Origin of the sequence: Thiomicrorhabdus marina (assembly GCF_017571465.1) — a bacterium.
GTDB classification, from domain to species: Bacteria; Pseudomonadota; Gammaproteobacteria; order Thiomicrospirales; family Thiomicrospiraceae; genus Thiomicrorhabdus; species Thiomicrorhabdus marina.
Window position 1 is genome coordinate 1 of record NZ_JAGETV010000019.1, and the last position, 46253, is coordinate 46253.

The window sequence follows — 46253 nt, forward strand, 5'->3', positions numbered from 1 at the left end:
GGTTCAGGCTTCGGTTCAGGCTTCGGTTCAGGCTTCGGTTCAGGCTTCGGTTCAGGCTTCGGTTCAGGCTTCGGTTCAGGCTTCGGTTCAGGCTTTGGCTCAGGCTTTGGCTCAGGCTTTGGCTCAGGTTTTGGCTCAGGTTTTGGCTCAGGCGTCGGTTCAGGCGTCGGAGCAGCAAACATTGAGAGGTTAAGGTCTACTTGGCGAAGCTGCTCTTCTTGTTTCTCGATTGGTTGCAACCAGAGCCAGTAAGCTACGGCTGCAATTAAGCCATAGATAAGGGTGGTTAGTAATGTAGCGATAAGTGAAGAGCGTTGCATTGCGGGGTTATTTCTTTTCTGTCAGGATGGTTAGGTTATTTAGGCTTTGACCCTTTAATAGATCAATCACTTTCACAAAGGTCCCAAAATCGGCTTGCTTATCAACGCGTAGAGTGACTGGTTGTTGTTTTGCAAGGCTAATAAATAGCGCTTCTAATTGAGGTAAAGACTGAATCTGCTCTTCCAATAAAATATTATTGTCTTTATCAATTGCTAGAGCGATAGGGTCTAAATCGCTGGGTGGTTGATAGCTTTCGGTGTTTGCGGTTTGCGGCAAGTCGATATTCAGTTTGTCTTGCACAATAAAACTGGCGGTCATTAATACAATCGCCAGTAGTACTAGCATTACGTCAATCAACGGTATGACGTTGATGTTGTCAAAACGTTTCATAGATATAAGCCTTAAGCGCTGAGGTCGCGCTTGCCGTCTTGCATGGCGCGGTATTGGGCATTAATGACATCGACTTTTCGAACTAGGCCGTTGTAGAACATGATGCTCGGAATGGCGATGGCGATGCCGGCAGCCGTCGCTTTTAGCGCCAGTGCTAAGCCTAGCATAATAGCACCGGTATCTAGATCATGACCTTGGCCTAGATCGTAGAAAGTAATCAAGATACCAAGTACGGTTCCTAAAAGTCCAACATAGGGTGCATTGGCGCCAATGATTGATAGACTGGTTAAGTTCCGGCTAAGTGCAATATTAAGGTGTTCGTGATGGCTGAACTCTTGCCATTTTACGGAGCGATAATAAAAGAAACGTTCGAAGGTGATCCACAAGGCGATGAACCCCATTAGTCCCAAAATGCCGAAAACGGCGTAATCTAGATAGGCTTTAAGAAATTCCATAATGATTTATAAGTTTTTGATATTAATAATGAGAATGATTATAGATTATAAAAAAGTGTTTTTTGTAAAATTTTTGCTGACAGTTCGTTCAACTAGAGGTAATTACAAGGTCAATTGATTTTAGCCAAGAGAATACCCTGAATGATTTCACACGATATTCCCGCTTGTTGGGCGCGAAATTAGCAGTAAATAATTATCAATTTTTAATAGACCGCGACAATAGGTTAAGGCCAAATCGCCATTCTGTCGTCAGAGTTTATCCCAATAAGGGCTTATGCAGATTGTGAAGGATGGTGTTAAAATCACAGCGTTAAAATTTCTGGCGCTCAAAACGTAGGGCTGTCAGGTTACTAGTCTCGATAGGAGAATCGAATGAAACGTCGTGATTTATTTAAATCTGCTTTTGCTGTAGGTGCCGGCTTAGTTGGTGCTTCTGCGCTTCGTCCACTGTATGCTTCAGATGACATGGAATTTAAAGGTCCGGATGTACCGGATGTTGACGCAGTTAAGGTAACTGAGCATTGTTACACTATTCCGGCTATGGGGCCACACCCGACTCCTGATAATTTCGGTATGTTCTCTAACCCAGGTTTTGTGGTAACTAATGATGGTGTTGTTGTAATTGATACCGGCTCTTCGGTACAAATCGGCGAAATGATTCTTCGTCAAATCAAGAAAGTGACTGATAAGCCGGTTGTTAGAGTGATCAATACTCACTTCCATGGTGACCACTGGCTTGGTAACCATGCTTTTGTTAATGCCAATGCGAATGTTGAAATCTACTCGCATCAGAAATGTATCGATAACCTGAAATCCGGTCAGGACAAATTCTGGTTCGATTTCATGCAAAACAACACTAATAACAAAATCACAGGTACCGTTATTACGCTACCGAACAAAACCTTCCAAGGTGGTGAAGAGTTTGAAGTGGGCGGCGTGAAATTCAAGATTCACCACTTCGGCAAAGTTCACACTGATTCGGATATTTCAGTTGAAGTAACTACCGATAAAGTAATGTACATGGGTGATATGGTTATGCGCCGTGTTGCCAATATGGAAGACGGTTCTTTCCGCGGTTCAATTGATGCGTTAGGGCAGATTTCTGATATGGGTCTAACCACTTTCATCCCGATGCACGGCACGCCGGATGATGTGAAGCTCATTAACGAAGGTAAAGAGTTCATGGAAACCATCTATAGTAATGTTGAAGTGCTTTACGATGAAGGTCTTTCTGACTTTGAAATGAAGCCAATCATTATGGAAAAACCTTTCATGAAGAATGTCGCTGCACAATGGCCGGGGTATGAAGATACCATCGGTAAATTCATTGTGGTTGCGATTAAAGAGGTCGAGCAGTCGATGTTTGCGTAAGCTGACAAGCTTAACCTCCGTTCTACCGTTGAAAGCCCGAGTTGATTTAGACTCGGGCTTTTTTATTGGCTACATTTCCTCTTTGCTAGGGCCTGTCTTTTACTTTATCTCTTTTGGCGTTTAGTTGAGCGTCGATTTCACTGAAAATTTCATAGTAATAATTTCGTTTTAGAAATGCTTTTATAAAATTGGTTGATTATGTGAAACTAGATGTGTATCATTCTCATTTGCAAATGGTATTGAGAACGAAATAACTTTTGCATTTTTGTTCATTACGGCTTTTGTCACGGTCAAAAGACGATAGAAATATCGCTAAAGAAGGCTTGTAGCATTTGAATTTACAGTGCCGCATAACTTGTACTCTCCTCAGAAGTTTTACTTGTACAAAAGCCGAAATGAATAAATCAAGATAGATAAAGAAATTCAGAACAAGTCTCACTGAGACTTATTTCTGCGCTTTCATAGATAGGGAATTGTTTTATGCCGCATTCGGATCAAAAAACAGGCGAGGGAAAGCCTCGAACAGTTGATTCCAAAGAGTTGTTAGCAGGAGCAAAAACTCTATTCATTCAACATGGCGATCAGCAATATCAATTACGGGTCACCAAAGAAAATAAATTAATTTTGACGAAATAATCGTATCAAAACATTCATCGCAGCCAGCCAGTCTCCAATTGTAAGGATACAAGCCAGCCACGAAAGAAAATTAACAACGAGAAATCTTTCGGGTTTAGCAACCTTAGAACCTTTTGCTAATCATGTAATAGATGCTTAGCAAAAGGATAAATATTGGAGAAAAAACAAATGAGCAAGCAACTTTCGCCAAGACTTCAGTCTAATCAGTCTGGTGTTCAACTAAAGCCTTTACATTCTTTACAGCGCCAAGGTTTCAGTAAAACGAAAACAGCGGTTGCAATAGGGGTTGCGGTTAGTCTGTCATCTGCACCGGCATGGGCAGAAAGTGAAGCAGGTTCTACGTTAAACACCATTGAGGTGCAAGGCCAAAAGATTGATGATAACCCTTATGCTGAAAAGGGCGCGCCTTATAAAGCCAACCAATCAGGTGATGCGCGTCGAGTTAAGCCGCTAGCGGAAACGCCGCAAACGATTCAAGTGTTGACTCAGCAACAATTAAAAGATTCAGGGAAAACGGATTTGCGTGACATTCTTGGTGCGCAGCCTGGGATTACTATCGGTACCGGCGAAGGCGGTAACCTGTTTGGTGATCGCTATATCATTCGTGGTCATGAAGCGCGTTCAGACGTGTTTGTTGATGGGATGCGTGATCCAGGGATGACGACTCGTGAAAGTTTTGCCACCGAACAGATTGAGATTACCAAAGGGCCTAGCTCAAGTTTTGCGGGTCGCGGTACCACCGGTGGTGCGGTTAACTCGGTTACCAAACAAGCAAACCTAGGCCGTAGCTTTAATAAGCTATCTGGCGGTTTAGGCAGTGATGAATATCATCGTTATACCTTGGATTCAAATATGGTGTTAACCGATGATGCGGCATTGCGTTTAAATATTTTGAATGCCTATGAAGAAGTGCCGAATCGTGCTCCTGCCGATCGCGAGCGTAAAGGTCTTGCAGGCTCGGTTTTCTGGGCGCCGACCGATAAATTAGATGTGACGCTTGATCATTACACTATGGATGCCAAAGATAGCCCGGATTTGGGTTCTTATCTGGATACGGAAACCGGCAAGGTGAATGATGCTTTCCCAGCAGCAACTCAAGATGAAGATTTCTTTAATACCGATGTTGATTCGACGACTTTAAAACTTGGCTACCAAGTAGATGACAATATTCGAATTGAAAACACAACCCGTTCGGGTACCACCAATAATTCCTATGTGGTAACCGGTGTGCAGGGAAAAACTGGAGCGATCCTAACGCAGCAAGCGCAGGACGACCTCGCTAACGGAACTCGTACAGTGAGTGATTTAGATGCAAGTGATATCGACAGTACGTATAAAACGGCCGGAGATAAATCGAAAGCTGCCAGCCAAGACGTTGAATACTTCGCTAATGCACTGAATACCTATATTGATGCGCAGTTAGGCGGAATGAAGCACCAGTTCGTTGTCGGTCTGGAGTACTCAAGCCAAGATATTACCCGTTACAATAAATCGGTGAGTTCTTTAGGTGCCAGCAATTGTTATACTCCAATTACTGACCGTTCTACCGGACAAGTAACAGGTGTGAGTGAAAGCCGTTGTTTCTTAGATGAAAACGGTCAACCTGTTGATAATCTAAACAGTGTTCTTGGTAAGCAAGTTGGGGGCGATAGTTTGCACTCGATTTGGAAAATGAAAACCACCTCCTTTGGCATTATGGATACCGTTGATGTATCTGAGGATTTAACCATCCACGGTGGTATTCGTTATGATCAATTTGATTTGGATTTGACAACCTATAGCGGCGGCGCAGTTTCTGGTCAATACGATTATTCAGACGGGTTATGGAATGGTCATATCGGCTTTGTCTATGATGTTGCTGAAAACGGTAACGTTTATGCAACCTATAGTACAGCGGCGAATATTAATGGTGGTGAGTCGGATGTAGGAACCAGTGGTGGTTACGGCGGCTTTATTGATGCGCAAAGCATTGAGCCGGAAACAATCCAATCTTATGAATTAGGGACTAAGTGGCAGTTAAACGATAACAAACTTCTGCTTACGGCTGCACTTTTCCAAATTGATAAAACCGATGTAATGGAAGCAGCACGTGGCGCGGATTATTCTAATACCGGAACACCTAATACCGGTGGTAACCGTGTTCGAGGTATTGAGCTTGGTTTAGCAGGTAACTTAACTGAAAAACTAAGTGGTCAAATCGGTTTGACGATGATGGAATCTGAAATTACGGAATCTGAAACGGCTGATAATGTCGGTAAACCATTGGCTAACTTTGCCGATAATAAGCTAAATGCTTTGTTACGCTATCAAGTTGCGCCACAGTTTGCATTTGGTGGTGGTATGACATACACCAGTAAAATGACGGCCGGTCAGCCGGACAGCGCCGCAACCGATAGCTATACTTTGCCGGGTTATACTATTTTTGACCTATTCGCTAATTACCGTGTCAATAAAGACTTGGATATTCAGCTAAACGTAAATAATGTATTTGATAAAGATCACTATCTAGCTGTGTATCGTGGTGGCGGTGCGTTTGCTTATAAAGGTGATGAACGCAATATCCGCGTAACTTTAAACTATGAATTTTAATCATTAAACTTAGACAATTTGGAAAGGCAGGCTCGCACCGCTTTGCTTTTCCTCGTTGTAGCTCAGCGAATGTTGTATTGCGTTCGCTGAGTTTTTTAATTAAGGAGATCGTAATGATTACAGACTATCAGCAGCTGCAACGTCAGGTTCTGTGTGCGCAAGATTTTGAAACGCTTGCGCAGACACAACTTGATGAAGCTTTGTTTGCTTATATTGCCGGTGGAAGCGGCAGAGAGATTTCTTTGCAACGCAATTTGCAAGCGTTTAGCAATGTTCGATTATTACCGAATAGTTTACAAAATGTCGCCCAAGGATCGAGCGCTTGGTATTACAAGAATCACCGGTTTTCCGCCCCGATTTTTTTGGCTCCGGTAGCGCACCAAAGATTGCTTAATGAACAAGCTGAAATCGCCAGTGCGCAAGGTGCGGAAGCGATTGAACAAGGGATGATTTTGAGTACCTTTTCAAGTTATTCATTGGAAGAGGTTGCGCAAGCCAGTGCCGGTTGGCAGGCATTTCAACTGTATCATCAACCGAGAATTGAAGATTCAATGGATTTAATTCGGCGGGCAAAGCAAGCCGGTTATCAAGCGTTGGTGATTACTGTAGACGCTCCGGTTCAAAGCGTCTCTTTACAAGCCCGAAAATTAGGTTTTCAGTTACCGCAGGCTCTGCCGCCTAATTTAGAAGATTATCCGAATCCTTCGGTTGAGCTAGCGAAGGACGAGAGTTATATCTTTCAGGGTATCATGTCGCAAGCATTAAACTGGCAGACACTGACGCAATTAATTGAGTTCGCAAAAAACCTTGAGATAGAGGTCTGGATAAAAGGCGTGTTGAACCCTCAACAAGCACTACGTTTACAACAGCTTGGAGTCGATGCCTTAATTGTTTCTAATCACGGCGGCCGCGCTTTGGATCAAGCGCCAAGTAGCTTGCAAATGTTACCTAAAATCCGTCAAGCCGTTGGGGCTGAAATGACCATTCTGCTGGATAGCGGTATTCGCAGCGGGCAAGATATTTTTACTGCGCTTGCCAATGGCGCGGATGCGGTAATGATTGGCCGTTTACAAGTTTATGCGTTGGCCGTTGCCGGTGCGCTTGGCGTAGCACATTTACTTAAAGTGTTAACTGAAGAATTACAGATGACCATGGCTTTGTGTGGTTGTGCTAGTTTACATGAAATCAATGCAACACAGATTTTGGAGAGTGCTGATGTTTAAGATTATTGAGCAGGTTTTTTCACAAGAAGAGTGTCAGCACATTCTGCAAGAATTAGAACAGGGCGAATGGATTGATGGCGCACATACAGCGGGTTCTCTGGCGAAACGGGTCAAGCAAAATTTGCAGTTTGACGACCATAATGACGATGCGCAAGCATTGAGCAAAAAAGTGGAAAGTCGCCTTTTACAGATACCGGAATTTGTCAGTAATGCTTTGCCGAATAAGTTCTATCCACCGAAATTTAATCTCTATCAAAACGGTGGTTTTTATGGCGCTCATGTTGATAATGCGGTATTGCATAATCCGTACAGCGGCGAACAAGTTCGTGCCGACTTATCGGCTACGCTGTTTTTAAACAGCCCAGAGAGTTATCTTGGTGGTGAGTTACAAATCGATACCGGTATGGGAGTGCAAGAAATCAAGCTGAATGCCGGAGATATGATTTTGTATGACTCTGGTGCATTGCATCAAGTACTTCCGGTCACGGAAGGGCAGCGTATCGCTAGTTTTATGTGGGTGCAGAGTTTAGTGCAAGACGGTAAGGCGCGAATGATGCTAGCGCAACTGGATAGTAATATTCAGGCTTTACGCCAAGAGCTGGGTGACGAGCATGATTCGGTTCTGCAACTGACTGAGCTATATCATAATTTATTAAGATATTGGACGGTAAGTTAACTCTTCTTGTCCATCTCCCCAAATTATAAAAAACCGAAGCATCGGATAGAGTCATGCTTCGGTTTTTTATGTTTAGGTCAAAAGGTTTTATCCTATGAAGTCTAGAATTGCATCCAGTCCACGATGGTTTAATGCGGTGGATGCTTTAGCTTGTACCGCCGGTTTAGCATGATAGGCAACGCTTAGTCCTGCCTCGTTCATCATCAATAGATCATTGGCGCCATCGCCGGCAGCAATAACTTGGTTAGGCGTGATGTTGAGTTCGGCACATAGTTCGTTCAAGAAATCCGCTTTGGCTTGTGCACCAACAATACTGCCGACCACTGAACCATTTAGTTTGCCGTCGGTTTCAGCTAAAACATTGGCGCGCGCATAATCTAATCCCAGCTTTTCTTTCAGGCGCTCAGTAAAGAAGGTGAAGCCGCCGGATACGAGCGCGAATTTGATGTCTTGCGATTTTAACCCCGTAATAAGGGCTTCAGCGCCAGGGTTTAGCATCAAGCGTTCATCGTATACCGTTTGCAGCATGTCCGTATTTAGGCCGGTCAGTAAGGCAACACGTTTGGTCAGTGAACCTTCAAAATCCAATTCGCCGCGCATCGCCGCTTCGGTAATCGCAGAGACTTGCGGCTTGATGTTCATATAGTCCGCAATTTCATCGATACACTCGATGGCGATCAGAGTCGAGTCCATATCGCTAATCAACAATTTAACCTGTGAGCCGTCAAAGCCTTCCGGCAATAAGTTGATATCCAGTTCTGACTCTTGGCGAAGTTCGAACAGTTTTTCGGCATCAATGCTAGCGCATTCAATACGATAGTGATTGTTTCGGGCTTGCAAATCACCGACTGATTTCAGTAAGGTGTGTTGCGCATCGTTAAGCGTTGGGCTGTGAATAATTAGGGTTGGCATGCTAGTCCTTTGGGTTTTCGGCATCAGAAACGGCAACTATTTTAGTCTTTGCTAATTGGTCGTGCAAAAGTTGTTTTTTCGGGAGTAGGAGTCCAATCCAGCTAATGCCGAATAACAGCACCATGAGTAAGAACCGCAGGTTGGCATTATGGCGGGTCAGAATATAATCGTCCTCGCGCAATAGCTGTAATTTCCATGTGCGCAGTCCTGGTGTTTGCCCAGATTGTGTCCAGAAATAAGTCAGGTAAATATAGGTAATCGCGATCAAGTAAATTTGAAAGGCCAGATTAATTTTATCGTTGCCGGCAAAATCACCGCCTTGCCAAATAACAAACGGAATGGCCGAGGCAAACCAGACGGCACAAAGTAAGATAAAATCGTAAAACATGGCAAATAAGATTTTAAAAGGCATACTGTGTTCACTTTGCTTGGCAAATTTAAAGTGTGCCTATTGTAACCAAGAGTGATGTTTTTAGCTTGCCGAAAAAAGGAGTGTAGGGAGCAATGAATCTATATGCAGAGAATCTAAGCCTGTCGTTACTGGTGTTCGGTTGGCTGAGTCTACTGGGTATTTTAGGCTGGGCGTTGAAAACGGCGCCTTGGTACAAAGTCAAAAGTGACAGCGGGGCGCAGAATATTTGGCTGTTTATCTCGGTGGTCGTATTTTTCGTTTGGCAATTGGGCGCCAGTCTAGGCAATGGAGTGACCTTTCATTTTTTGCTAATGACAATGATGACTTTGATGTTTGGTGTGCAGTTTGCCTTTATCGGCATGTTGTTAGTGCTGCTTGGGGTGACTTTTTTTTCCGATCTTGGTTGGCTTGCTTTGGGTGTTAATGCTCTGTTGATGGGCGCGGTACCGATTCTAATTACTCAGCTGATGTTGCGTATCAGCGAGCGGTATCTGGAACAGAATTTTTTCGTGTATGTGTTTTTTAATGCTTTTCTCGCTGCCGGTGTTGGCGTGGTGTTGGTGCTGGTTTTAGGTGGTGTGATTATGGGGGCAAATGAAGTGCACAGTTTTGAGTATCTGGCGCAGCATTATTTTCCGTTTATTCCATTGATGGCAACTCCAGAGGGCTTTGTGAATGGAATGTTGATTGCGGCGATTGTGTTGCTGAAACCGCACTGGCTAAGCTCTTTTTCGGATGCAACCCATTTGAAGAAATGATTGCTTGGCAGTTTCTGAAGGCATAAAAAAACCCGAGATTAACTCGGGTTTTTCATTGAGCGGCTAGGTTGGAATTATTTTTCCCAAGCTGCTTTAACGTCGGCAGTCATTTGCGCCATTTCACCTTTAGCAGTGCGCATAGCTGATTCAGCTGCAGATTCCATTTTCTTAGCATCGCCCTTTTTCTTCGCTTCATCATACTGTGCAGAGTAAGTGTCGAAGTAGTTTTGCTTCATTTTTTTCTGTTTCCAAACGAAACCACCGGCTTTAGCTTCACCATGGATTTTAGCGGCTTCAGCCATTTTCGCGTCTAAATCTGCGCTTGCGTTTGCAGCACCGTTAAAACCTACTAGAGCCATTGCAACGGTTAGACCAGCGATTAATTTCTTCATTTTTTATCCTCCAAAAAACGTCGTTCTTTATCTATGAGCTGTTGAGTGATTTTCATAATGACCAAATAGTCGATAGTGAAAATCCATGCTTTTCTAAATTTATTGTTGTACGTGAAAAACAGCATTTAGGAATCGAGAGAAACTTAAAAAATTGCCGTTTTTTACATAGATGCATACGTTATTAAGTTTACCCCGTCCGTGTCAATCTTTATAATAGCCATATTCTAAAAATCTTGGGGTTATTTTTCTTATGTCAGATAAAGAAAATTTAATCTAACTGCTTGATTTTTCGTTATAAATTGAGCGGCACGGCTAGAAAAGCCACGAATTAGAAAAATAACTAATTAGCCCATAAGCTTTCGTATAAGGTAGAAAACATGAGAATTTTACAAGAAGCCCTTACGTTTGATGACGTTCTTTTGGTCCCGGCACACTCGACGGTGTTGCCAAATGATGTGTCATTGAAAACGAAATTAACGCGTAACATTTCGCTAAACATTCCATTTGTTTCTGCCGCGATGGATACTGTTACCGAAGCACGCCTTGCGATTTCTATGGCGCAAGAAGGCGGTATCGGTATTATCCATAAAAATATGACTATCGAGCAACAGGCGCACGTGGTTCGTAAAGTTAAGAAATTCGAGCACGGTGTTATCGCTGATCCGGTAACCGTTGATCAAAATATGACGGTTTTGGAAGCGTTGGAAAAAACTAAAGCGAACCGCGTTTCCAGTGCGCCGGTGATGGATGGTTCTGATTTGGTTGGTATTGTTACTAGCCGCGATTTCCGTTTTGTTGACGATTTATCGGTTCCGGTTTCAACCATTATGACGCCGAAAGATAAATTGGTAACAGTGAAAGAAGGTACTGAGCGTGACCAAGTGCTTGCTCTTTTCCATGAGCACCGTATTGAACGCGTATTAATTGTCAACGACGATTTCAAACTACGCGGCATGATTACCGTTTCTGACTTTATGAAGTCATCGGATCACCCGAATGCGGCGAAAGATTCAGAAGGTCGTCTACGTGTCGGTGCCGCTGTTGGTACCGGTAAAGAGACCGAAGCTCGTGTTAAAGCACTCGTTGAAGCCGGCGTTGATGCGATTATCGTTGATACTGCACACGGCCACTCACAAGGTGTGCTTGATCGCGTTGCATGGGTTAAGCAGAATTACCCGCAAATTGACGTTATCGGCGGCAACATTGCAACCGGTGAAGCGGCGCTAGACCTGGTTAAAGCCGGTGCGGATGCGGTTAAAGTCGGTATCGGTCCCGGTTCAATCTGTACCACTCGTATCGTTGCCGGTGTTGGTGTTCCACAGATTTCTGCTATTTCAAACGTTGCGAAAGCATTGGAAGGAACCGGTGTTCCGCTGATTGCTGACGGCGGTATGCGTTTCTCTGGGGACGTGGCTAAAGCATTGGTTGCCGGTGCATCTGCTTGTATGTTCGGTTCAATGTTTGCTGGTACGGAAGAGTCGCCGGGTGAAGTTGAGTATTACCAAGGCCGTGCTTATAAATCGTACCGAGGCATGGGATCTCTAGGTGCAATGGCGCAACCTACCGGCTCTTCTGACCGTTATTTCCAGTCTTCAAATGCAGAAGATAAATTGGTACCAGAAGGAATTGAAGGGCGTATTGCTTATAAAGGTGCACTGTCTCCAATTATCCATCAGCTAACCGGTGGTCTGCGTTCGGCGATGGGCTATACCGGTTGTCCTGATATCCCGACCATGAACAAGAAACCTTCATTTGTTCGTGTGACTGCTGCGGGTATGACCGAGTCTCACGTGCACGATGTAACCATCGTTAAAGAAGCGCCAAACTATCGCGTGTAATTTGCGAATGATGTCGCATTAATCAACAAGGCTTTTGCGGTTTATCTGCAAGAGCCTTGTTGCGTTTTTAAAGAATTCAATCCGGAAAAAAATATGTCACAACATAATATTCATGACCATCGCATTTTGATTTTGGACTTCGGTTCGCAATACACACAGTTGATTGCGCGTCGTATCCGTGAAATTGGTGTTTACTGTGAAGTAGAACCTTGGGATATCGATGCCGCCGATGTGGAAAAATTCGGCGCTAAAGGGATTATCCTTTCTGGTGGTCCTGAAACGGTCATCGGTGATGATGCGCCATTTGCCCCTGAAGTCGTATTCAATCTTGGTGTGCCTGTTTTGGGTATTTGCTACGGTATGCAAACCATGGCGCAGCAGCTTGGCGGTCAAGTCATTAATGCTGACGAACACGAGTACGGTTATGCACAGGTTCGTGCGCATGGTCATACTAAATTGCTAATCGACATCGAAGATGAAGTTACGCCGGAAGGTTACGGCATGCTGGATGTATGGATGTCGCACGGTGACCGTGTTGATGCTATGCCGGAAGGTTTCAAATTGATGGCATCAACCGGTAATTGTCCAATCGCCGGTATGGCAAATGAAGAGAAAAACTTCTACGGCATTCAGTTTCACCCGGAGGTAACGCACACTAAGCAAGGGAAACGCATGATCGAGCGTTTCGTGGTTGAGCTATGTGGTTGTGAAAAACTTTGGACCACTGAAAATATTATCGACGATAGCATCAAACGTATTCGCGAGCAGGTTGGTTCTGACCAAGTGATGCTAGGTCTTTCTGGTGGTGTGGATTCATCGGTTGTTGCTGCACTGTTGCATAAAGCGATTGGCGATCAGTTAACTTGTGTCTTCGTTGATCATGGTCTACTGCGTCACCAAGAAGGTGATCAAGTGATGGCGATGTTCTCGGAAAACATGGGGATTAAGGTTATCCGTGCCGATGTTGAAGACCGTTTTATGTCGGCTCTGGCAGGGAAAACCGACCCAGAAGAGAAGCGTAAAATCATCGGTCGCGAGTTTATCGAAGTATTTGACCAGGAATCTGCGAAGCTGGAAGGGATTAACTGGCTAGCGCAAGGGACGATCTATCCTGACGTTATCGAATCAGCAGGTTCAAAAACAGGTAAGGCTAAAGTGATTAAGTCGCACCACAATGTGGGTGGTCTGCCGGAAGATATGAAAATGTCTTTGATTGAACCGCTTCGAGAGTTGTTTAAAGATGAAGTCCGTAAGTTAGGTGTAGCACTTGGTTTGCCATACAATATGGTTTACCGACATCCTTTCCCAGGGCCTGGTTTAGGCGTACGTATTCTTGGTGAAGTGAAGAAAGAGTATGCCGACATTCTTCGTTTGGCAGATCATATCTTTATCGAAGAGCTGCATAAGTGGGAACTTTACGATAAGACTTCACAAGCGTTTGCGGTATTCCTACCGGTTAAATCGGTTGGTGTTGTCGGTGATGCGCGTCGTTATGATTATGTTGTTGCACTGCGTGCCGTTGAAACCATCGATTTTATGACCGCGCGTTGGGCGCACCTGCCATACGAATTCTTGGAACATGTTTCTGGACGTATTATCAATGAGATTCCGCGAATCACTCGTGTAACCTATGATATTTCGTCGAAACCGCCAGCAACAATCGAATGGGAATAACTTTTAGCTTCCTAAAACTCTCCAACTCTGCGTTACTCAAAGACTCGTTTAGTTCACTAAACGTCGCCTTTGAGTGCCTTGATTTGAAAAGTTTTAGTTTGCTAAAAGAGGTGTAAGATTTTGAGAGGGCTTTCGTTTGAAAGCCTTTTTTGTATTTGAGTGTTTATGAAAGTTCCTGAAAATTTAACACCAGAGCGGCAAGACGAATTCTGGATGCAGCACGCCTTAGAATTAGCTAATAAAGCTGAGCAATTGGGTGAGGTTCCGGTGGGCGCGGTTTTGGTTGCGGATGGCGAGTTAATTGCCGAGGGGTGGAATCAGGTAATTACCACTAATGACCCAACAGCACATGCTGAGGTGGTTGCACTGCGTAATGCGGGGCGGGCTCTTGAGAATTATCGTTTGGTGAATACCACATTATATGTAACCCTTGAACCATGCCCGATGTGCGCCGGCGCTTTAGTTCATTCCAGAGTCGCCCGAGTGGTATTTGCTGCACCGGATCCGCGCACCGGAGCAGCCGGTTCAGTTTTCAATTTATTACAAGCACCGCAGCTTAACCATCAATGTCAAATTACCAGCGCGGTATTGCAAAATCTCTGCGCTGATAAGATTCGTCAATTCTTCAAACGTCGCCGCCAAGAGCAAAAACAGGCAAAACTTGATTCATCACAAAATAGCTGATGCTCTCGGTTGCTCCCCTATAGTATAAGTGCGAATATAGTCAATATCGCCTTGCTTACATGGATAGCTGTAAGACAGGGTTATTCTTAAGCGACAGGCGAACGGATATCGCTTGATAAAAATTAAGAGCAATTATGCAAAAAAGTATTGATCCGGCAGAAGGGATTACTACCGTAAAAATACTGCCCGGCGAATTTTATGTGACCAAAGATAATGAGCGAATCGAGACGGTGCTCGGTTCGTGTATTGCCGCTTGTGTACGAGACCCGATTGCAGGGCTTGGTGGGATGAATCATTTTATGCTACCGGTAGATAAAAGTGCTGCTGCAGCAAGTGAGTTGTCCGATGCAAACCGCTACGGTAACTATGCGATGGAAAATTTGGTCAATGCCCTGCTTAGTCGAGGTGCAAAACGCGAGCGCTTGGAATTTAAACTGTTTGGCGGCGGTCGAATCATGGCGTCAATGACCAATATTGGTTGGTACAACATTGGTTTTGCATTTGATTATATCTATACCGAAGGGTTTAAAATCGTTGCCCAAGACATTGGTGATGTTTTCCCGCGAAAAGTTATTTATTACCCAAATAGTGGGCGCGCTCGAGTGCGCCGACTCAATAAAATGCATAATGAGAGTCTTGCGGCGCAAGAAAATCAATATATTCACAATATCGAATCGAAACCGGTCGAAGGCGATGTAGAACTATTCTGAGGACATGACTATGGACATGATGGAAACTTTCCGCCAAACCTATCTAGAAGAGAGCTTTGAAGGTTTGGACATAATGGAATCAGGCTTGTTGAACCTGCCGCCGGGAACGCCAGATAACGAGAAGATCAATGAAATCTTCCGCGCTGCACACTCGATTAAAGGCGGCAGCGGGACTTTTGGTTTTACTGAAATAGCCGGTTTTACCCATGTACTGGAAACGCTATTAGACGAGATGCGTGACGGCTCGCGAGAGGTTACTCAAGATTCTGTCGATGCAATGTTAGCGGCGGTTGATGTCTTGCGCGACATGCTTGAAAAATTGCAGAACCACGAACCGATCGATGAGGAGCGTGCCAGTGAAGTTCAGCAGTGGATGGAAGCGATTTTAGGTGGAGAGTCCTCGCCCGAAGTTTCCGTTGAGGCTGAAGAGGTGGCTACACCGGCAGTTGGCGGTGCTTGGAAAATCGAGATGATTCCTGAGCCGGAGCTCTTACAAACCGGGAATGAACCAATTCGTATTTTTCGAGAATTGGAAAGTATCGGAAATCTGCAAGTTACCGCAGTCACCGATAAATTGCCTGAGATTCACGCTTTTAACCCTGAGCATGTCTATCTGTCATGGCGTCTTGAACTAGAGGGCGAAAACGTAACTGAAGAAGCGATTCGTGAAGTATTTGAATGGATTGACGGAGACGGTGCGGAAATTCGCGTTGAAGCACCGCCGGTACCGATAGCGACTGAAGTAGAAGTTGTTGAAGACGTTTCTGTTATTGCTGAAACTCCTGTGGTTGAAGCTCCGCCAAAATCGGCTGCAACGGCGTCAGCGAAAAAAGCACCGGCAGCGGCCAAAGGGGGCGATAAAGCGCCTAAAGCAGAAGGTTCAATTCGTGTTGATTTAAGCAAAATTGATCAGCTGGTTAATTTGGTCGGTGAACTGGTTATCACTCAGTCGATGTTAAGTCAGTTCGGTGAGCAGGCAGAAGAATCGGCGCACGGCTCTGATAATGACAATCTTGATTGGGTTGATAAGTTAAAAGAAGGCTTAACGCATCTGGAACGTCATACTCGTGAACTGCAAGAAAGCGTCATGAATATTCGCATGTTGCCAGTGAGTTTTGCCTTTAACCGTATGCCGCGCATTGTGCATGATGTCAGCCAAAAGCTTGGTAAGAAAATCGATTTGGTGATGGAAGGCGAAGGCACGGAATTAGATAAAACCATGTTGGAACAGCTGACCGATCCATTGGTGCATATTGTTCGTAACTCAATTGATCACGGTATTGAAGGCCCTGAAAAACGGCTTGCAGCAGGTAAATCTGAAACCGGTACGGTGAAAATGGCGGCTTTCCATCAAGGTGGCAATATCTTGATTCAGATTACCGATGACGGTGCCGGCATTGACCATGAGCGCATTGAACAGAAAGCGATTGAGAAAGGGGTGATTGATGAAGATCATCATCTGACCCGCGAAGAAATTATTGACCTGATTTTCCACCCTGGGTTCTCAACCGCAGAGGTGATCAGTGATGTTTCCGGTCGTGGTGTTGGCATGGATGTGGTGCGCCGAAATATTAAGTCTCTAGGTGGTTCCGTTGATGTTAAAACCGAAATAGGAACCGGCAGTATTTTTACCATTCGTTTGCCGCTAACTTTAGCAATTCTGGATGGACAGCTCTGTTCCGTCGGTTCGCAAACCTACGTTATTCCTTTGGTTTCAATTATCGAATCGATACAAGTCGATAAAGGTTTGGTCAAAGGTATTGCCGGGGAAACCGAACTTTATAAACTACGTGATTCTTATATTCCAGTCATCCGTTTGCACAAAAAACTGGGTGTACATGATGCGCAAGAAGATCTGGAAAAAGGCCTTCTGGTCGTCGTAGAAGAAGGTGGCCAACGAGCCGGTATTTTTGTTGATGATCTGTTAGGTCAGCAACAGGTAGTCATTAAGAGCTTAGAAAGCAATTTTATGAAGATTGATAGTATTGCCGGTGCGACCATTCTTGGTGATGGGACAGTATCATTGATTCTGGACGTGAATGAAACCTTAGCGAATCATCACAAGGGCGGTACTCCGCAATTACACGCTGCATAAGAAAGTGCAAATCAGCAAGAATTAGGAAAATTCATGTCGCAAAAATATGACTATTCATTGGGCGCCAAAGAGGTTCAAGAGACGATTTTGATCTTGAATTTATCGGTTGCTCAGATTGACTTATCGATTACCGAAGGGGATAACTCGGTCAATACGCTAATCGATTCTTTTACCTATATGTCTCAGCATATTGAGCAAATTCAATCAACCAGTCTGAATTTAATTGAAACTGCCGAACAGGCCAGTGAAGAGTTGAGCAATCACCATAGCGTATTGTTAAGCGAGGCCGGTGAGCTTTCCAGTAAGATGCAGCAAGCGATTATCGCTTTTCAGTTCTATGACAAATTAAGCCAGCGTTTATCGCATGTTTCACATGGTTTATCGGGCTTGGCAGAAATCGTCTCGCATGAAATGAGAGTCAAAAGCCCGGAAGAGTGGGATGCCTTTAAGCAGAGTGTACGCAAAGGCACCACCATGCGCGAAGAAGAAGAGTTGTTTGAACTGATTTTTGACAATCATGTTCCTGCAGAAGAAGCGATTGAGATTATGAAAGACCGTATTCGTCAGCGTATGCACGATGAAGAGGAAGAGGAAGAAGAGATTGAGTTTTTCTAAAATTGAACGATAAGTTTTTCACTTTATAAGGAAATGGTAATTTAGAAATTATTAATATCCTTATTTGATATACATAATAGTCGCCTGTATTTATCTCATTGAATACAGGCTTTTTTATTTGTTTTTCTGCTAGCTTTTACTCGTATAGGATAATTTTAATAATTTTTTAAATTCTTTATTTATAGATAAATTTTTTATGCTTTGCAGGGTAAAGAGAATTTATAAAAATGGTTCGTGTTTTAAAAACATCAGATAAAAAATTATAACGAACATTCAATTATCTAGAGGGTGATACTGTGAAACGACAAACGACTAAAGGAAATTTTTTGGCTAAAACCATTGCCGGGGCTGCATTGATGGGAATGCCGCTTTCTGCCTTCGCTGCGGCAATGATGCCGTTCATTATGGGTAATGCACCTAGCGGTGATTTGTCAGCAGCAACTTCAGCGACTGAATCTGCACTATCGAGTGCAGGTTTTCAAGTAGTAGGAAAATATTCTCCAGAAAGTGGTACGAATGTCATTGTTGTAACAAACGACCAACTTAAGTCACTAGCCGGTAATTCTGAAAACGGTGGTTTTGGTGCTATGCAGCGTGTTGCGGTCGTCAATAACGGCGGTTCGATGCAAGTGAGTTACACTAACCCGACTTACCAATTCAATGCTTATCGAATGAAAGGGGATATCTCCTCTGTTCAGGCATCAATGGAAAAAGCATTAGGGAATACAAAGCAGTTTGGTGCCAAGAAAGGGCTTGAAGCGGATGACCTTCGTGAATACCACTATATGTTTGCGATGCCTTACTTTGATGATGAAGACGAATTAGCTGAATACGGCTCATATGACGAAGCGGTAAAAGCGGTTGAGGCCGGTCTTGCTGCAAACCGTGGTGGAGCGAAGAAAGTTTATCGCATTGATATTCCAGGTAAGAAAATGACCGTTTTTGGTGTGGGGCTCGCTCATAAAGATGGTTCCGATAAAAATATCCTGACCAAGTTAAAATCTGAAAACCCTCATGCTGCGCATTTCCCATATGAAATTCTTGTTTCAGGCGATGAAGTCTTGGCACTAAATGGTAAGTTTAGAATTGCAATTAATTGGCCGAGTCTTTCAATGGCTGGAGAAGGCAGTTTTATGAGTATTATGTCTGCGCCTGACCACATTACGGAAGCGCTAACAGCCGTAGCTAAGAATCAAGACGTCGCAGCTAACGAGTTTTAATGTAAATAATAAGAGACTTAGTGTCTGTCTCTCTGGAGTGTCACTCCACCTTATACGCGGGTATCAAATATGATACCTGCGTTTTTTTGTTTTTAGCCCTTGAAAAATCCGATCTCAATCTCCATATCTTTAGAAGTTTCAAAACTCTTTTTACTTACCTAAAAAACTGGAGAAAACTGAATGAGCCATACAGAAACTCATGCTTTTCAGACAGAAGTGAACCAACTGCTAAAGTTGATGATTCACGCGCTTTACTCGAATAAAGAAATCTTTTTACGTGAGCTAGTCTCTAATGCTTCTGATGCATTGGATAAGCTGCGTTTTGAAGCCGTTTCCAATGATGCACTGAATGAAGGTGAATCAGAGTTAGCGATTACGGTGACCTTTGATAAAGAAGTGCGTACCATCAATATCAGCGATAACGGTATCGGGATGACTCGCGATGAGGTGATTGCCAATATCGGGACTATTGCGAACTCGGGTACGAAGAAATTTCTAGAGAACCTTAGCGGTGATCAAGCGAAAGACTCTAATTTGATCGGTCAATTCGGGGTTGGCTTCTATTCATCATTTATTGTGGCAGATGAAGTTACGCTGGAAACTCGTAAAGCCGGTGATGATAAGGCTGAAGGTACTCGTTGGATTTCAAAAGGTGAAGGTGAATTTACCCTTGAAACAATTGACAAAGAAGTGAAAGGAACCAGTATCACTCTGCATATGAAAGAGGATATGGATGAATTCCTTGATCAGTTCCGCCTAAAAAATATTATTTCGACTTATTCTGACCACATCAATTTCCCAATTAAGATGGTGAAGACAGAATGGGACGAAGAAGCGAAAGAAGAAAAAGCGACTGACGAGTTGGAACAGGTCAATAAAGCAACTGCGCTTTGGACACAGCCTAAATCAGAAATTACCGATGAAGAGTACAAGAATTTCTATCAAACCATCTCGCACGACTTTAATGAACCGCTGGCACATGTGCATAATCGTGTTGAGGGAACGCTGGAATACACTTCGTTGTTGTATATTCCAAAGCAAGCGCCGTTTGATTTATATGATCGTGACCGTCGTTATGGCCTAAAACTGTATGTAAAACGCGTCTTTATTATGGACGATGCTGAGCACTTAATGCCAGCATACCTTCGTTTCGTGCGCGGTGTCATCGACTCAGCTGATCTACCGTTGAATGTATCGCGTGAAATTCTACAGAGTAATAAAGTTGTCGATAAGATTCGTTCTGCTTCAGTCAAGCGCGTGCTAGGCGAATTGGAAAAAGTCGCTAAAGATGAAGATCAAACGCGTTACCAAGGCTTCTGGGAACAGTTCGGAAATGTATTGAAAGAAGGTCTGGTTGAAGACTTTGCCAATAAAGAGAAAATCGCAAAATTATTGCGTTTTGCAACTACTCACTCTGGAGATGCGCAACAGAATGTTTCTTTACAAGATTACATCGAACGCATGGGCGAAGAGCAGGAAGCGATTTACTATATTATTGCCGATACCCATGCGGCAGCAAAAGGTTCGCCGCACCTTGAAATGTTCCGTAAGAAAGGTATTGAGGTTCTGCTCCTATCAGATCGAATCGACGAGTGGTTGGTTAGCCACTTAGACGAATTTGAAGGGAAGAAACTTAAGTCGATTACTGCTGCGGATTTGAAGGAGCTGGCGGAAGAGGATGAGCAAGAGCTTTCGGAAGAAGACAAACAAGCGCGTGAAGCGCTAACCGAGAAGGTTAAGAAAGCGATTGAGGGCTCTGTTTCTGATGTTCGTATTACGCACCGCCTAACTGATTCACCTGCTTGTGTTGTGACTGCCGAAGGGGATATCTCTTCGCACATGGCGCGTATGATGGAGCAGATGGGGCAAGCGGTTCCTAAGCAAAATCCGGTGTTAGAGCTTAACCCTGAACATATCTTGGTTAAGAAAATCGAACAGATGGAGGATGAAGCCAAGTTGAAAGAATGGTCGTTATTCCTCTTTGAACAGGCGCAGCTTGCTGATGGTGAGCCTCTTGCTGAACCGGGTGCTTTCATTAAACGTATGAATACTTTGCTAGCAGAAGTAATGTAAAGCATTACATCGTTAGCAGATCAACCGAGAACCGAGGTGAGTGGAAATTCGCCTCGGTTTTTATTTTTTATCGAGAAATTTCATTAGCGTATCGCGAATCTCTGCGATAGAAAAAGGTTTGGTAATAAAGCCATTCATGCCACTTTCTTGTGCCATTTCGCGGTCTTCCTTTGAGGTGTTAGCCGTTAGCGCAATAATGGGTAATTTGATCTTTTGATTGCGTAGAATTTTGGTGGTGTCATAGCCGGAAAGTTCCGGCATCTGACAGTCCATTAAAATCATGTCATAGTTATTTGTAGTCGATAGCTTATCAATCGCATCGAATCCGCTTGGAGCTAAGGTGACCTCAAAGCCGAGCGCATGCAAAGTCTTTTCTCCCACTAAACGGTTGACCGCATTATCGTCGACGAGCAGTATATGGCTGGTTGGAGAGTGCTTTTGATTCTCTGTGGAATGGACAGGTTCAAGGTTGGCCTTTTGCGAGTGATCGTGCCCTGAAAGATCTAAATCTTCGACTGGCTTTAACTGATTTTCCAAGATAGAGACATTATTTAAATCGGTGGCTTGTTGAGCGGTTGCTTTTTTAAGAGGTAACACGGCGCTAAAACACGACCCTTCGCTTAATTTACTGTTGACGCTGACGCTGCCATTCATATTTTCAACAATCCGTTTGGTGATAACAAGTCCAAGTCCTGTACCTCCGTATTTTCGTGTTGTTGAAGCATCAACCTGCGAAAAGTCTTTAAACAATAAGTCCAATTTTTCTTCGGGAATGCCGACACCACTGTCGCATACTGAAAAGTTAATTAATTCACTTTGGCTGATGACATTGATTGAAACCCCGCCATATTCAGTGAATTTGATAGCGTTACTTAAGTAGTTATTTAGTACTTGGGTTAAGCGTATCGGATCACTCTCAATATATTCAGGTACAGTTGAATCTATATATAGATTCAACGCGATTCCTTTTTTTTGTGCCTTTTGTAAAAAACTCATGTGAATGTTTTTTAAAAGTTGCTGCAAATTAAAAGCAATCTGCTCAAACTGCATTTGCCCAGCTTCGATTTTTGAAAAATCGAGTATGTCATTAATGACGCACAGTAGGGTTTTTGAGGAATGGCGAGCAATATTAAGTAGTTGATTCTGCTCTCTGTTGAGGTGATGTTCTTGCAGTAGCTCAAGTACGCTCATAATCCCGTTTAGAGGCGTACGAATTTCATGGCTCATGGTAGCGACAAATTCGGATTTAATTTGGCTTAGATAAAGCGCATGGTCTTTTTCGTTTTCAAGTTCTTTAGTTCGTTCTTGAATTTGTCTTTCGAGGTTTTCGGTCAGTTCTTTGAGGGACTGGTTGCTTTGATAAAGTTGTAATGATTTGGATTCAAGTAGCTGTTCGGCGTCTTTACGAGCGAGTCGCTCTCTGTTCAAGCGTCGATCATTGCGAGCCAACTGTTTTTCCATGTTGGCTAATTGCTCTTGTAGATTCTGTTCTTGCTCCATGCAAATGCCTTAGTTGACCTAATTTTTGTGGCTTAAGGTGAAAACGACAAAGCTTTTTCCATCACTGGATTGGTCATCCATTTCAATATCGATGTCTTCATTAAAATAGGTTGCACTGCCTCGAATCAGGCCGTAGGCAAGAGCCGAAAAAGGGCGATTGGAACGATAGATTAATTGCATTCCATTTTCACTTTTCATGCTATCGAAAGAGGGAAGTTCCGCTTCCGGATAGAGCTTTTGTACTTCCACGTGCACTTTATTTTCAATTGTGTCGAGAAAATCAAAGCAGTTATCAACGTTTTCAAAAAATTGTGGATAAAGTGCGACAAAGCGCTGCAACATATGTTCGCCAAAAGTTTTGACTAAATCATCCGCAGGAATCTCTGTATGTTCGCTTAATTTACTGACCAACTGGATGAGCTCAGTATGGTCATAGGTGCCGACTTGAGTATAAGCTCCTTGCGAAGGTAGATCGGATTCCTCAATAATTGTATCTGCTATGTCTAGGCCGAATTTTTCTTCGACTAGTTCGATAAATTCAGAAAAAACGATACCCTTCATGGTGATTTCCTTCGTTTAAGTAAACTCAAACCAGCTTAGCATATTCACTGATTGTGTAAGGTTATATGGCGGTTTTGGTGAGGATAAATAGGATTTTGTTGCTGTCAGTTAATTTTTTCAAATGGCATCGCCTGACTTAGTGAATGGCTCAGAATGACAAAAATAACTTGGCAAAAGGATTGAGGTTGTTTAGGGTGAAGCAATTAAATTTTCTCATAACAGGTAGGAGTTGCATTGTGGGATTTAATCAATTAAATCAGCGTTATCTGCAAGTGTTGTTTATGTTTTTGCTAACTCTGTTTTCGGCGTTTTCCTTCGCTTCTGAGCCGTTATTGCCGGCAGTGAATTTAGCTGAAGACGGTAAAATAGCCGCGCAAAAGAATCAACCAATTGCGATTTTGCTGCTAAGTAGTCGAGTGAAATCGGGGCGAGTTTTAAAAGAAGAAGCTCTGTTACCAAATCTAATGAGCGGTGTGTTTGACGGCAAGGTGATGTTCCGAGAAATCGCAGTTAATGAAGCGGGTACTGTGGTTGATTTTTACGGTGAAGCTTTGCCGAGAGCAGAGTATAAAGCACTGTTCAATATCAGCAGTTTACCGGCATTGGTCTTTGTTAATGCCGAAGGCGAGCCGTTGACGACACCACTGTTTTCCGGTGCCTATGAGTTTTACGGTTTTTACCTAAAACGTAAGCTTAACGAAGCGATGCAAGCACTAGACAATCCAACCCGTTTTGAGTAGTGATTAAGATGGCGAAAATGATGCTAACGCTTTGCCAATTTGCGCCGTTTTGGCAACAGCCGGAAAAGAGTTGCGAGTTGCTTTCGCAGCAGTTGAGTAAGGTTTCGAGTTCGGACTTATTCATTTTACCGGAGATGTTTGCGACTGGTTTTTCCATGCAACCGGAGCAGTTTGTTGATGCTTATGATGTCGAGCCTTATTTGCAGGAATTAGCTGATCAGCGACAGCAAAATATTATTGCCGGCGTTGCAGAGCGTAGTCGTAATAGTTTTGTGAATAATGCATTGGTGATTAATCGCGACGGTAAAGTATTGGCTCGCTATACCAAGCAGCGCTGTTTTTCCCATGCCGGTGAAGACAAGGTTTATCAAGCGGGTAATCAACTGAAAATCGTCGAGATTGCCGGTGTTAAAATCGCCTTGTTTATCTGCTATGACCTGCGTTTTCCAGAGTTGTTTAGAGAGGTTGCTCAGCAGGTTGAAATGATGGTTGTGATTGCTAATTGGCCGCAATCTCGACAAGCGCACTGGCAGACGCTATTAACCGCACGGGCGATTGAAAATCAGTGTTTTGTGGTCGGCGTCAACCGCACTGGAACCGACGGCAATGGATTGCAGTATGTCGGCGGTTCAATGGTGGTTAACCCGAATGGTGAAATCTTATTACAGATGAACGACGAACTGTTTGCCGAGGTGGAAATCGATAGTGATTTGGTTATTCAACAGCGGCGGAAGTTTGCGTTTTTACAAGACGCCTAGTGAAACAGGTAAGGAAATAGTTTTACTTTCTGTTCTTCACTGAGATTTTGAACCGCATGGATATTGTTCTCAAAAATCGTTTCTGGGTCATGCGGGTAGTGCTGTAACGCTTTTTCCAAACTGGCTTCGCGCAAAATATGCAGTAGCGGATAAGGTGCGCGATTGGTTAGGTTTTCTGCATCATCCGGCAGGGTATTCGCAAATTGATAGTCGGGATGGAAACTGGCAATCTGCACCTCGCCTTGCCAACCTTGTTGCGCAATCAGTGCATCGGTCCAGGCCAAGAATTGATTGTAATCGTCAAAGGTTTTTAGGTAATTAGCGACTACTAAAATTGTGGTATCGCGCTGTTTTGATGGTAGCGCTAATAATTCAGTGATTTCCGTTGCCAAGTCCTGCAACAAGTTTTCATCGTTACTCGCATGGCTAATGGCGATATGCACCTGCTGATTTTGCCAAGGGTGTTTGGCAAAAGGGCATAGATTCAGACCGATAACGACCTGCTGTAACCATGTCTCGACCTCTTGAATAATCGGTTGATTGCTCGCCGTCATCAAGCGCCTACAATCTTTTGACGAAGAATCGAACCGCCTTCAATTTCCAGTATTTCGGTCGCGGCAAGTTCGGCAATATCTGCAACGCTGTAATCCGCTTGCGGATAGACAAACTGGATGTACTCGTCACCGGATTGGATAAACTGCGTTTCACCAAATTCTGAATATTGTGTCGCGCCAAGTGCCACTAGGAATTGTTGTGGGAAGCCAGCGTTATGAACGATTTGGTTCAGGTTTTCCAACGGACCGAAGTCGGCTTGGTGATTCAATTTGTCTTGCATCCATTCCAATAATTGCTGGTGAAAATACGAGTAAGAAGCGATTGAACTGTCTTTGCCGTAGACGTGGATTTCGCCATCGCGTTTTAGGAAAGAAGCGATGCGATAACCGTCTAATTTGGCACCTTGTTGCAAACTATCAAGTTCGATAAATTGTAGGCTAAGACCTTTCGATTGCGGCCCCCAGTTTTTCTTGTCGCTGATTTTGTGTGCATTCGGGCGGCGAATCGAACAGTCATTAAAAGCGCTGAATGCGACCGGTTGCATGCTTGAGATTTTTCCGAATTCATAATGTATATCGAATAACACACAGACTTCCGGCTCGGCTTGCAGGTGAGCATTATTGCCTAAGTCTTCCGGCAAGGTAATCTGCTCGTCGCTAAATGGGTACACACCAAGTTGCGAATCGGCTTTTGGTACATAGAATGGAAACATGCCTTTCGGCGCTAGTGCGGTTTCGGTTTTGACATTGACGAAATCAGGGGTTTCACCGGCCTGTTCTAAATGACCGGCAAAATTACCGGCAATTCCTAATCCGAGTACGTTTTCGAGTTTCATCATCCTTCCTTAGATTTTTAGAATAGTAGGTTCTGCATTTGGCGACGCATTTCCGGCGCTTTCTCAGGATCTTTCAGTTCCATAATCGCAATCAGTTTACGGAAAGATTCAGCCGCTTTCGGCTTAACTTCATTCGGCATGCTTTGTGAGATTTGCAGGATTTTCGCGAGTGCCTCGGCACCGGCATCTTCTTGACCATGCAGAACCAGAATTGCTGACAGTTGGAACAGTGCTTCTAAACCGGCCTCTGACTGAACACCTTGTTCTTGCAACGTCTTCTGTACAGTTTGAATGTCCGGGCCTTGGTTGGCCAGTTCTGAGAAGTAGAAAACCGCTTCCACTTGGCGACCATGTGAAGTTTGTTGGACGTGCTCCCCCAAACCTTGATAAATTTCTTTAGCCGAATCCGGTTGGCCTGTTTTGAGATAGAAGTCGATCATATCAAACAAAATATTGTAGTTTTCAGGCTCGGCTTGGTTGGCGGCTTTAAGCGCTTCAAAAGCTTTGTCGTAATCGCCCTGAGCAACCAATGCCTTGGCGATATTACGCAGTTTCTCGACTTCGGTTTCTTCAACGTGCGGGGCGATAAAGGTTTCGCAGACCTCCTCGCTCATGCTTTCATTCAAAATGCCGTGCGCAGCACCGTTTTTAATCAGCTTGGCGTACGGGAGGTTATCGTAATCGACGGTAAATTGTGATGCCAGCATGACTTGGTCGTCGATATTTAATCGACCGAGTACGAATTTGCCCGGATATTTCTCTGCCAGTGAAACCCACAGGTCAACGCTTTGTACCGATTCGGCATGGTCTGGGTGCCAGAAAAGCACTAACACAGGAATGCGAATCGAAGCATCGACCACTAAACCTTGAAAATTTTCGTCATTGATGTCCGCAATAAAAGCTTCGCTCATGGTAATTTCCTTTTAACTTAATAATTCTTTTAATTGGTATAACTGCTCTAACGCTTGGCGTGGTGTGATGTCATCGACATCTACGGCCTGAAGGGCGCCTTGCAGTTTTTCCAATTCTGCCAACTTGGCTTCTAATTTAGGGTCCGGCAACTGAAACATGTCAAACTGCTGCACGCTATTTTGGGTCTGCGCTTTGTTAACACTATTCGCAACGCTCTGGTTTTCCAAATCGTGCAGATGTTCCTTGGCTCGTTTAATGACTTTATCCGGCACGCCGGCCAAAGCCGCTACTTGAAGCCCGTAACTTTGTGAAGCCGGACCTTCTTGTACTTGGTGCAGAAACACGATTTTATCTTGGTGTTCAATGGCATCCAGGTGAATATTGACGGTATTCGAATAATCATTTGCCAAGGCGGTCAACTCGAAATAGTGCGTGGCGAACAGGCACATGCCTTTAATCTTATTCGCCATCTCTTCGGCAATCGACCAAGCCAAAGCCAAGCCGTCGAAAGTCGAAGTGCCGCGGCCGACTTCGTCCATTAGAATCAATGATTTTTCGGTCGCATGGTGCAAGATATTGGCGGTTTCGGTCATCTCGACCATAAAAGTTGAGCGGCCGGAGGTTAAGTCGTCCGAAGCACCAATACGGGTGAAAATTCGGTCAACTGGGCCGATGCTCGCGGATTGTGCAGGCACATAGCTACCAATGTATGCCATCAATACAATCAACGCCGTTTGGCGCATAAAGGTTGATTTACCGCCCATGTTCGGGCCGGTAATAATCTGTAGGCGACGCTTGCCGTTAAAGGTGCAGTCATTGGCGATAAACTGCTCTTGGCACATGGCTTCGACGGTTAAATGTCGGCCTTGTTCGATATTGATACCGGCTTTTTCGGTCAGCAATGGGCGAGATAAATCCAGACGCAAGGCTTGTTCTGCCAAGTTTGCCAGCAAGTCCAGCTCCGCCAAGCCTTGCGCACAGTGTTGCAGTGGTGCAAGGTCGGAATTCAATTCTTCAATCAGTTGTTGATAGAGCCATTTTTCACGCGCCAAAGCTTTTTCATTGGCGCTAAGAATCTTGTCCTCGAACGTTTTCAGTTCGGGGGTGATATAACGCTCTTGTGCTTTAAGCGTTTGCCTGCGCACATACTCTGCCGGAACCTGCTCACTTTGTAGTTTACTGACTTCAATGTAATAGCCATGCACGCGGTTATAACCGACTTTTAGCGTGGAAATGCCCGTTTTCTGTTTTTCGCGTTCTTCCAAATCTAACAGGTATTGGCCGGCGTTTTCTTTTAAGCCACGTAATTCATCCAGTTCTGAATCGAAACCGTCAGCAATCACTCCGCCGTCACGAATCAATACCGGCGGATTGTCAATAATTGCCTTGTCCAAGCGAGCGGCGATTTCTGGAAATTCAGCAATCTTCTCGCTTAACTGTTGCAAGCGCTTGGCTTCATGTGATGTCAGAATTTGTTGTAATTGCGGCAGCGTATTTAGTGAACGACTTAGTTGTAACAAATCGCGGGGACGAGCTGATCCCAAAGCGACGCGGCCAAGAATTCGTTCTAAGTCGCCGATGTTTTTTAAATCGTTGCGCAAATCATCCAGTTGCGTTTTATCGAGTAAGTCGGCAATCGCATCTTGACGGGCAATCAAAACCTTGTGATCGTTGAGCGGTTGGTTTAACCAACGTTTCAATAAACGGCTACCCATTGCGGTAACGGTTTGGTCAAGCAGGGAGGCAAGGGTATGCGCGCTACCACCGTTCAGATTGGTATCGATTTCCAAATTGCGGCGACTGATGGCATCTAATACTAGAGAATCGCTGACATGGTAGGTCTGTAAACTGCGGATATGGCTGATATCATTTTGCAGCATCGACTGCGCATAATGCAAAATCGCACCACTTGCGCTGATTGAGGCCGGCGCGCGTTCGCAACCGAAGGCAATTAAGTCTTGAGTCGAGAAGTGGCGACATAAATTGGTACGACAGGTATCGCTATCAAAATGCCAAGCAGGATATTGTTGAAGAAGCGAGTTCTTTGGCAGGAGTGATGTAATCTGTTCACTAAATTCGGTCGCTTGCGGCAGGATGATTTCCGCAGGTTTAATGCGTTCCAGTTCGGCAAGCAACTGCTCTTGATTGTCGATTTGTGTGGTTTCAAAGCGCCCACTGGTGACATCCAGATAGCTCAGGCCAATGTCTTTTTTCAGTTCGCAGATGGCGCATAGCAGATTCTCGCTTTTCTCTTCCAACAGTGCGTCTTCAACTAAAGTGCCCGGCGTAATGATGCGTACCACTTTACGCTCAACCGGCCCTTTGCTGGTGGCGGGATCACCAACCTGTTCGCAAATCGCTACAGATTTACCGAGTTTGACCAATTTTGCCAGATAGCCTTCGGCCGAGTGGTGTGGAATTCCCGCCATCGGGATCGGTGCTCCGCCAGATTTACCGCGAGCCGTTAAGGTGATATCGAGTAGCTCAGAGGCGTTTTGTGCATCTTCATAAAACAACTCGTAGAAATCGCCCATGCGATAAAACAGCAAGTGATTTGGATGCTCGTTTTTAATCGCAAGGTATTGCTGCATCATCGGGGTATGCTGACTGGTGTTCGATTTACTAGGTTGTTTACTCATTTTTGATTAGAAAGCCTTTTAGCTTGCGGTCGAAATTAGCCGCTAATTCTATCAAAAAAGGTGGGCTCTTAAGCGACAAGTCATTTCTAGGTGTTGTTGATTACTTTATGAAGTCCGTGCTTGAATCGATTGAAGCCTTCGATTTTTTAAGTCGCTCCTTCCTTAGTAAGGATTGTCATTAAAACGCATTGTTATCGTCATCTGTTTATCACTATTTTGTAACGACTGTTCTTTAAGAAATCTTTTATAAAATTCTTGCAATTTTTAATGCTTGCTTGGCAGGCTAATCAGCAGGAATTTATAAAATGGATACTCAATTTAAAAAAAGAGCCTTGTTGGCTTTGTGTCTAGCCGCAATAGCAACACCGGCCGCGGCGGATTTGGTGATTTCAGAATATATCGAAGGCAGTAGTAATAATAAAGCGATTGAGCTGTATAACACTTCTTCAATCGATATCGATCTCAATGATTACGCTTTAGAATTTTATTTCAATGGTAATACTTCAGTAGGAACGACTATTGATCTGCAAGGCGTCATTCCTGCCCAAGGGACTTTTGTTGTCGCTGATGACGGGGCAAGTGCGGAAATTTTATCGCTGACGGATCAGATTAGTACCAGCAGTTTTTTTAACGGTGATGATGCAGTCGTATTGAAACGAAATGCCGTAGAAGTTGTCGATTCAATTGGACAGGTTGGTACTGATCCCGGTTCGGAATGGGGTACGGGGGATACGTCGACTCAAAATAATACCTTATATCGTATAGACGTGACGCCTGATACGGACACTTCAGATGAATTTAATCCTGCGGATCAGTGGCAGGGCGCTCCTCAAGATACGATTGATGGCTTAGGTGAGTTTACCGAAGCCGATGGCGATCTGTTCTTCAGCGAATACATTGAAGGAAGCGGCAATAACAAAGCGCTTGAAATCTACAATAGCTCGAATGATGTAGTGGATTTAAGTATCTATACGGTTGAAGCATATCACAATGGACGGGCTCTCGCAGAGGGGCCTTCTTATACCATCGCTCTGTCTGGGGCATTAGCGAGTGGTGATGTGTTTGTTTTAGCTAACCCAAGTGCCGATCAGGCTATTTTAGACCAAACGGATTTGGTGACCGGCTCGATTAGCTTCAATGGTGATGACACTCTAATCTTGAAAAAAGACAGTGAAATCATTGATTCTATTGGTCAGTTTGGCGTTGATCCTGGTTCGGAATGGGTTGCTAATGGAGTGGGTACGCAAAATGAAACGCTACTTCGTGTTTCAGCACCAGATGCGGATGCAAATGATGTCTTCGATCCTTCCGTGCAGTGGCGATCTGAAGCACAAGATTATACGGCTAATCTAGGTGTTTATGGCTCTGAAGCGCCGGTTGATCCAGAACCTTCTTTGGTGCGCATTCATGACGTTCAGGGAAGTGGCGCAGTGTCGCCATTAGCGGGTCAAGTAGTGACAGTTGAAGCGGTTATTACTGCAGTCGCGCCGAATATGAATGGTTACTTTATTCAGGAAGAGTTGGCTGATCAAGATGCTGATCTTCTCACTTCTGAAGGTGTTTTTGTTTATGGCGATGTAACCGGTCTTGCGGTTGGTGACAAGGTGCAGGTTACGGCTAAGGTGACTGAATATTATGATCTAACCGAATTGACCAATGTCACCGAAGTAACCGTTCTCGCCTCGGGAGAAATCACACTTCCTGTAGAAGTCGCCTTGCCATTTGCATCGGCTGACTTCATGGAACGTTACGAAGGGATGTTGGTTTCCTTTCCGCAAAATCTGACGGTCACTGAAAATTATACGTTGGGTCGTTACGGTGAATTTTGGCTGTCTTCCGGCGGTCGTTTGATGATTCCTACCAATGTTGTTACTCCGGGAGCGGATGCAAATACATTGCAAGCGCAAAACGATCTTAACCGTATTCTGGTTGATGATTTAAATACAGCACAAAATCCTGATCCGGTTATCTATCCGGCGCCTAGTCTTGATGCATCTAACACGCTACGTTCTGGCTATCAGCTTGAAGACCTAACTGGTGTGGTTTCTTACGGTTTTGGTGATTATCGAATTCAACCTACGGTTGAGCCGAGTTTTACTGAAGCGAATCCTCGCACCACGGCACCGACTTCGGTGGGAGGCTCTCTGAAAGTGGCGAGCTTTAATGTCCTGAACTACTTTAATGGTGACGGTTTAGGTGCAGGATTCCCGACCAGTCGAGGTGCGGACACTGCTGAAGAGTTTGAGCGCCAGCAAGTGAAAATTGTACAAGCGATTAGTGCAATGGATGTCGATATTATCGGCCTAATGGAAATCGAAAATGACGGCTATTCAGCGAATAGCGCAATCGCTAGTCTGGTTGAGGCATTAAATGCAGAAGTCGGTGAGACTCGCTATGCCTTCATTAATCCTGGTATCGCCAAAATCGGTACCGATGAAATTGCGGTTGGTTTGATCTATAACCAACAAACGGTAACACCTAAGGGCACTGCTGCAATCCTTGATAGCTCGGTTGATGCACGTTTTATTGACGACAAAAACCGCCCGGCGCTAGCGCAATCCTTTACTGAAATCGCAACCAACGGTGGCTTAACTGTGGCTGTTAACCACTTGAAATCCAAAGGTTCTAGTTGTGATAGTCTTGGTGATCCAGACTTAGGTGATGGTCAAGGCAACTGTAATCTAACCCGTAAAGCGGCAGCGGAAGCTTTAGTTGACTGGTTAGCAACAGACCCAACCAATAGTGGTGATAGTGATCGCTTAATTATTGGTGACTTGAATGCTTATGCAATGGAAGATCCAATCACAGCAATTAAATCCGCAGGTTACTCGGATTTAATCTTCGATTTAAACGGTGGCGGTTATTCTTATGTATTTGACGGGCAGTCCGGTTATCTTGATCACGCTTTAGCCTCTGCACCCCTGCAATCCCAAGTTACCGGTGTAACCGAATGGCATATCAATACTGATGAACCGATTTCATTGGATTACAACGAAGAGTACAAATCCGAGAATCAGAAAATTACGTACTACGCGTCTGATGCTTATCGTTCTTCGGATCACGATCCGGTGATTATCGGTCTTAACTTAACACCAAGCGCACAATTTATTTCGGTAACGGATATGCACGTTGATCGGGAGTACCAAAAACGCGGTATTTATGAATACCGTGTGCAGGTTACGGTGAATAATGATTTGGCTGAAGCGGTTTCCGGCGCAAGCGTAACCGCGCAGTGGCAAATGCGTTCAGGCACTTCTAATGCTATCTGTGTAACAGATGCTGAAGGGACATGTACCTTGAGTATTCAAGCTAATGCTGCGCAGGCTCCAACAGCGTTGACTGTGCTTGATGTTCAGGCTGAAAACTTGACTTATCAGGCGCAAGCTAATGCGCAATCTGAAGTTAAAATTGGACGCCCGACAGGGTTACTTAATGCTCTACAGCGCATTCTTGCAAGGTTGTTCTAAGCATGCCAGCAATGTGACGATTCAATGTCTCAGTTTGATCTGAAATTTGAATTGTTGTGAAATGAAAACCGTGGCTTTTGTCACGGTTTTTTTATACAAACTTCTTAGAACTGTTAAGTTTCTGTCATAAAAAAACACCTCTTTCATTGTTAAATTTTGCGTACTGTTTTTTCTTACTTTTAGAGACTTAATCGCATGAAATTTAACGCTCCAAATTTTTCGTTGAAGCCATTGGCTTTGGCATCTCTTTTCGCTTTATCGGCATTGTCGCTTAGCGCTTGTAACACGGATAATCTTGTTTCTTTACAGGTTGTTGAAAATCAGCAAGCTAAGCCGTTGGATATGACGATTTTACACATGAACGACCATCACTCGCATCTAGAAGAAGATTCTTTAGATGTGACTTTTGGTGATGATACTTATGAATTGGCTGCGGGCGGCTTCCCGCGTATTGTAAGTGCTTATAATGCGTTGGCTGCACAGTCCGACAATGTTTTGAAATTGCACGCTGGTGATGCAATTACCGGTACTCTGTATTACACCTTGTTCCAAGGCGAAGCAGATGCAGCGATGATGAACCAAGTCTGTTTTGACGCTTTTGCTCTGGGGAATCATGAATTTGATTCAGGCGATGAAGGTTTGAAAAGCTTTCTAGATTATCTAAATCCAACCTTAGGTGCGACCTGTGCAAAAACTCCGGTGTTAGCGGCAAATGTTATCCCGCAAATCGGTACACCGCTTTATCCTGAATTGAATGAGAATAGATTACAGCCGTATACCGTTAAAGAAATCGATGGTGAAAAAGTCGGGATTATCGGGATTGATATCGCATCTAAGACTCAGAACTCTTCAAGCCCATTAAACAGCACTATTTTCTTGGATGAGGTGGAGACCGCGCAGACTTATATCGATGAATTGGCCGATATGGGTGTAAATAAAATCATCTTACTAACGCATTATCAGTACCAAAACGATTTAGCGATGGCTGCTAAATTGAAAGGTGTCGATGTAATCGTGGGCGGTGATTCGCATACGCTTTTAGGAGACTTTGATGCATACGGGTTAAACTCAAGTGGGGATTATCCAACCAAAGTGACTGACGCTGACGGTAATCCTGTTTGTGTGGTTCAAGCTTGGCAGTATGCGCAAATCGTTGGCGAGCTGAACGTAAGTTTCGATGCAGAGGGTGTGGTTGAAAGTTGTTCTGGAACGCCTCACCTACTTGTTGAGCCAGTCGCGAAAAATGGTGTGGCTATTACTGAAGTAGAGAAGACCGAAGCACAAGCTTTAATCGTTAATGAAGCAAACCTACGTTACACCGAAGCAGACAGCGCAACTGCGGCGCTGTTGCAGTCATATAGCGATGAAGTAGAAGTGTTAGCGCAAGAGAAAATCGCCGAAGCGGTATCGGATTTGTGTTTGGAGCGTATTCCTGGGCAAGGTCGTTCAGGTATCTGTAGTGCTGAAGATACCAAACCTCATGGTGGTGATATTCAACAGCTTGTAGCCCTAGCTTTCTATGAAATGGATCCAAAAGCCGATATCGGTATCCAAAATGCGGGTGGAGTGCGTATCGATGTTCCGGCCGGTGATATCACGGTTGAAACGGCGTATACGCTATTGCCATTCGCGAATACCTTGGTTGAATTAGAAATGACCGGTGTGCAAGTTAAGCAGGTGCTTGAGGAAGCGGTTGATTTTGCGCTGAATCCTGAAGGTTCGACCGGTGCTTACCCTTATGCAGCAGGTCTGCGTTGGGATATGGATTTGTCGCAAGCAGTTGGTAACCGTCTTTCTAACCTTGAGTTCAAGGCGCGTGGTACCGATACTTGGATGACGTTTGATGAAGCAGCGACTTATATCGTTTTGACTAACAACTACATTGCGGGCGGTAAGGACGGCTATTTTACTTTTGCTGACATTACTGGCGATAAGTATATTGATACCTTCTTAGATTACGCACAAAGTTTCTCTGACTATGCTAAAGCGGTAGAGACTGTTGAAAAACTACCGTACTCAGAATATTCGACGCAAAACTTTACTGATACGGAAGGGACGCTGTACCCAACAAAAGCAGTTGATTAAACGGATTTTTAAGCAAACTGTTCCTAAAAGCTAAGCTTCTTAGTTTTTGCCGCGTCCTTTTGTGAGAGGGGCGCGGCTTTTTTGTTTCCTAGTGCCAACCGGCCATCTTAATTTCCATTAATTTCTCGCCGAATTTTTGCGTCTTTCGGTATTTTCATTTGTTCTGCTGTTTGTCACATGGATAAAACACGGTATCCTTAGCTCTATTCTTATCTCTAGATTTAGTTAGTAGTGGAGTAGTAAATGGATTTTATCGAGCAGATGAACCAATTGGGTCCAAAGTTAGCAGCCAGTCACAATACCGTGGTAACCGCAGAATCTTGTACCGGCGGAATGATTGCCGAGGCGCTAACGGCGATTGGCGGCAGTACCGCTTGGTTTGATCGTGCTTACATTACCTACAGCTATGAATCGAAGCGAGAAATGCTTGGTGTGAAAGAGGCAACCATTCAAAAGCAGGGGGCGGTCAGCCAAGCCTGTGTTGAAGAGATGGTACTCGGTGCCTTGCAGCAATCACATGCTAATATTGCAGTTGCCTGTAGCGGTATTGCTGGGCCAACTGGCGGTTCACCGGACAAGCCGGTTGGTACAGTTTGGATGGCATGGGCTAAGCAAGGGCAAGAACTTCAGAGTCGTTGTTTTCATTTTGACGGTGATCGCCAAGCAGTGCGAGAGCAAGCGACACAAGCGGCTTTGCAAGGCATTGAAGATTTAATCTAAAAAAACATTTTCTAATGTTGAAAGCGTTTGCTGAAGTTTTCGGCAGACGCTTTTTGCATTTTATAGGGTCACCGACAGGTTTTGAATGATAGGAAAAAATATCAATGATATTGATTTAATTTTTGTATCAAGAATCAAGTTTATGGTTTACTATTGTCTTTTTTAAGCAAGAGCTTTGGCAAACTATTGAGTCTTGCCCTAGGATTTAGCCCTTGATTATGGGATAATTTTAGGCCGATTTTTTGAGCACTGTTTGTGGTTCAATAATTGGCGAATCTCTTGCATGATTGCTTGCAAATTCAAAGCCGCCGCAAAGTGGTTGTATGACTATAAATGAGGATTCAAAACCCATGGATGAAAACAAAAAGAAAGCCCTGAGTGCCGCTCTTGGTCAAATTGAAAAACAATTTGGTAAAGGCTCGATTATGCGTATGGGTGACAATACCGCACCTCGCGATATTGAAGCGGTATCAACCGGTTCGCTAGGGCTAGATATTGCTCTCGGTATAGGCGGTCTGCCGCGCGGGCGTATTGTTGAAATCTATGGTCCGGAATCATCGGGTAAAACCACGCTAACCTTGCACGCGATTGCCGAAATGCAAAAAGCCGGTGGCACGGCGGCGTTTATTGATGCGGAGCACGCTTTAGATCCAATCTACGCGGAAAAACTAGGTGTGGATATCGACAACCTGTTGGTTTCTCAGCCGGATACGGGTGAACAAGCATTAGAAATTGCTGACGCATTGGTTCGTTCAAGTGCGGTTGATATTGTGGTTATTGACTCGGTTGCGGCACTGACACCAAAAGCGGAAATTGAAGGTGACATGGGTGATTCGCACGTTGGTCTGCAAGCGCGTCTGATGTCACAGGCGTTACGTAAACTGACTGCAAACATCAAACGAACCAACACGTTGGTTATTTTTATCAACCAGATTCGTATGAAAATCGGCGTTATGTTCGGTAGTCCTGAGACCACGACCGGTGGTAACGCGCTTAAATTCTATGCGTCTGTTCGTTTGGATATTCGCCGTATCGGAGCTATCAAAAAGGCCGATGAAATTTTGGGTAATGAGACGCGCGTTAAAGTCGTGAAAAACAAAGTTTCACCGCCATTCAAACAAGTTGAATTCGACATTCTTTATGGCCAAGGGATCTCTCGCGAAGGGGAAATTCTCGACTTTGGTGTTAAAGAAAAACTGATTGAAAAATCCGGTTCTTGGTACAGCCACAACGGCACTAAGATTGGTCAAGGTAAAGACAATGCGCGTCAGTTCTTGATTGATAATCCAGATGTTGCCGAAGAGTTGATGACGCAAATCAAAGCTAATCTAATGCCAAGCAAAAAAGTGGTAGCAGAAGAGATGGCGAAAGAAGATGATGATATGCCAGAATCACTGTTTGATGCATAAATGCACGACAGTCATAACGGATAAATTTTGAAAGACGCAGAACAGTTTTTACAAGAACTCGGCATTAAGCAAGATTCATTTGAATCCTCTGCCAAGCCGAGCAAAAACAAAAAAGGTTCTGCGCAACAAGCCTTGCAAGAGGTTTGGGATGAAGAGTTTCTGCAACCGTTTGAACCCGAGAAAGGGCAACGCGAGCAGCTTCAACAGGATTTACAAAATCATGCTCTGCGGCTACTTGGTACGCGAGAGCATGGTGATAAAGAGCTGTTGCATAAATTGCGACAGAAGTTTGCCGCTAAAGCCGAAAGTCTTGAACAATATGGCATTAGCGCTGACGAATTAAACGAGCAGTTGCAAGACTGTTTGGCGCACTGCCGAGAGAACAACTGGCAGAGCGATGAGCGGTATATCGAACAGTTGGTTTCTAGCCTGTTGGCAAAAGGGCAGGGACCGATGAAAATTCGCCAAAAAGCGCAGCAGAAGTCCAGTCGAGTGGATTTGTTGGATGCTTATCTGGATTTAGATAACAGTGATTGGCTGGAGCAGATGCGCGACGTACTTTATAAAAAATACGGCGCGAACAGTGGGGCAGAAGGCACACGATTGGCGCCGAAAGATAAAGCCAAACAGATGCGCTTTTTGCAAAGTCGTGGTTATCGGCCTGATTTAATTTGGCGACTCTTTCGATAAAATCGGTACAATATGCGCGCAAGATTTTGGCGAAGTCTTGCTTAGCGCCGCACAGTTAAGTGCACAGAATTTTCGGCGGTTGAGAGGCGAGTCTTCTCAGCCGCCATCGCATTTTTACTATTTTAAGGTTTAATTAACTATGACCAGTGCAGAACTCAGAAAAGCTTTTGTCGACTTTTTTGTGAAAAACCAGCACACCGCGGTGCATTCAAGCCCTGTGGTGCCAATGAATGACCCAACCCTGTTGTTTACCAATGCAGGGATGGTGCAATTCAAAGATGTTTTCCTTGGCCAAGATAAGCGTGACTACAGTCGTGCCACTTCGGTACAGCGCTGTATTCGTGCCGGTGGTAAACACAATGATTTGGAAAACGTTGGTTACACTGCACGTCACCACACTTTCTTTGAGATGTTAGGTAACTTCTCGTTTGGTGATTATTTCAAACGCGAAGCGATTAAGTTCGCATGGCAGTTTCTGACCGAAGAGCTAAAACTTCCGGAAGACAAACTGTGGATTACCGTTTTTGAAGAAGACCAAGAAGCCGAAGATATTTGGTTAAAAGAGATGGGTGTCTCTAGCGAACGTTTCTCTCGTTGTGGTGCTAAAGATAACTTCTGGTCGATGGGTGACACCGGTCCTTGTGGGCCATGTTCAGAAATTTTCTTTGACCACGGTGCCGATGTTGCCGGTGGTCCTCCAGGTTCGCCAGATGAAGACGGTGACCGCTACATCGAAATCTGGAACTTAGTATTTATGCAGTTTGACCGTTCTGCGGACGGCACCCTAACACCTCTGCCAAAACCATCGGTGGATACCGGTATGGGTCTTGAGCGTTTGGCGGCAGTGATGCAAGGTGTGCATAACAACTATGACATCGACCTATTCCAAGCGCTGGTGAAAAAAGCGTCTGAACTAACAGGTGAAAAAGACTTAACCAATAGCTCGCTGCGCGTTATCTCTGACCATATTCGTTCTTGTGCCTTCACCATTGTGGATGGTGTTATGCCGTCTAACGAAGGCCGTGGTTATGTCTTGCGTCGTATTATTCGTCGTGCGATTCGCCACGGTTACAAGTTAGGACAGAGCCAGCCATTCTTTAATCAGTTGGTGCAAACGTTGGTCGAGCAGATGGGTGAAGCTTACCCTGAGTTGGCAAAAGAACAAGCGAACGTTGAGCGTGTTTTAAAGCTGGAAGAAGAGCGTTTTGCTGAGACTCTAGAAAACGGTATGAAGCTGTTGGAAGAGTACATAGCCGGTATGGACGGTACGGTTATCGACGGTGACATGGCGTTTAAACTCTACGATACTTACGGTTTCCCAATCGATTTGACCGCCGATGTGGCGCGAGAGAAAAACCTAACGGTTGACCAAGCTGGTTTTGGTGCGGCAATGGAAGCGCAACGTGAGCGTGCCCGTTCGGCATCGAACTTCGGCGCGGCGGGTAATGCACGTATCGAGTTTGACGGTAGCACCAACTTTATCGGTTATCAGCAAGACGAAGCGGATGCCAAAATCATCGGTATTTTCGTGGACGGCCAAGCGGTTCAGTCAATCGATGAAGGTCAAGAAGCGGTTATCTTGCTTGACCAAACCCCATTCTATGCTGAATCGGGCGGTCAGTCTGGTGACTGCGGTAGCCTAACCGAAGGTATGCACAGTTTTCACGTTGATGATACGCAAAAACAAGGCAAGCTGTTCCTTCACTATGGTAAAACAACTGCAGGCACCGTGGCGGTAGGGCAAGCGATTCACGCCAAAATCGATATCGCCAAGCGTCGTGCTTGCGAGAAAAACCACTCGGCAACGCACTTATTGCATTCTGCACTGCGAACCGTATTGGGTACGCACGTGGGTCAGAAAGGGTCGTTGGTTCGTTTTGATCGTCTACGATTTGACTTCTCCCACTTTGAACCAATCTCTGCAGAGCAACTGCGCGAAATTGAGCGTTTGGTCAACCTTGAAATCATGAACAACACTCCAGTTACCATTTCTGAAATGGCGATTGAAGATGCTAAAGCGCGTGGTGCAATGGCATTGTTCGGGGAGAAATACGGTGACGTAGTTCGCGTGGTCGATATGGGGGACTTTTCAGTTGAGCTGTGTGGTGGAACGCACGTAAATTCAGTAGGTGATATCGGTCCTTTCCGTATTCTGTCTGAAAGCGGTATTGCTTCTGGTGTGCGTCGTATTGAAGCGATTACCGGTGAAGCGGCATGGAAAGTGATTTACGACGAAGAAGATGCGTTGTTAAATATCGCTGAAACCGTTAAGAGTGATAAAACTCAGGTAGAGAACAAAGTTTCGCAATTGGCAGCGGATTACAAAGCGCTTGAGAAAGAACTTAAGGCTCTACAAGCTAAACTTGCAGCATCGCAAGGTGATGACCTAGCGAACTCAGCAGTGAAAGTGGGTGAGGTCAATGTCCTAGCTGCGAAGATGGAAGGCGCTGATCGAAATATGTTGCGTGACACCATGGACAAGCTAAAAGACAAGCTTGAGCCAGCGGTTATCGTACTGGCTGCTGTGGATGGCGATAACATCGCGCTAACTGCGGGTGTCAGCAAATCGGCAACAAGTTCTTATAAAGCCGGTGAGTTAGTTAACCACGTTGCGCAACAAGTTGGCGGTAAAGGTGGCGGTCGTCCAGATATGGCTCAGGCCGGTGGAAACCAGCCTGAAAATTTAGAAGCAGCTTTAGCTTCGGTCATAGGCTGGGTTGAATCGAAGTAATAGAAAAAGAGATCTAAGTATTGAGAACCCCGCTACGGAATTTTCCGTAGCGGGGTTTTTTATATCGCAAACTCTATTATCCGATGTCTAGCGATAAAAGCCCCTAAAATAGGTGATGCTTGTGAATTAACCTTAGTCTATATAAGAGAATTGTCTTCGCTCAATTTAACGCGAATCTCTTATTTCAATTACCGCTGTTGCGTTTGTTTCTGCCTAGCAAAACCTTATACTGAAACTCGTGTTCTATTGGAGGGAGCAATAATGCTGGTATTAACAAGACGAGAAGGGGAAGCACTCGTTATAGATAGTGACATTAAGGTAACTATACTTTCTGTTAAAGGCAGTCAGGTTCGTATCGGAATTGAAGCTCCGCAGTCTGTTCCTATTCATCGAGAAGAGTTATTGGACGGTGGTAAAAAGCGTGAAAAAATGGCTATAGAAAATAACGAAACTGAATCTCAGTCAAACTCATAAATCGATGAACTCTAACCGTTGTTCATAAGCTCTCATTCTCTATATTTTTTCAAAATATCCTTTCGAATTTCATAACTGTTTTGGCAATCAAATTTTATTGCAGAAGTTTATAAAAACCTATCTGAAAGGCTTTACAAGCCTCTCTAGAGTGGGTATTATACGCCCACAATTTTAGGAGACGTGGCCGAGAGGCTGAAGGCGCTCCCCTGCTAAGGGAGTATAGGGTTTGTAGCTCTATCGAGGGTTCGAATCCCTCCGTCTCCGCCATACATAAAAATTAACCCCGCTTGTCGGGGTTTTTTTTAGTCTAAAATCAACGCCTTAAGCGATTTTACGCGCTTGTAGGCGTTTATTACCGCTTGCCAAAGCTAGTCTAATTTATTACTCTTTTTATTACCCGATTATTATTACCCGCAAAACAGGGTAGAAAGGTAATAAATATGGCACTGACTGACCCAAAGATAAAGGCTTTGAAGTATTCGCCTAAAGGCAAGAAAAGTTATTCCGATGGTGGCGGCCTAAATATTGTGCTTAAACCAACAGGTGTTAAAGTCTGGCAGTACATTACTACCATGCAACGCAAGCCGATTAAATTCACGATTGGCAAATATCCAGAAATCTCTATCAAGCGTGCAAGACAAATTCACCAAGAAGCACGCGAATTGGTCGCACAGGGTGTTCACCCAAAAATCTTAAAAGAGAAAGCAAAAGCAGATAAGGAGCTAAATGAAAAGCGGTTTAGTGACTTCTGCATGGTTTGGATTAAAAAGCAGGGCTACAAAAGTTCAACCGAATCTGATCTTATACAACGCATAGAAAAGAACCTTAGCCCTTTTTTAGACCGCAAGCCGGTTAATGAGTGGAATACTCGGGAACTTTTAGGCGTACTGGATCGTATGGTACAGCGTGGCGCAATTGAAACTGCGAGACGTTTAGCCGGTACTCTGAAGAACGTGTATAACGACATTTTCCTATTGGGAATTGTGGACATTAACCCCGCTCAAGGTTTACAAGAGCTATTACCCCAAAAGCCTAAACCTAAGAACTTTGGTGCGATTACCAATGTAGATGATTTAAAAGATTTGTTCTTATCCATGCAAGAAATTCGGCCTCGTGAAGATTACGCAGTTACACAGGCCTTAAGGTTCATTCCGCTGGTATTTCTAAGACCTTACAACGTACGTTATTTACGTTGGGAGTATGTAGACATTGACTCTAATCAAATAAGCATACCTGCGGAAGAAATGAAGCGCGATAAGCCTCATATAGTACCTCTCTCTAGACAAGCTAAAGATTTATTACTGGATATGGCAGAGCTGACAGGGGGGAATGAATTTGTATTCTCAACAAGTCGTGGACGAGGAAAACCTTTAAGTGAGAATACGACAACAGCTGCTTTTAAAAGACGTAAAAATCCTAAAACAGGTAAGCCTTATGGCACAGGTGCAATCACTTCTCATGGATTTAGACATACGGCATCAACTTTGTTAAACGAAATGGGGTTTAATGCAGATTTAATCGAGGTGCAGTTAAGTCACCTAAATAAAGACACTGTTCGTGCTACGTACAATAAGGCTGAGTATTTACCGCAACGAGCTGAGATGATGCAAGCATGGGCTGATTATTTAGAGGCTTTACAGAGCAAAGGCAGCGTGATTCCAATTCATAGAGTCATGGTTAGTTAACCCCTATTTTCAATTGGGTTTGTTTTTTACAGAGGAGAAAAATATGAATGTAATTCCTCCAAAGTTTAACGCTCCGATTCCTGAATACGTAGCACTAGACTTTCTTTTTTATCGTTGGGGCTATGATCAAATAAAATTTAATGGATTTGGTTACTTTCTAAACGACTTAGAAGCGCATTGGCGTTTTGGTGAAATTGATCTTTTTTTAATTTCTCATCCTATGTTTATAGGCCATAGAACTGAAGGTTGTACTCCCGTCCCTTGTGAAGAGTATTGCGGTGATGTTAAAGGTTATGTAGAGAATCCAGTAAAAGTGGATTCCTTACTTATTGATAGTTCGAGTGATGATCACAGTCTTGTGATAATGAGTACTAGCTATAAAAACGAAGAGTGCGATATTTTGAAAGCGGATATAAATGGAGTGTATTTTCTCGATAGTCGTTTCAAGCATTCATCAGAAGTTTTTGTTAATCGCGATAATGTCAAAGCATTTGAACAAAGAACAGGCTTTTTTAATCATGGTTTTGATAAAGATAAATTAACAGAGTTTTCTACAAGTCTTTCGGATAGGCAGGTAAAACTAAGAGGCGATAGGAATCCTCTGCAGGTAGATGAGTCTAGACAAAAGGATGCGGTTCTAGAAAGAATATTTAATGATATTTGTACTAAAAATCAAAGGATGGGGTTGACAGCATTATCTGCGTTGTTGTCAGAACATGTTGCAGAAGAAACCGGTATTGCATGTAGTTCAGCTTACGTTAGAAAATGGATGAAAAAAAATAATTTAGATGTAGACCTTTAAATAACCATTTTTTAAACCAAATTTTCCGTTTTTACCCCTTTTATTACCTTGTTACCCCTTTTTACTCCCTTTTAGGGGTGTTTTACCTATTATTCCCAATCTATAACAATTAGCACCAAGCAGAGTCATTGACGGCTGCTCATTTAGGAAAAATGTAGAAAGGTGCTAATCATGTCTAACCAACAAGCTTCAGAGCTTAATAAGCCAGAAGTAAATCTAAACAGTCTTAAACGTTTTTATACTTTGTTAGAAGTTTCAATTGTTACAGGCTATTCAAAAAGCCATATTCGGGCCATTAGTAAAACACCTTCATTTCCAAGCCCTGTCAAATTAGGGCTCAGTAAAACAGTCTGGATTATTGCTGAGATTGAGGATTGGATAGAGGAGCGAATGGCTGAGCGGGAAAAATGTTCCTAATGCTTTTACAGAAAGATACGAATATTGCATAGAGAGTACTGAGTTATGGCTGATAACTATAGCGATTTTGATGACCCTAGTGCTTTTTCTGATTTAGATGAAGTTTCAACAGATGAGATTGAGTGTATATGCCTAAGCACGTCACTGAAAAAAAATCCTTATCACACAATGATATTGCATCTAGAGGTTACTGACGATAAGCATGAAAAAGCGTTTCTAGGGCTTACAGCGATGGCCAATTTTAATTGCAAAATTTCCCCAAAAGGTAATGTTCGAGTTGAAAAGCAAAGCAAGTTTGCTCGTTTGTATCGATTGCAGTTTGAATCGAATCCTGTTGAAAGGTATAGAAAAGCACAGCAACTGTTAAAGCACTTTGTAGGTAAGGTTTTTTTGTGCCGATTAAAGAAAAAAAATACCGGTTGGAGCGCAGAAACTGTTGTTCCTCTGGAGCCTAAATATTCAAAAGACTGGACCGAAACTGGGGCAATGATCGAAAGCGGTAAGAAAGAAAAACATCATAACAAGTCAGAAGGTGGCAAGGTCGTTCAAAATTTTAAAATCAAGAGTGGAGAATCCGAGGAGGATTTCTTAGACCGAGTTTTTAATCAAAGCCTGTAGCGGTTTAAAGGGAATAAAATTGGAACGGGAAATTGTTGTCTATTCCTTTATTTATAATGGTTAAGCTTATTAGTTAGTACATAACAATAGCTCATATGTATGGCAGTGTTGTGGATGAATGGAGGTGTAGTTAAATTTTTATTTTAGTAGGCTTATGTATTCACTGTTTGGTTCTTGAGTTTTCTTTTGGCAATTTGGGGAACGGTATCGGAACAAGAATGGATCAAATCTGGAATAAAAATGGAACTACAAAATCTCTCTCAACCCTTATTTGGCGTGGATTGAAAGCCATTTTTAGCTACATGCTTATCTAGCAAACTGTCCACATTACTTTGCCTTATGTCTTTCCTAGTAATAGAGTTTTATAAAAGTGCCATTTTAGCAGGGTAAATTTTATGCTAATCTTGTGGGTTATCGATTTTGCACTGTTTTGTATTCATATAATTTTATAAAAGAGTTGCTGTACTTATTAAGTTAAAAATTTATCGGAATAAAGGCGTATGTTTAGAAATTTTTTTACAGCATTAACTTTATTTGGTCTATCAATGAGTGTTCAGGCTGGATTTGAAGAAGGGTGGGCTGCTTACAAGAAGAGTGATTTTATCTCTGCGTACAGAGAGTGGGAGCCGCTTGCCAAGCAAGGCGATGCTGTAGCACAAAATAATCTTGCTGTTATGTATGCAAATGGCTTAGGCATGCAGAAAGACGAGGTTAGAGCTATTGAATGGTATACAAAATCAGCCAATCAAGGTTATGACCGAGCTCAATTTAATCTTGGGGTTTGTTATGAGGATGGTGTTGGAGTAAGTCAAGACATAGGTAAAGCTGTGGAATGGTATACCAAAGCCGCTAATCAAAATAACCTTGGTGCCCAATTCAATCTTGGGGAGATGTATGCCAATGGACGAGGCGTTAAACAGGATGACTTCAAAGCAGTGGAGTGGTACACCAAAGCCGCCAAGCAAGGGCATGCCGTTGCGCAAACCAATCTTGGGGTTAGGTATTCCAACGGACAAGGCGTTAAACAGGATGACTTCAAAGCAGTTGAGTGGTACACCAAAGCCGCCAAGCAAGGGAGTGCGAAAGCGCAAACCAATCTTGGTTGGATGTATGAAAACGGACGAGGCGTTAAACAGGATGACTTCAAAGCAGTTGAGTGGTACACCAAAGCCGCCAAGCAAGGGCATGCCAATGCGCAATACAATCTTGGGGTGATGTATGCCAATGGACGAGGCGTTAAACAGGATGACTTCAAGGCGGTAGAGTGGTACACCAAAGCTGCTAAGCAAGGGGATGTCAAAGCGCAAGCCAATCTTGGGGCGAGGTATGCCAATGGACGAGGCGTTAAACAGGATGACTTCAAGGCGGTAGAGTGGTACACAAAAGCTGCCAAACAAGGGAATGCCGCTGCGCAAATAAACCTTGGAGTGATGTTCGCCAATGGACGAGGTGTTAAACAGGATGACTTCAAAGCGGTGGAATGGTACACCAAAGCCGCTGAGCAAGGGCATGCCGTTGCGCAAAACTATCTTGGGTTTAGATACTCCAACGGACAAGGCGTTAAACAGGATGACTTCAAAGCGGTGGAGTGGTACACAAAAGCCGCCAAGC

Annotated in this window: 40 protein-coding genes and 1 tRNA gene; 30 read left to right on the forward strand and 11 right to left on the reverse strand. The window is 43.9% G+C overall.

The genetic code is table 11. The features are described from left to right. On the forward strand, positions 1–193 hold a 193-nt coding region (locus J3998_RS09675), incomplete at its 5' end, for a hypothetical protein (RefSeq protein WP_208150462.1). 134 nt (positions 194–327) lie between these two features. Here the strand turns inward: J3998_RS09675 and J3998_RS09680 are convergent. Then, positions 328–711 (reverse strand): ExbD/TolR family protein, encoded by a 384-nt coding sequence (locus J3998_RS09680; protein WP_208150463.1) that lies wholly within the window; start codon positions 709–711, stop codon positions 328–330. An 11-nt stretch (positions 712–722) separates the two neighbouring features. Continuing rightward, complete coding sequence (exbB, locus tag J3998_RS09685; protein WP_208150464.1) at positions 723–1166, reverse strand: TonB-system energizer ExbB; 444 nt, start codon at positions 1164–1166, stop codon at positions 723–725. 372 nt (positions 1167–1538) lie between these two features. On the opposite strand from exbB, the gene J3998_RS09690 reads away from it, so the two are divergent. From J3998_RS09690 to J3998_RS09710, 5 genes are all read left to right on the forward strand, one after another. Further along, complete coding sequence (locus tag J3998_RS09690) at positions 1539–2537, forward strand: MBL fold metallo-hydrolase (protein WP_208150465.1); 999 nt, start codon at positions 1539–1541, stop codon at positions 2535–2537. A 480-nt stretch (positions 2538–3017) separates the two neighbouring features. Beyond that, entirely contained in the window at positions 3018–3173 is a 156-nt protein-coding gene (hemP, locus tag J3998_RS09695) for a hemin uptake protein HemP (RefSeq protein ID WP_208150466.1), read from the forward strand. A 168-nt stretch (positions 3174–3341) separates the two neighbouring features. Next, positions 3342–5762, forward strand: a complete 2421-nt coding sequence (locus J3998_RS09700) for a TonB-dependent receptor (RefSeq protein ID WP_208150467.1) — start codon at positions 3342–3344, stop codon at positions 5760–5762. Positions 5763–5875: 113 nt separating this feature from the next. Next, the gene (locus J3998_RS09705; protein ID WP_208150468.1) at positions 5876–6985 is read left to right on the forward strand and encodes an alpha-hydroxy acid oxidase; all 1110 of its coding nucleotides are present in this window, start codon (positions 5876–5878) and stop codon (positions 6983–6985) included. After that, positions 6978–7661 (forward strand): Fe2+-dependent dioxygenase, encoded by a 684-nt coding sequence (locus J3998_RS09710; protein ID WP_208150469.1) that lies wholly within the window; start codon positions 6978–6980, stop codon positions 7659–7661. Before J3998_RS09705 ends, J3998_RS09710 begins: the two co-directional genes overlap by 8 nt. An 87-nt stretch (positions 7662–7748) precedes the next feature. Here J3998_RS09710 and serB read toward each other — a convergent pair whose 3' ends face one another. Together serB and J3998_RS09720 are read right to left on the reverse strand one after the other, a co-directional pair. Then, a complete protein-coding gene (gene serB, locus J3998_RS09715) occupies positions 7749–8573 on the reverse strand; it encodes a phosphoserine phosphatase SerB (RefSeq protein ID WP_208150470.1) in 825 nt (274 codons plus the stop codon). Position 8574: 1 nt separating this feature from the next. Beyond that, positions 8575–8985 carry an RDD family protein gene (locus J3998_RS09720; protein ID WP_208150471.1) on the reverse strand — a complete coding sequence of 137 codons (411 nt, stop codon included), beginning with the start codon at positions 8983–8985 and terminating at the stop codon, positions 8575–8577. Between the two features lie 92 nt (positions 8986–9077). Here J3998_RS09720 and J3998_RS09725 point away from each other — a divergent pair, with 92 nt between their 5' ends. Beyond that, positions 9078–9743 (forward strand): energy-coupling factor ABC transporter permease, encoded by a 666-nt coding sequence (locus J3998_RS09725; RefSeq protein WP_208150472.1) that lies wholly within the window; start codon positions 9078–9080, stop codon positions 9741–9743. A 74-nt stretch (positions 9744–9817) separates the two neighbouring features. Here J3998_RS09725 and J3998_RS09730 read toward each other — a convergent pair whose 3' ends face one another. Beyond that, complete coding sequence (locus J3998_RS09730) at positions 9818–10135, reverse strand: hypothetical protein (protein WP_243750695.1); 318 nt, start codon at positions 10133–10135, stop codon at positions 9818–9820. Between the two features lie 377 nt (positions 10136–10512). On the opposite strand from J3998_RS09730, the gene guaB reads away from it, so the two are divergent. The 8 genes from guaB (at position 10513) to htpG (ending at position 21044) form a co-directional block, all read left to right on the forward strand. Next, positions 10513–11973: an IMP dehydrogenase gene (guaB, locus tag J3998_RS09735; protein ID WP_208150473.1), complete on the forward strand. Its 1461-nt coding sequence runs from the start codon at positions 10513–10515 to the stop codon at positions 11971–11973. Positions 11974–12066: 93 nt separating this feature from the next. Then, the gene (gene guaA, locus J3998_RS09740) at positions 12067–13647 is read left to right on the forward strand and encodes a glutamine-hydrolyzing GMP synthase (RefSeq protein WP_208150474.1); all 1581 of its coding nucleotides are present in this window, start codon (positions 12067–12069) and stop codon (positions 13645–13647) included. A gap of 165 nt (positions 13648–13812) precedes the next feature. Then, on the forward strand, positions 13813–14331 hold the full coding sequence (gene tadA / locus J3998_RS09745; protein ID WP_208150475.1) for a tRNA adenosine(34) deaminase TadA: 519 nt from the start codon (positions 13813–13815) through the stop codon (positions 14329–14331). A 134-nt stretch (positions 14332–14465) separates the two neighbouring features. Then, on the forward strand, positions 14466–15041 hold the full coding sequence (cheD, locus tag J3998_RS09750; protein ID WP_208150476.1) for a chemoreceptor glutamine deamidase CheD: 576 nt from the start codon (positions 14466–14468) through the stop codon (positions 15039–15041). Positions 15042–15051: 10 nt separating this feature from the next. Next, the gene (locus J3998_RS09755) at positions 15052–17136 is read left to right on the forward strand and encodes a chemotaxis protein CheA (RefSeq protein WP_208150477.1); all 2085 of its coding nucleotides are present in this window, start codon (positions 15052–15054) and stop codon (positions 17134–17136) included. Positions 17137–17169: 33 nt separating this feature from the next. Next, on the forward strand, positions 17170–17751 hold the full coding sequence (locus J3998_RS09760; protein WP_208150478.1) for a hypothetical protein: 582 nt from the start codon (positions 17170–17172) through the stop codon (positions 17749–17751). Between the two features lie 326 nt (positions 17752–18077). Next, a complete protein-coding gene (locus J3998_RS09765) occupies positions 18078–18971 on the forward strand; it encodes a hypothetical protein (RefSeq protein WP_243750696.1) in 894 nt (297 codons plus the stop codon). A gap of 180 nt (positions 18972–19151) precedes the next feature. Further along, positions 19152–21044 (forward strand): molecular chaperone HtpG, encoded by a 1893-nt coding sequence (htpG, locus tag J3998_RS09770; RefSeq protein WP_208150479.1) that lies wholly within the window; start codon positions 19152–19154, stop codon positions 21042–21044. Positions 21045–21104: 60 nt separating this feature from the next. Here the strand turns inward: htpG and J3998_RS09775 are convergent, their stop codons facing one another. After that, on the reverse strand, positions 21105–22544 hold the full coding sequence (locus J3998_RS09775; RefSeq protein ID WP_208150480.1) for an ATP-binding protein: 1440 nt from the start codon (positions 22542–22544) through the stop codon (positions 21105–21107). A gap of 18 nt (positions 22545–22562) precedes the next feature. Further along, positions 22563–23105, reverse strand: coding sequence for a heme NO-binding domain-containing protein (locus J3998_RS09780; RefSeq protein ID WP_208150481.1), 543 nt, complete (start codon positions 23103–23105; stop codon positions 22563–22565). A 236-nt stretch (positions 23106–23341) separates the two neighbouring features. Here J3998_RS09780 and J3998_RS09785 point away from each other — a divergent pair, with 236 nt between their 5' ends. Next, positions 23342–23845, forward strand: a complete 504-nt coding sequence (locus J3998_RS09785; RefSeq protein WP_208150482.1) for a hypothetical protein — start codon at positions 23342–23344, stop codon at positions 23843–23845. 8 nt (positions 23846–23853) lie between these two features. Further along, on the forward strand, positions 23854–24603 hold the full coding sequence (locus J3998_RS09790; RefSeq protein WP_208150483.1) for a nitrilase-related carbon-nitrogen hydrolase: 750 nt from the start codon (positions 23854–23856) through the stop codon (positions 24601–24603). Here the strand turns inward: J3998_RS09790 and J3998_RS09795 are convergent. Genes J3998_RS09795 through mutS form a run of 4 tightly spaced genes read right to left on the reverse strand, consistent with a single transcriptional unit; the run spans position 24600 to position 29544 of the window. Further along, a complete protein-coding gene (locus J3998_RS09795) occupies positions 24600–25157 on the reverse strand; it encodes a DUF1415 domain-containing protein (RefSeq protein WP_208150484.1) in 558 nt (185 codons plus the stop codon). The genes J3998_RS09790 and J3998_RS09795 overlap by 4 nt on opposite strands. Further along, a complete protein-coding gene (locus J3998_RS09800; protein ID WP_208150485.1) occupies positions 25157–25993 on the reverse strand; it encodes a DUF5718 family protein in 837 nt (278 codons plus the stop codon). The genes J3998_RS09795 and J3998_RS09800 overlap by 1 nt, the downstream gene beginning before the upstream one ends. A gap of 17 nt (positions 25994–26010) precedes the next feature. Continuing rightward, a complete protein-coding gene (locus tag J3998_RS09805; RefSeq protein ID WP_208150486.1) occupies positions 26011–26904 on the reverse strand; it encodes a tetratricopeptide repeat protein in 894 nt (297 codons plus the stop codon). Between the two features lie 12 nt (positions 26905–26916). Further along, positions 26917–29544: a DNA mismatch repair protein MutS gene (mutS, locus tag J3998_RS09810; protein WP_208150487.1), complete on the reverse strand. Its 2628-nt coding sequence runs from the start codon at positions 29542–29544 to the stop codon at positions 26917–26919. A 305-nt stretch (positions 29545–29849) separates the two neighbouring features. On the opposite strand from mutS, the gene J3998_RS09815 reads away from it, so the two are divergent. From J3998_RS09815 to J3998_RS09880, 13 genes are all read left to right on the forward strand, one after another. Continuing rightward, the gene (locus J3998_RS09815) at positions 29850–33011 is read left to right on the forward strand and encodes an ExeM/NucH family extracellular endonuclease (protein ID WP_208150488.1); all 3162 of its coding nucleotides are present in this window, start codon (positions 29850–29852) and stop codon (positions 33009–33011) included. A gap of 195 nt (positions 33012–33206) precedes the next feature. Continuing rightward, complete coding sequence (gene nadN, locus J3998_RS09820) at positions 33207–35096, forward strand: NAD nucleotidase (RefSeq protein ID WP_208150489.1); 1890 nt, start codon at positions 33207–33209, stop codon at positions 35094–35096. Between the two features lie 243 nt (positions 35097–35339). Next, positions 35340–35816: a CinA family protein gene (locus tag J3998_RS09825; protein WP_208150490.1), complete on the forward strand. Its 477-nt coding sequence runs from the start codon at positions 35340–35342 to the stop codon at positions 35814–35816. 350 nt (positions 35817–36166) lie between these two features. Beyond that, positions 36167–37225: a recombinase RecA gene (gene recA / locus J3998_RS09830; protein WP_208150491.1), complete on the forward strand. Its 1059-nt coding sequence runs from the start codon at positions 36167–36169 to the stop codon at positions 37223–37225. A gap of 27 nt (positions 37226–37252) precedes the next feature. After that, complete coding sequence (locus J3998_RS09835; RefSeq protein WP_243750697.1) at positions 37253–37915, forward strand: regulatory protein RecX; 663 nt, start codon at positions 37253–37255, stop codon at positions 37913–37915. Between the two features lie 139 nt (positions 37916–38054). Beyond that, on the forward strand, positions 38055–40646 hold the full coding sequence (gene alaS / locus J3998_RS09840) for an alanine--tRNA ligase (protein ID WP_208150492.1): 2592 nt from the start codon (positions 38055–38057) through the stop codon (positions 40644–40646). 261 nt (positions 40647–40907) lie between these two features. Then, on the forward strand, positions 40908–41120 hold the full coding sequence (gene csrA / locus J3998_RS09845) for a carbon storage regulator CsrA (RefSeq protein WP_208150493.1): 213 nt from the start codon (positions 40908–40910) through the stop codon (positions 41118–41120). A gap of 174 nt (positions 41121–41294) precedes the next feature. After that, positions 41295–41387, forward strand: a tRNA-Ser gene (locus J3998_RS09850). Positions 41388–41560: 173 nt separating this feature from the next. After that, on the forward strand, positions 41561–42805 hold the full coding sequence (locus J3998_RS09855; protein WP_208150494.1) for a tyrosine-type recombinase/integrase: 1245 nt from the start codon (positions 41561–41563) through the stop codon (positions 42803–42805). Positions 42806–42848: 43 nt separating this feature from the next. Next, positions 42849–43607, forward strand: a complete 759-nt coding sequence (locus J3998_RS09860) for a hypothetical protein (protein WP_208150495.1) — start codon at positions 42849–42851, stop codon at positions 43605–43607. A 171-nt stretch (positions 43608–43778) separates the two neighbouring features. After that, entirely contained in the window at positions 43779–44024 is a 246-nt protein-coding gene (locus J3998_RS09865) for a helix-turn-helix transcriptional regulator (protein ID WP_208150496.1), read from the forward strand. 45 nt (positions 44025–44069) lie between these two features. After that, positions 44070–44642 (forward strand): hypothetical protein, encoded by a 573-nt coding sequence (locus J3998_RS09870; RefSeq protein WP_208150497.1) that lies wholly within the window; start codon positions 44070–44072, stop codon positions 44640–44642. 545 nt (positions 44643–45187) lie between these two features. Next, positions 45188–46253: SEL1-like repeat protein (locus J3998_RS09880; protein ID WP_243750698.1), on the forward strand; the 1066-nt coding region annotated here is incomplete at its 3' end.

Bases quoted from the DNA above. Each gene is read 5' to 3' on its own strand.
- guaB (WP_208150473.1), top strand. From the start codon at position 10,513: ATGAGAATTTTACAAGAAGCCCTTACGTTTGATGACGTTCTTTTGGTC.
- J3998_RS09865 (WP_208150496.1), top strand. From the start codon at position 43,779: ATGTCTAACCAACAAGCTTCAGAGCTTAATAAGCCAGAAGTAAATCTA.
- J3998_RS09705 (WP_208150468.1), top strand. From the start codon at position 5,876: ATGATTACAGACTATCAGCAGCTGCAACGTCAGGTTCTGTGTGCGCAA.
- J3998_RS09755 (WP_208150477.1), top strand. From the start codon at position 15,052: ATGGACATGATGGAAACTTTCCGCCAAACCTATCTAGAAGAGAGCTTT.
- serB (WP_208150470.1), bottom strand. From the start codon at position 8,573: ATGCCAACCCTAATTATTCACAGCCCAACGCTTAACGATGCGCAACAC.
- J3998_RS09860 (WP_208150495.1), top strand. From the start codon at position 42,849: ATGAATGTAATTCCTCCAAAGTTTAACGCTCCGATTCCTGAATACGTA.
- alaS (WP_208150492.1), top strand. From the start codon at position 38,055: ATGACCAGTGCAGAACTCAGAAAAGCTTTTGTCGACTTTTTTGTGAAA.
- cheD (WP_208150476.1), top strand. From the start codon at position 14,466: ATGCAAAAAAGTATTGATCCGGCAGAAGGGATTACTACCGTAAAAATA.
- J3998_RS09680 (WP_208150463.1), bottom strand. From the start codon at position 711: ATGAAACGTTTTGACAACATCAACGTCATACCGTTGATTGACGTAATG.
- J3998_RS09760 (WP_208150478.1), top strand. From the start codon at position 17,170: ATGTCGCAAAAATATGACTATTCATTGGGCGCCAAAGAGGTTCAAGAG.
- J3998_RS09825 (WP_208150490.1), top strand. From the start codon at position 35,340: ATGGATTTTATCGAGCAGATGAACCAATTGGGTCCAAAGTTAGCAGCC.
- J3998_RS09710 (WP_208150469.1), top strand. From the start codon at position 6,978: ATGTTTAAGATTATTGAGCAGGTTTTTTCACAAGAAGAGTGTCAGCAC.
- J3998_RS09805 (WP_208150486.1), bottom strand. From the start codon at position 26,904: ATGAGCGAAGCTTTTATTGCGGACATCAATGACGAAAATTTTCAAGGT.
- J3998_RS09795 (WP_208150484.1), bottom strand. From the start codon at position 25,157: ATGACGGCGAGCAATCAACCGATTATTCAAGAGGTCGAGACATGGTTA.
- J3998_RS09725 (WP_208150472.1), top strand. From the start codon at position 9,078: ATGAATCTATATGCAGAGAATCTAAGCCTGTCGTTACTGGTGTTCGGT.
- J3998_RS09775 (WP_208150480.1), bottom strand. From the start codon at position 22,544: ATGGAGCAAGAACAGAATCTACAAGAGCAATTAGCCAACATGGAAAAA.
- tadA (WP_208150475.1), top strand. From the start codon at position 13,813: ATGAAAGTTCCTGAAAATTTAACACCAGAGCGGCAAGACGAATTCTGG.
- hemP (WP_208150466.1), top strand. From the start codon at position 3,018: ATGCCGCATTCGGATCAAAAAACAGGCGAGGGAAAGCCTCGAACAGTT.
- J3998_RS09815 (WP_208150488.1), top strand. From the start codon at position 29,850: ATGGATACTCAATTTAAAAAAAGAGCCTTGTTGGCTTTGTGTCTAGCC.
- J3998_RS09730 (WP_243750695.1), bottom strand. From the start codon at position 10,135: ATGAAGAAATTAATCGCTGGTCTAACCGTTGCAATGGCTCTAGTAGGT.
- J3998_RS09790 (WP_208150483.1), top strand. From the start codon at position 23,854: ATGGCGAAAATGATGCTAACGCTTTGCCAATTTGCGCCGTTTTGGCAA.
- nadN (WP_208150489.1), top strand. From the start codon at position 33,207: ATGAAATTTAACGCTCCAAATTTTTCGTTGAAGCCATTGGCTTTGGCA.
- htpG (WP_208150479.1), top strand. From the start codon at position 19,152: ATGAGCCATACAGAAACTCATGCTTTTCAGACAGAAGTGAACCAACTG.
- J3998_RS09700 (WP_208150467.1), top strand. From the start codon at position 3,342: ATGAGCAAGCAACTTTCGCCAAGACTTCAGTCTAATCAGTCTGGTGTT.
- J3998_RS09855 (WP_208150494.1), top strand. From the start codon at position 41,561: ATGGCACTGACTGACCCAAAGATAAAGGCTTTGAAGTATTCGCCTAAA.
- csrA (WP_208150493.1), top strand. From the start codon at position 40,908: ATGCTGGTATTAACAAGACGAGAAGGGGAAGCACTCGTTATAGATAGT.
- J3998_RS09690 (WP_208150465.1), top strand. From the start codon at position 1,539: ATGAAACGTCGTGATTTATTTAAATCTGCTTTTGCTGTAGGTGCCGGC.
- mutS (WP_208150487.1), bottom strand. From the start codon at position 29,544: ATGAGTAAACAACCTAGTAAATCGAACACCAGTCAGCATACCCCGATG.
- exbB (WP_208150464.1), bottom strand. From the start codon at position 1,166: ATGGAATTTCTTAAAGCCTATCTAGATTACGCCGTTTTCGGCATTTTG.
- J3998_RS09870 (WP_208150497.1), top strand. From the start codon at position 44,070: ATGGCTGATAACTATAGCGATTTTGATGACCCTAGTGCTTTTTCTGAT.
- J3998_RS09720 (WP_208150471.1), bottom strand. From the start codon at position 8,985: ATGCCTTTTAAAATCTTATTTGCCATGTTTTACGATTTTATCTTACTT.
- recA (WP_208150491.1), top strand. From the start codon at position 36,167: ATGGATGAAAACAAAAAGAAAGCCCTGAGTGCCGCTCTTGGTCAAATT.
- guaA (WP_208150474.1), top strand. From the start codon at position 12,067: ATGTCACAACATAATATTCATGACCATCGCATTTTGATTTTGGACTTC.
- J3998_RS09800 (WP_208150485.1), bottom strand. From the start codon at position 25,993: ATGAAACTCGAAAACGTACTCGGATTAGGAATTGCCGGTAATTTTGCC.
- J3998_RS09780 (WP_208150481.1), bottom strand. From the start codon at position 23,105: ATGAAGGGTATCGTTTTTTCTGAATTTATCGAACTAGTCGAAGAAAAA.